This window comes from Mycetocola saprophilus, from assembly GCF_000718085.1.
Lineage (GTDB): Bacteria > Actinomycetota > Actinomycetes > Actinomycetales > Microbacteriaceae > Mycetocola > Mycetocola saprophilus.
On the sequence record NZ_JOEC01000006.1, the window covers coordinates 1 to 56,498 of the forward strand.

42 protein-coding genes, 2 tRNA genes and 1 riboswitch are annotated in these 56,498 nt (G+C 66.7%); of the genes, 11 read left to right on the plus strand and 33 right to left on the minus strand.

The features are described 5' to 3' along the window. Nucleotides 1–261: 261 nt before the first annotated feature. Nucleotides 262–825, minus strand: coding sequence for a TetR/AcrR family transcriptional regulator (locus IE92_RS0115625; protein ID WP_030149432.1), 564 nt, complete (start codon nucleotides 823–825; stop codon nucleotides 262–264). A 95-nt stretch (nucleotides 826–920) separates the two neighbouring features. On the opposite strand from IE92_RS0115625, the gene IE92_RS0115630 reads away from it, so the two are divergent. After that, nucleotides 921–1,757 (plus strand): alpha/beta fold hydrolase, encoded by an 837-nt coding sequence (locus IE92_RS0115630; protein ID WP_030149433.1) that lies wholly within the window; start codon nucleotides 921–923, stop codon nucleotides 1,755–1,757. A 49-nt stretch (nucleotides 1,758–1,806) separates the two neighbouring features. Here IE92_RS0115630 and IE92_RS0115635 read toward each other — a convergent pair whose 3' ends face one another. From IE92_RS0115635 to dacB, 3 genes are all read right to left on the minus strand, one after another. Beyond that, nucleotides 1,807–3,972 (minus strand): MMPL family transporter, encoded by a 2,166-nt coding sequence (locus tag IE92_RS0115635; RefSeq protein ID WP_043322403.1) that lies wholly within the window; start codon nucleotides 3,970–3,972, stop codon nucleotides 1,807–1,809. 461 nt (nucleotides 3,973–4,433) lie between these two features. After that, on the minus strand, nucleotides 4,434–5,057 hold the full coding sequence (locus tag IE92_RS0115640) for an isochorismatase family protein (RefSeq protein ID WP_030149435.1): 624 nt from the start codon (nucleotides 5,055–5,057) through the stop codon (nucleotides 4,434–4,436). Nucleotides 5,058–5,162: 105 nt separating this feature from the next. After that, nucleotides 5,163–6,611 (minus strand): D-alanyl-D-alanine carboxypeptidase/D-alanyl-D-alanine endopeptidase, encoded by a 1,449-nt coding sequence (gene dacB, locus IE92_RS0115645; protein ID WP_081864206.1) that lies wholly within the window; start codon nucleotides 6,609–6,611, stop codon nucleotides 5,163–5,165. A gap of 109 nt (nucleotides 6,612–6,720) precedes the next feature. On the opposite strand from dacB, the gene IE92_RS0115650 reads away from it, so the two are divergent. Next, nucleotides 6,721–6,796, plus strand: a tRNA-Thr gene (locus tag IE92_RS0115650). A gap of 51 nt (nucleotides 6,797–6,847) precedes the next feature. Here the strand turns inward: IE92_RS0115650 and IE92_RS16955 are convergent. Continuing rightward, the gene (locus IE92_RS16955) at nucleotides 6,848–7,375 is read right to left on the minus strand and encodes a hypothetical protein (RefSeq protein ID WP_043322397.1); all 528 of its coding nucleotides are present in this window, start codon (nucleotides 7,373–7,375) and stop codon (nucleotides 6,848–6,850) included. Nucleotides 7,376–7,703: 328 nt separating this feature from the next. Between IE92_RS16955 and IE92_RS0115660 the strand changes: the two genes are divergently transcribed. The 4 genes from IE92_RS0115660 to IE92_RS0115675 all read left to right on the plus strand — a co-directional run bounded on the left by IE92_RS0115660 (nucleotide 7,704) and on the right by IE92_RS0115675 (nucleotide 14,954). Continuing rightward, nucleotides 7,704–10,154, plus strand: coding sequence for an immunoglobulin-like domain-containing protein (locus IE92_RS0115660; RefSeq protein ID WP_051702058.1), 2,451 nt, complete (start codon nucleotides 7,704–7,706; stop codon nucleotides 10,152–10,154). 76 nt (nucleotides 10,155–10,230) lie between these two features. After that, on the plus strand, nucleotides 10,231–11,181 hold the full coding sequence (locus IE92_RS0115665; RefSeq protein ID WP_030149438.1) for a hypothetical protein: 951 nt from the start codon (nucleotides 10,231–10,233) through the stop codon (nucleotides 11,179–11,181). Nucleotides 11,182–11,333: 152 nt separating this feature from the next. Further along, nucleotides 11,334–13,868: a discoidin domain-containing protein gene (locus IE92_RS0115670; RefSeq protein WP_162178523.1), complete on the plus strand. Its 2,535-nt coding sequence runs from the start codon at nucleotides 11,334–11,336 to the stop codon at nucleotides 13,866–13,868. A gap of 156 nt (nucleotides 13,869–14,024) precedes the next feature. Further along, nucleotides 14,025–14,954 (plus strand): ADP-dependent NAD(P)H-hydrate dehydratase, encoded by a 930-nt coding sequence (locus IE92_RS0115675; RefSeq protein ID WP_030149440.1) that lies wholly within the window; start codon nucleotides 14,025–14,027, stop codon nucleotides 14,952–14,954. 27 nt (nucleotides 14,955–14,981) lie between these two features. On the opposite strand, the gene IE92_RS0115680 is transcribed toward IE92_RS0115675, so the two are convergent. After that, a complete protein-coding gene (locus IE92_RS0115680; RefSeq protein ID WP_030149441.1) occupies nucleotides 14,982–15,473 on the minus strand; it encodes an FBP domain-containing protein in 492 nt (163 codons plus the stop codon). Between the two features lie 212 nt (nucleotides 15,474–15,685). On the opposite strand from IE92_RS0115680, the gene IE92_RS0115685 reads away from it, so the two are divergent. After that, nucleotides 15,686–16,822, plus strand: a complete 1,137-nt coding sequence (locus IE92_RS0115685) for a baeRF11 domain-containing protein (protein ID WP_030149442.1) — start codon at nucleotides 15,686–15,688, stop codon at nucleotides 16,820–16,822. 109 nt (nucleotides 16,823–16,931) lie between these two features. On the opposite strand, the gene IE92_RS0115690 is transcribed toward IE92_RS0115685, so the two are convergent. From IE92_RS0115690 to IE92_RS0115735, 11 genes are all read right to left on the minus strand, one after another. Next, nucleotides 16,932–18,488, minus strand: coding sequence for an alpha/beta hydrolase (locus IE92_RS0115690; RefSeq protein WP_030149443.1), 1,557 nt, complete (start codon nucleotides 18,486–18,488; stop codon nucleotides 16,932–16,934). A gap of 40 nt (nucleotides 18,489–18,528) precedes the next feature. Then, on the minus strand, nucleotides 18,529–19,668 hold the full coding sequence (locus tag IE92_RS0115695) for a DNA polymerase III subunit delta' (protein WP_030149444.1): 1,140 nt from the start codon (nucleotides 19,666–19,668) through the stop codon (nucleotides 18,529–18,531). Between the two features lie 163 nt (nucleotides 19,669–19,831). Then, nucleotides 19,832–20,461, minus strand: coding sequence for a dTMP kinase (gene tmk / locus IE92_RS0115700; RefSeq protein WP_030149445.1), 630 nt, complete (start codon nucleotides 20,459–20,461; stop codon nucleotides 19,832–19,834). Beyond that, on the minus strand, nucleotides 20,461–23,439 hold the full coding sequence (gene topA / locus IE92_RS0115705; RefSeq protein WP_030149446.1) for a type I DNA topoisomerase: 2,979 nt from the start codon (nucleotides 23,437–23,439) through the stop codon (nucleotides 20,461–20,463). The genes tmk and topA overlap by 1 nt, the downstream gene beginning before the upstream one ends. Before the next feature lie 272 nt (nucleotides 23,440–23,711). Then, complete coding sequence (locus tag IE92_RS19190) at nucleotides 23,712–24,143, minus strand: Rv3654c family TadE-like protein (protein ID WP_078891005.1); 432 nt, start codon at nucleotides 24,141–24,143, stop codon at nucleotides 23,712–23,714. Then, nucleotides 24,122–24,649: a TadE family type IV pilus minor pilin gene (locus IE92_RS19195; protein ID WP_425411850.1), complete on the minus strand. Its 528-nt coding sequence runs from the start codon at nucleotides 24,647–24,649 to the stop codon at nucleotides 24,122–24,124. The genes IE92_RS19190 and IE92_RS19195 overlap by 22 nt, the downstream gene beginning before the upstream one ends. Before the next feature lie 3 nt (nucleotides 24,650–24,652). Then, complete coding sequence (locus IE92_RS0115715) at nucleotides 24,653–24,862, minus strand: DUF4244 domain-containing protein (RefSeq protein ID WP_030149448.1); 210 nt, start codon at nucleotides 24,860–24,862, stop codon at nucleotides 24,653–24,655. Between the two features lie 469 nt (nucleotides 24,863–25,331). Next, nucleotides 25,332–26,387, minus strand: coding sequence for an MFS transporter (locus tag IE92_RS16960; protein WP_162178525.1), 1,056 nt, complete (start codon nucleotides 26,385–26,387; stop codon nucleotides 25,332–25,334). Continuing rightward, nucleotides 26,309–26,542, minus strand: a complete 234-nt coding sequence (locus IE92_RS18585; RefSeq protein ID WP_030149450.1) for a hypothetical protein — start codon at nucleotides 26,540–26,542, stop codon at nucleotides 26,309–26,311. Before IE92_RS18585 ends, IE92_RS16960 begins: the two co-directional genes overlap by 79 nt. Before the next feature lie 99 nt (nucleotides 26,543–26,641). Next, nucleotides 26,642–27,730 carry a type II secretion system F family protein gene (locus tag IE92_RS0115730; protein WP_030149451.1) on the minus strand — a complete coding sequence of 363 codons (1,089 nt, stop codon included), beginning with the start codon at nucleotides 27,728–27,730 and terminating at the stop codon, nucleotides 26,642–26,644. Between the two features lie 53 nt (nucleotides 27,731–27,783). Continuing rightward, nucleotides 27,784–28,989, minus strand: a complete 1,206-nt coding sequence (locus IE92_RS0115735) for a TadA family conjugal transfer-associated ATPase (protein ID WP_081864203.1) — start codon at nucleotides 28,987–28,989, stop codon at nucleotides 27,784–27,786. Nucleotides 28,990–29,468: 479 nt separating this feature from the next. On the opposite strand from IE92_RS0115735, the gene acs reads away from it, so the two are divergent. Further along, the gene (acs, locus tag IE92_RS0115740) at nucleotides 29,469–31,442 is read left to right on the plus strand and encodes an acetate--CoA ligase (RefSeq protein ID WP_030149453.1); all 1,974 of its coding nucleotides are present in this window, start codon (nucleotides 29,469–29,471) and stop codon (nucleotides 31,440–31,442) included. A gap of 83 nt (nucleotides 31,443–31,525) precedes the next feature. Here acs and IE92_RS0115745 read toward each other — a convergent pair whose 3' ends face one another. After that, nucleotides 31,526–31,996, minus strand: a complete 471-nt coding sequence (locus IE92_RS0115745) for a RidA family protein (RefSeq protein WP_030149454.1) — start codon at nucleotides 31,994–31,996, stop codon at nucleotides 31,526–31,528. Then, nucleotides 31,993–32,163 carry a Sp36 family protein gene (gene sp36 / locus IE92_RS18485; RefSeq protein ID WP_156027635.1) on the minus strand — a complete coding sequence of 57 codons (171 nt, stop codon included), beginning with the start codon at nucleotides 32,161–32,163 and terminating at the stop codon, nucleotides 31,993–31,995. Before sp36 ends, IE92_RS0115745 begins: the two co-directional genes overlap by 4 nt. Before the next feature lie 74 nt (nucleotides 32,164–32,237). Here sp36 and IE92_RS0115755 point away from each other — a divergent pair, with 74 nt between their 5' ends. Next, complete coding sequence (locus IE92_RS0115755) at nucleotides 32,238–34,805, plus strand: transglycosylase domain-containing protein (protein ID WP_030149867.1); 2,568 nt, start codon at nucleotides 32,238–32,240, stop codon at nucleotides 34,803–34,805. A gap of 14 nt (nucleotides 34,806–34,819) precedes the next feature. After that, nucleotides 34,820–35,779, plus strand: a complete 960-nt coding sequence (locus IE92_RS0115760; protein ID WP_030149456.1) for a metallophosphoesterase — start codon at nucleotides 34,820–34,822, stop codon at nucleotides 35,777–35,779. A 222-nt stretch (nucleotides 35,780–36,001) separates the two neighbouring features. On the opposite strand, the gene IE92_RS0115765 is transcribed toward IE92_RS0115760, so the two are convergent. The 14 genes from IE92_RS0115765 to IE92_RS0115830 form a co-directional block, all read right to left on the minus strand. After that, a tRNA-Pro gene (locus tag IE92_RS0115765) sits at nucleotides 36,002–36,075 on the minus strand. A gap of 140 nt (nucleotides 36,076–36,215) precedes the next feature. Next, nucleotides 36,216–37,799: a bifunctional hydroxymethylpyrimidine kinase/phosphomethylpyrimidine kinase gene (locus IE92_RS0115770; protein ID WP_081864201.1), complete on the minus strand. Its 1,584-nt coding sequence runs from the start codon at nucleotides 37,797–37,799 to the stop codon at nucleotides 36,216–36,218. Further along, on the minus strand, nucleotides 37,796–38,458 hold the full coding sequence (gene thiE / locus IE92_RS0115775) for a thiamine phosphate synthase (RefSeq protein WP_030149458.1): 663 nt from the start codon (nucleotides 38,456–38,458) through the stop codon (nucleotides 37,796–37,798). Before thiE ends, IE92_RS0115770 begins: the two co-directional genes overlap by 4 nt. Next, nucleotides 38,455–39,264 (minus strand): hydroxyethylthiazole kinase, encoded by an 810-nt coding sequence (thiM, locus tag IE92_RS0115780; RefSeq protein WP_030149459.1) that lies wholly within the window; start codon nucleotides 39,262–39,264, stop codon nucleotides 38,455–38,457. The genes thiE and thiM overlap by 4 nt, the downstream gene beginning before the upstream one ends. Beyond that, a riboswitch (TPP riboswitch) is annotated at nucleotides 39,256–39,347 on the minus strand. Its footprint overlaps the gene before it by 9 nt. Nucleotides 39,348–39,404: 57 nt before the next feature. Beyond that, the gene (locus tag IE92_RS0115785) at nucleotides 39,405–40,730 is read right to left on the minus strand and encodes a UDP-glucose dehydrogenase family protein (RefSeq protein WP_030149460.1); all 1,326 of its coding nucleotides are present in this window, start codon (nucleotides 40,728–40,730) and stop codon (nucleotides 39,405–39,407) included. Next, nucleotides 40,727–41,353, minus strand: a complete 627-nt coding sequence (locus IE92_RS0115790) for a thymidine kinase (protein ID WP_030149461.1) — start codon at nucleotides 41,351–41,353, stop codon at nucleotides 40,727–40,729. The genes IE92_RS0115785 and IE92_RS0115790 overlap by 4 nt, the downstream gene beginning before the upstream one ends. A gap of 90 nt (nucleotides 41,354–41,443) precedes the next feature. After that, the gene (locus IE92_RS0115795; protein ID WP_030149462.1) at nucleotides 41,444–42,922 is read right to left on the minus strand and encodes a malate:quinone oxidoreductase; all 1,479 of its coding nucleotides are present in this window, start codon (nucleotides 42,920–42,922) and stop codon (nucleotides 41,444–41,446) included. Further along, nucleotides 42,919–44,130, minus strand: a complete 1,212-nt coding sequence (locus tag IE92_RS0115800) for a GGDEF domain-containing protein (RefSeq protein WP_030149463.1) — start codon at nucleotides 44,128–44,130, stop codon at nucleotides 42,919–42,921. The genes IE92_RS0115795 and IE92_RS0115800 overlap by 4 nt, the downstream gene beginning before the upstream one ends. Continuing rightward, a complete protein-coding gene (locus IE92_RS0115805; RefSeq protein WP_051702054.1) occupies nucleotides 44,120–45,841 on the minus strand; it encodes a sensor histidine kinase in 1,722 nt (573 codons plus the stop codon). The genes IE92_RS0115800 and IE92_RS0115805 overlap by 11 nt, the downstream gene beginning before the upstream one ends. 63 nt (nucleotides 45,842–45,904) lie before the next feature. Continuing rightward, a complete protein-coding gene (locus IE92_RS0115810; protein ID WP_030149465.1) occupies nucleotides 45,905–46,960 on the minus strand; it encodes an aspartate-semialdehyde dehydrogenase in 1,056 nt (351 codons plus the stop codon). Between the two features lie 198 nt (nucleotides 46,961–47,158). Next, nucleotides 47,159–48,424, minus strand: coding sequence for an aspartate kinase (locus tag IE92_RS0115815; protein ID WP_030149466.1), 1,266 nt, complete (start codon nucleotides 48,422–48,424; stop codon nucleotides 47,159–47,161). A gap of 133 nt (nucleotides 48,425–48,557) precedes the next feature. Beyond that, nucleotides 48,558–49,154 carry a recombination mediator RecR gene (recR, locus tag IE92_RS0115820; protein WP_030149467.1) on the minus strand — a complete coding sequence of 199 codons (597 nt, stop codon included), beginning with the start codon at nucleotides 49,152–49,154 and terminating at the stop codon, nucleotides 48,558–48,560. Nucleotides 49,155–49,212: 58 nt separating this feature from the next. Next, nucleotides 49,213–52,272, minus strand: coding sequence for a DNA polymerase III subunit gamma and tau (locus IE92_RS0115825; RefSeq protein ID WP_030149468.1), 3,060 nt, complete (start codon nucleotides 52,270–52,272; stop codon nucleotides 49,213–49,215). Nucleotides 52,273–52,330: 58 nt separating this feature from the next. Further along, nucleotides 52,331–53,791, minus strand: coding sequence for a phytoene desaturase family protein (locus IE92_RS0115830; protein ID WP_030149469.1), 1,461 nt, complete (start codon nucleotides 53,789–53,791; stop codon nucleotides 52,331–52,333). A 374-nt stretch (nucleotides 53,792–54,165) separates the two neighbouring features. Between IE92_RS0115830 and IE92_RS17570 the strand changes: the two genes are divergently transcribed. Next, the coding region (locus IE92_RS17570; RefSeq protein ID WP_030149470.1) for a choice-of-anchor G family protein at nucleotides 54,166–56,498 on the plus strand (2,333 nt) is incomplete at its 3' end.

Consider the following 56,498-nt stretch of genomic DNA (forward strand, 5'->3'; position numbering starts at 1 on the left):
TCGCTTCCACAACCGATAAAGAATCAGATTGTGAGTGGGGCATCCGTGAAGCGGATGAGTTTCAATCCTGCCACACAACCAAGCACAGAACAAGTCCGGGGTGTTGAAGTATGGGGATGATCCCGCTTGAGGCCGACCGCTTTTCGCTTGCCGCACCTTTGGGGTGATGAGTATTACTTTACGCAGGTTCCACAGAACGGGCAAATCGAGGCCGAATAGTGGCGTGTCGCACCCAACTTCCGCATGTTTTCGCGAGCATCACTACGCAGCACTCAGCGCATGATCGATCAACACCTCGGCCGCGGCGCGCGCCTGGCCCGCGGCCTCCCCCGAACCGGCGATGGCCGCGGTGGTCTGCGCACCCTCGGCCAGCAGCGCAAGCTGAGCCGCCAGAAGCGTGGGTGCACCCAGGTCATCGACGATCTCGGCCAATCGACGCTGGAACGACTCCTTGTGCTCGCGGACGATCCGGCGCACCTCGGCGTCCTCTCCCCCGAGCTCCCCGAAGGCGTTGATGAACCCACACCCACGGAAGCTGTCCTCACAGAACCAGTCGGCCAGATAGTCGTAGACGGCCAGGAGTCGCTCACGCGAGCCCCCCACCTCGGCCATGCGCGCCTCGACACCGTCGCTCCACTGCCGGTGCCGCTTCTCCAGCACCGCACGCACAATCGCATCCTTCGCCGGGAACTCCGAGTAGAGGCGGCGCAGCGACACCCCGGCGGCATCGCGCAGTTCGGCCATCCCCACCGCGGTAATACCCCGCTCATAGTAGAGCCGATCGGCGGTATTGATGATTGTTTCGGCAACGGATTCGGAGGTCATGCATTCATTGTACTTGCAATGAGAACGATCATTCTCTATAGTCGATTCCAGCAGCGAGAACGATCGTTCTCGCATCTGAACCCAAGGAGCACATCATGGCCCGCATTACCGTCGGCACCGAAAACAACATCGACATCGAGCTGCACTATGAGGATCGGGGCACCGGCACCCCCGTGGTCCTGATCCACGGATACCCGCTCTCGGGTACGTCCTGGGAAAAGCAGTCGGTTGCGCTCTTGGACGCCGGCTATCGCGTGATCACCTATGACCGCCGCGGCTTCGGACGCTCGAGCCAGCCCGGCACCGGATACGACTACGACACCTTCGCCGCCGACCTCAACGTGCTGATGGAGTCCCTGGACCTGCGCGGGGCAATCCTGATCGGGTTCTCGATGGGCAGCGGCGAGGTAGCCCGCTACCTGTCTCGCTATGGGAGTGACCGTGTGGCCAAGGCCGGCTTCTTCGGTTCGCTTGAGCCCTTCCTCACCCAGACCGAGGACAACCCCGGCGGTGCCGTACCGGCGAGCTTCTTCGAGGAGGTCTCGGCCACCGTCCGCGCCGACCGCTTCGCCTACTTCACCGCGTTCTACAACGACTTCTACAATCTGGATGAATTCCTCGGGTCCCGGATCAGCGAGGAGGCCGTCCGCGACAGCTGGAACGTGGCCGCCGGTGCCGGATTCATCGCCGCTGCCGCCGCACCGCTCACCTGGGGCACCGACTTCCGCGCCGATCTGCCGGCGATCACCGTGCCGACCCTGATCCTGCACGGCAGCGCCGACCGCATCCTCCCCGTCGAAGCAACCGGTCGCGCGTTCGCCGCCGCACTGCCCGCGGCCGAGTACGTGGAAATCGAGGGTGCGCCGCACGGCCTGCTCTGGACCCACGCCGACGAGGTCAACGAGGCCATGCTCGCCTGGCTGAGCCGCTAGGCACTCGGCCAGACGGCCCGGCTTCCCTGGGGAAGCCGGGCCGTCGTGGTTACTCGGTCACCTCGCGCGGGCTGGGTTCGCGCGCGAGCTTGCTTGGCCACCAGATCTTCGGACCGATGTCGTAGGCGAGGGCGGGGACCAAGAGCGAGCGCACGATTAGGGTGTCCAGCAGCACACCGAACGCCACGATGAACGCGATCTGCGCCAAGAACAGGATCGGAATCACCCCGAGCGCCGCAAACGTGGCCGCCAGCACGATTCCCGCCGAGGTAATCACCCCGCCGGTGACCGAGAGTCCACGCAGGATGCCCGGCCTCGTGCCGAAGCGCTTGGATTCCTCGCGCACCCGGGTCATCAGGAAGATGTTGTAGTCGATGCCGAGCGCGACCAGGAATACAAACCCGTAGAGCGGAACCGCGGGTTCCGCCCCGGGGAACTTGAACACCCCGTCGAACACCCAGGCCGAAACACCCAGCGCCGTGCCGAATGAGAGCACCACCGTGGCGATCAGGATGATCGGGGCCAGGATCGAGCGCAGCAGGAGCATCAGAATCAGCAGGATCACCACGAGCACAACCGGGATGATCAGGTTGCGATCGTGGGTGGCCGCGTCGTTGGTGTCGATCGCGGTCGCGGTTGTTCCGCCCACCCGGACCGGATCGTTGCCACCATCAAGCTCGGTGCGCAGGTCGCGGACCAGCTTCTCGGCCGCGTCAGAATCCGGTTCGGCATTCAGGGTGGCCTGGAGCAGGATGTGGCCGTCGGAAACGGTCGCGTCCACGGTGTTCGGCGCGGCCGGATTACCGGGGGCGGTGAACACCGCCGTGCCGTTCTGCACGGTCGCTGCGGCGGTTCCGCTCGGGGAGGCACTGGCGAGCGCCTGCACCTGACCGAGGCCGTCGTTTTTGCTCAGGGTTTCGATGACCTCGGCGGCGCGCGCGGTGGGGGCCAGCACCTGAATCGGGCTTCCCGATCCGCCGGGGAAGTGCTCGGCGAGCACCTTCTGCCCGTCGCGCGCGGGTGACTCGTTGAGCACCAGCGCACTCTGCGGAACGCCGGTGGCATTCAGCTGAGGGATCCCGATCCAGGCGGCGAGGAGCACCACGGTGCAGCCGATCCAGATCAGGCGCGGACGCTTGGTCACCGCGCGACCCACCTTCGGCCACCATCCGCGGGCGTCCGGTCCCGCGAGCACCGGATGGGCACTGCCGAATCGGGTGTTGCGCGGCCAGAATGCAACCCGCCCCGACATCAGCAGCAGCGCCGGGAGGAAGGTGAGGGCCGAGAGCACCGAGAACAGGATGCCGATCGCGGCCACCGGTCCCAGCGCGCGGTTGTTGTTCAGATCGCTCAGCAGCAGGCACAGCAGACCCGCGATCACGGTACCGCCGGAGGCCAGGATCGGTTCGATGCTGCCGCGCAGCGCAACCATCGTGGCATCCCAGCGCGACTGATGATCCCGCAGCGCCTCCCGATAGCGCGACACATACAACAGCGCATAGTCGGTGGCGGCACCGATCACCAGGATGAACAGGATCCCCTGCACCTGCCCGTTGAGCAGCACGATATTCGCCTTGGCCAGCCACCACACGGTGAGCAGCGCGGTGCACAGCGCGAACATCGAGGCCGCCAAGACCAGGACCGGAAGCAGCGGCGAACGGTAAACGATGACCAGGATCACAAACACCGCGGCGAGCGCGACCAACAGCAGCAGGCCGTCGATCCCGGCGAAGGCACCCACCAGATCGGTGGTGAAGCCGGCCGGGCCGGTGACATAGGCGGACAGGCCGGACGGCAGGTCCTTCGACAGCGTGGTGCGGAGCGCCGAGACAGTATCGCTCGCATCGGCGCTGTCGATCGGCACGAAGACGGTTGCAGCCTTGCCATCCTCGCTAAAGATTGCCGGAGACGGAGCCTCCGAGATGCCCGGGGTGCCCTTGATCGCGGCGGCGCGCTCGGAGATGAGGGCGCGGTCGGCCTCGGTCAGGGCGGAATCCCGGGCAATCACCAGGACCGCGGGAATCGCATCGGACTCGCTGAACCCGGGCAGTGCGGCGGCCACCTTGGTCGCGTCGGCGCTGGCCGGGAGGTAGCTGATCTGGTTGTTGGTGGAGACCTCGCTGACCTTGCCAAAGTAGGGTCCGCCGATCGCTCCGCCGGCAACCCAGAGGATGATCAGCACCGCCGGGAGCAGGATCCGCAACCACCGGGGCACACGCGAACCGGGAACGCGGTGGCCCGAGGATTTGGGTGTGGTGGGCTCCTCGGGTGCGGTGGACGCGGCGGGCGCGTCATCCGCGGGCCGGGTGATCGACTCGGCGCGGGCGGCGAGCGCATCGTCCGCGGGCCGGGTGATTGACTCGGCGCGGGTGGCGAGCGCATCGTCCGCGGGCCGGGTGATCGACTCGGCGCGGGCGGCGAGCGCATCGTCCGCGGGCCGGGTGATCGACTCGGCGCGGGCGGCCTCCACGGGAGCTTCGCCCGCGGGAGCCTCGCCCTCGGGTGCCTCACCCGCAGGAGATGTTCCACTCACGTCCGCACCCGGCCGCGCGCCGGCCGCCGCATGGGCGGCAAGAATCTCGGGGGTGATGATTGGGATCGCATGGGTGGGGGTGCGATCGGATTCGCGATTCGGATCCTTCTCATCGATGGGCCGGTCCGAACCGTGTCGGGGATTCACGCGTCTGTCACCTCACCGGAGTGGGCGAGGGAGGCGCCGCCCGAGCGCAGTTCCTCGAGGGCTCGGGCGCTGGCGTCGGCATCGACTCCGGCAACCAGGTCGGTGAGCACTCGCACGTCGAACTCGGCAGCGAGCGCATCCAGAGCGCTAGCGCGTACGCAGTGGTCGGTGGCGATCCCCACCACATCCACGGTGGTAATGCCGGCATCGCGCAGCACCTCGGGGATGCCGCGCACATCGGCCGGATCGGCGGCGTCCGGGGAACCGGCCGCGCCTTCAAACATCGAGTAGGCGGGAATACCCCGCCCCTTATACACGTGCACGGTGTCCGCGGGCAGGCGCAGCTCGGGGTGATAGTCGGCACCATCGGTGTCGGCGACGCAGTGCACGGGCCAGGTCGTCACGAAGTTGGGGGCCTCGCCCGCCGGGGCAAAGTGCCCACCGTTGCTATTGGTGGCATCATGCCAGTCTCGCGAAGCGACCACGAGCGCATACGCTCCCGGGTGGGATTCGAGGTGATTGCTCACGTTCCGTGCGAGGGCCGCGCCCCCGGAAACCGCGAGCGCACCGCCCTCGGTGAAATCGTTTTGTACGTCCACGATCAGCAGCGCCCGAGACATATGTCCCCCTTCAGCCAGGTGATACCACCCTAGTGGCGAAGTCTTCCGGCTTCCAGCCCAAAAACGTGGCGTTACGTGCCGGAAACATGGGCGGCGGGAATCGAGTCAGCGGTTTGAAAGCCCGTTGCCGCAGCGGTAGAACCCGGTGGCCACCGTGTCGATCCCCTGCCGGGCGGATTCGGAGACGCGTCCGGTGGCGTAGATCACAAAGGTCAGCGTGCTTCCATCGGCCGCGTCGATGAACCCCCCGAGCGTATAGGCGTTGGTGATCGACCCGGTTTTGCCCACGATATGACCGCGAGCAACCGCGTTGGGACCGGTGAAACGGTTGCTGTAGCCCAGGGTCCCGGTCTGGCCGGCCACCGCGAGCCCATCACGAATGAACCCGAGGTTTCCCTCCCGCGCCCCAATCTTCATATACAGACCGGCCAGATAGGACGGGGGTACCGCGTTGTTGGGGCTCATCCCCGAGGTGTCGGCGATGGTCAGGGCGGAGGTGTCCAGCCCGTAGGTTTTCAGCGCCTCGGGAATGGCCTGGGACACGGCGGCCAGGGTGTTTCCGGTTCCCATCTTGATCGCGACCTGACGACCCAGCATCTCGGCCAGGGTGTTATCGGAGGGGATCAGCATAAGCGGGATCAGGGCCGAGAGCGGGGCCGACTGGACGCTGGCCAGCTCGGTTGCGCCGGCACCCGCGGTTCCCGTGGAGGTTGATGCCCCGGGGAAGTAGGAGGCGAAGGCGTCGCCGGCACGGCCCACCGGGTCCTCCCCCCGGGGAGCGAGGAACACCTTGGGATCCGCGCGGTCGGCATCCACCTGCAGCGCGGTGATGTGCGAGAGCCAGCCCGCGCGCCGCTCGGTGGCCGGCCAGCTGGGATCCCAGGTGGGGCCGCCGAAGTAGGTGGAATCCAACAGGATGCGTCGCACGGGCTCGCGAATCCCCGCGGCGGTGCGCGCGGCGGTGACCTTCTTGGCCAGGTCGTCCAGGTGTGCGGCACCGGTGTAGACGGGCTCGGTTCCGGAGGGCAGCCGGCTCAGGGTCAGGTCTCCCCCACCCACCAGCACAATCGTGCCCGCGTCGGGGCCGCTCACCACGCGGGTGGAGGCCCGATAATCCGGGCCCAACACGTTCAGCGCGGCCGCGGCGGTGAGGATCTTCATCGAGCTCGCGGTCGCCCGCGGGGTGTCCTGGTCGCGTTCAAACAGGATCTCGCCGGTGGCGGCGTTGTACACCTGCGCCTGGAAGGTGCCCAGGCGAGGGTCATGAATCAGGTTCTCGACCGAGCAGGTGCGGGCGAATGCGGGCGGAGTCTGGGTCGGCACCGGACGCTCGGGAACCTCCGGAGTGGGCTCGGCGCTCGGCGCGGCAGCCTCGGCCGACGAGGGTGCGGAATCGGGGGTGCGGGCGATCGAACCGGAAACCGCGCCGGCGGCGATCACCGCGAGCGCGAGCCCACCGGCGAGGAGCCCGAGCGGGAGCGGACGCTGCCACCACACCCTACGCGGAGGTTCGGCGATGGTCGGGGTGCCCGGCTCGGTCTGCTGATCGTCCATAGAAGCGATCCTATCGGGGGCAATTTTGCGACATCGGCGGGGTTGCGTTTTTTGAATTGCCGAATGAGACGCTAAGCTCGTTCCCGGAACGGTGCGTGTGCACCCTCCGGCCGCCTTAGCTCAGTCGGTAGAGCGTTTCACTCGTAATGAAAAGGTCACGAGTTCGATTCTCGTAGGCGGCTCCACAAAAACCCCCGATCAGGATGCCTGATCGGGGGTTTTGCGTGATCGTGCGATTACCGGGACAGATACAGGCAGGTAACCGGCTGATATCCGGTGGTGTGCTGGGTGGCCACGATCTCACCGTCGATCCGGATCTCGCAGGTCAGGTTGCCGCGGGAACCATCGATGTTCTTGGCGAAAAGCACAAGCTTGTGGAACCCGGCGGCATCCTCGGCGCTCAGCGTTTGGGTGTCGTTCCAGGGAAGGGCGCGCGCGGTCGCATCGACATCCGCATCGGTATCGGTGCGGACCACCACGTTACGGATCAGCGCGGATCCGGCATCGCCGGTTACCGTGAATTCCACTCGACGCTCACCGTCGGTCCCCGTCTCGGTGGGCGATGCGGTTGCTCCCGGTTCAACCGGGGGCTCGGAGGCGATTCGGGCATCGGCGGACGCCGAGGGGGAGGCAGACGCGGATGCCGTGGCATCGGGTCTCGGCCCGGTCGCGCAGCCCGCGAGAAGCAGGACTCCCGCCGAGGCGAGGGCAACACCCGCCAGCATCCCAGAGCGAGCCAGACCAAAACCAAACCGTGTACGCATGCCTCCATCCTCGTCGCTTTCCCGACGCATCACGGGCAGGTGTCTGAGAACGAGTGTTTGGTAGTCGGCTGCGGCCGAGAAAACATAACAAAGCTCAGGCAGAACGGACGCGCCGAACGAACGCGGCGGATTCAGGGTTAACTTCCGGCAAACTCCGAGCATCCGCATGGTCGCGGTGATTACTTAGCCCTTTTAGGGGGCAAAATCCCCGTTTCCCACGAGCCCGGTCACCCGCCGTTCATTCCCATTCAACTCCCGCTGGTTAGCCTCCACGAGATGCCGGGGAACCCCGCCCCGCGCGCACATCCCCTCACACCTGGAGACAGAAATGGACACCCCCACGCACGAGAGCCTTCCCGGCTCGCGTCGCCCCGGACGCGCCCGTCGCGCACTCGCCACCCTCGGCGCGTTCTCGCTTCTGGCCGGACTGGCAACCGTCGGCGCCACCGCCGCGGTCGCCGCCCCGGATGCCCCGCTGATGACCAGCGCGACCACCTGGCGCTACTCGGAAAACAACACCGATCCCGCCGAGGGCAGCGCCGATCGCCTGGTGTGGACCCGCGCCGGATTCGACGACACCGCCTGGAAGAGTGCCGCCGGCAGCTTTGGCGCCAAGAACGGCAAGGCCACCGGTATCGGCCCGTACACCGCCTCGACGCTGCTCAACCAGTACATCGATGGCGTCGCCGCGCCGGATGTCAAGACCTACCACTTCCGCTCCAGCTTCCAGCTCAGCGCGCAGCAGCTCGCCGGCACCGCCAAGCTCACCGGAAACGTCACCTTCGATGATGCCGTCCAGATCTTTGTCAACGGCACCAAGGTTGCCGGTCTGGTCGAGGATTCCGACGCCAAGATCGAGGCGGCCCCCGAGGCCGAGCGCAACCTGATGTACGCGGGCGTGAATGCCGGCGACCCGGTGACCCGCGAATTCACCGTCCCCGCCACCGCCCTCAAGGCCGGCGAGAACACCATCGCGGTGGCGCTGTACCAGGACCGTGCCGCCAGCTCCGACATCTACTTCGACCTGACCTCGCTGGTCGCCGCGGCCCCCGAGCCCACCTCGACCCCCACGCCGTCGGACTCCGCGGCCCCCGCAAAGCTCAGCGACATCGTGCTGAGCGTCGGCTCAAACGAGTCCGGTCGCGGCCTCGCCTGGTACTCGGACATCGACACCGCGCAGGTCGCCCAGGTCGCGACCCGCGCCGCGCAGACCGGCAGCGCCTTCCCCGCGGCGGTCGCCAGCACCTTCCCCGCGAAGGGTGCCCAGACCACCAGCAAGGAATACAACCGCTTCGCCGACATCACCGGCCTGACCGAGAACACCGAGTATGTATACCGGGTCGGCAGCGAGGCCAACGGCTGGTCCAAGACCTACTCGTTCCGCACCCAGTCCTTCTCGGGCGACTACAACTTCCTGTTCTTCGGCGACCCGCAGATCGGTGCCTCCGGCAACACCAAGAACGACGAGGCCGGCTGGGTCGACACCGTCAACGTGGCCCAGGCCGCTCACCCCAACGCCGAAATGCTCTTCTCCGCCGGCGACCAGGTCGAGACCGCCGCCAACGAGGCACAGTACGAGTCCTTCCTCGCCCCCGAGCAGCTGCGCTCGATCCCGCTGGTTCCGGTCAACGGAAACCACGACGTCGGCTCCAAGGCCTACGAACAGCACTACAACGTGCCGAACCTCGACCCCAACGCTGGCAAGGCCACCTCGGCCACCTCCTCGGGCGGCGACTACTGGTTCATGCACAAGGGTGTCCTGTTCATGGTGCTGAACTCCAACAGCAGCGACTACGCCGCCCACGAGGCATTCCTGCGCAAGACCGTGGCCGAGCAGGGCGACAAGGCAACCTGGAAGGTGGTGGCCTTCCACCACTCGATCTACTCGGTGGCCTCGCACTGGAACAGCTCGCAGATCATCAACCTGCGTGCCGCGCTGCCCAAGGTCATCTCCGACCTCGGCGTGGACCTGGTTCTGCAGGGCCACGACCACTCCTACACCCGCACCTACCTGATCAAGGATGGCGTGGTCGCAAACCCCGATGAGGCCGCCGCCGCACCGCAGGTGACCGCAAACCCGGGCGAGGTCCTGTATGTGACCGCCAACTCGGCCAGTGGATCCAAGTACTACAACGTCACCAACCCCACCGCCTGGTGGGCCTCGGTCATCAACCAGGAGAAGGTGCGTAACTACTCCTCGATCGACATCACCCGCAACGCCATCACCGTCAAGACCATGCGCAGCCAGGCATTCGGCGACGAGAAGCCCGTGAACAGCGTGGTCGACTCGGTCACCCTGAAGCGCGTGGACACCGCGGCCCCGGTGATCACCGCCCCGACCGAGTCCGAGATTCACGCGGGCGAGGACTTCGACCCGATGGCCGGGATCACCGCCTTCGATCAGGAGGATGGCGATGTCTCCTCGAAGATCACCGTCTCCGGATCGGTGAACACCCGGGTTCCCGGTGTGTACACCCTGGTGTACACGGTGACCGACGCCGCCGGCAACGAGGCGACCTTCACCCGGACGATCACCGTCCTGGCCGCCGCGGAACCGACCACCACGCCGACCGCCCCGGGTACCGACCCGACCGCGCCGGGCACCGATCCCACCCAGCCGGGGAGCACCCCGTCGGCCTCGGCCGGTGTCACGGCGAGCAACGGCAATAATCTCGCCAGCACGGGTTCCGACCTGACGCTTCCCCTGGCCGGCGGTGCCGCGCTGCTGCTGATCATGGGTGCCGCGGTTCGCCTCCTGCGACGCGAAAACGCCGCCTAGCAGTCCCAACGGTGACCGCGGGCCCGAGAACATCTCGGGCCCGCGGTCGCCACCGTGTCATCCCCGGAGGAACCTCGTGCACCCCCAGCCCCGCACCGCCACCGCCACCGCCGCTACGCTCGCGACTACCGCCGCGAACGCGTCCGGCACTCATCGCCGCCCCCGGGTACACCGTTTCTCCCCGCGGGGCATGAAGCACGTCGCCCAGGGGCTGACCGAGGGCCGGAAACTCGGGCTCGACCTGGGACTAGGCTCGGGGGTCGGGCTGGCCCTGGGCCGGAGACTCTCGCTGGGTCTGGGACTCTCCCGAAGCGGGATCCTCGCGCTGAGTCTCGGCCTCTCCCTGGGCCTGGGACTCGCACTCACCGGGTGCGCGGGGATCCCCGATGCTACCGCTCCCACCGTTTCGGCGGCGGCGAGCGCAGACGCCGGGTCCGGCTCGGGCCCGCTGCCCACCGGGATGCCCTCCCCCGCCCGGCCCTCGGATGCGCACCGACCGGCACCCGGGTCCACCGTCGCCCCGCTCCCCGAGCCCGAGAGCGATGCCGCGGTGCCCGCGGGACTCCACATTCTGCTGATCGGATCCGGCAGCGAACACCCGGCGCTCCTCGCCGCCCTGCACGAGCGCGTTGCCGCGATCCAGGCCACCCTGACGGTGTGCGATCCGACCGGTTCCGCCGATCAATCGGCCGACGATCTGGTCTCCGCACAGCTGTCCCAACACCCCGATCTGGTGATGCTGCTGGGAGAGCGCGGAATCGATACCATCGACCGGGTATCCTCGGCCAACCTCGACCGGCGCTTTGTCATTCTCGGGGCCCAGCTCCCCGAGCCCACCCACAACGTCACTGCGGTGATCTGGCCCGGCGCCAGCGCGCGCGGGCTCTCGCCGGAAACGATTCCGCAGAATGATCCCACCGCAACCACCGAATCCCTCGAGGCTCGGTATGCGAAACGCGCGGTCAGCGAGGGAATCGCGGTGGCGACCACCGGGAACACCGGCTTCGTCACGGCACTCAGTGATTAATCAGTAAACACATGCCCCTCATTCAGGGGCGTTTTTACACATTTGCCTTGTGTGGATACTTACTGTTCTGTTAGTAAGTTAACGCTCGCTAATTCCGACGGTCGGAGCCGCCCCCAAGCAGCGAGCGAACCAACACACGAAGGAGTATGTTGATGCGTTTATCGTCCCCACCGAGCCGCGTCCGAGCGGTGATCGCCGGCGCACTCGGACTCTCCATGGTAGGAACCGGAACCTTTGCACTGGCGATCCCCGCTGCCGCCGCAGAGGTCTCGACAATTGTGACCGCGGGGAAAACGGCCAAGGCCACCTCAATCGAAGGCGACAACCCCGCCTCCAACGTCACCGACGGCGACTCCACTACCCGCTGGTCCAGCGAGTACCGCGACGGAGAATCGGTTCAGATCGACCTGGCCGCAACCTGCGTCATCGACAGGGTGGACCTGAACTGGGAGGGTGCCTTCGCCTCCGAGTACACGGTCTCGGGATCCACCGACGACAAAACCTGGCAGACCCTGGCCACCGGCACCGCAACCGGTGCCGGGCCGCAGAGCCTGAACAACCTCGCCGAGATCGGCGCGATCCGCCACCTCAAGGTGACCGGTGACAAGCGCGGGTCCGATTTCGGTATCTCGCTGTACACAGTGGACGGTTGGGGCCACTCCTGTGCCCCGCTGCCCGGGATCCCGACCCCGACCCCCGGCGGTCCCGGCACCCCCGGCCCCACCGAGCCGGTTGAAACCGAGCTGGGCACCCTGGTCTCGCGCGACGCCAAGGCATCCGCATCCACCACCGAAAACGGCGACCTCGCCCCCAAGAACGCCACCGATGGCAACCCCAAGACCCGCTGGTCCAGCCAGGCCGCCGATGGCCAGTGGATCACCGTGGACCTTGGAGCAACCTACCTGCTGGACGCCGTGGAGCTGGACTGGGAAACCTCCTACGCTCGCGGCTACGTTCTGGAAACCTCACTCAACGGCTGGACCTGGTTCCCGTATGAGTCGGTGACCGGCAGCGATGGTGGCCGCGATGTGATCACCAGCGATATGCACCCGCGCACCCGCTTTGTGCGCATGACCTCCACCGAGCGTTCGAGCCAGTTCGGCGTCTCGCTCTGGCACTTCAACGTGTACGGATCCGAGCGCGAGGAACTGCCCCCGCAGCACGGCGAGGGCGAGGGCCCCGGAGTCCTGCTGAGCTACAAGAAGACCGGCACCGCGTCCTCGAGCCAGAACGACCCGCAGTGTGTGGACTGCACCCCGGACAAGCTCTTCGATCAGGACCTGGCAACCCGCTGGGCCGTGGCCGAAAAGGACTGGTCCGACAACGCCTGGGTCCAGGTGGATCTCGCCGCCCGGGCCGAGATCTCGCAGATCGTCCTGCGCTGGGACCCCGCCTTTGCCAAGTCGTACTCGATCGAGGTTGCCGACTCCCCCACCGGTCCCTGGACCACCGTCTATAAGACCGTGGGTGGTACCGGAGGCAAAGAGGTCATCAACATCGATACCACCGCCGGCCGCTATGTTCAGGTCAACATGACCGAGCGCACCGTGGGCTGGGGTGGCAATAAGTACGGATTCTCCCTCTACGAGTTCCGCGTTTACGGCACCGGCGGCGACCCGATCTTCCCGCCCGCCGGCCCCGCCGACCCTGACTTCGACAACCTGAAGCTGGTCTGGAGCGACGAGTTTGACGGCGCCGCCGGAACCGCCGCGGATGACAGGAAGTGGACCCTGGACCACACCGCCAACCCCGGTGACAACAACAACGCCGAGCTGCAGCTCTACACCGCCGACACCAATAACGTGCGTCACGACGGCACGGGCAACCTGCTGATCGAAGCCAAGGTGGAGGACTTCCACGGTGCCAAGTTTTACTCCTCCGGACGCCTGAACACCTCGCATAAAGTCTCCGCCCAGTACGGCCGCTTTGAGGCTCGCGTCAAGGTTCCCGAGGGCAAGGGTCTGTGGCCCGCGTTCTGGATGATGGGCACCTCGTTCCTGGAGGGCCGCCCGTGGCCCGCCAACGGTGAGATCGACATCATGGAGGTGCTCGGTCACGCCCCCGAGGAGACCCACGGAACCGTTCACGGTCCGGGATACTCGGGCATGGGTGGCCAGGGTGGCGCATTCACCCTGCCGGACAAGACCAACCTGAGCAAGGACTTCCACGTGTGGTCGGCCGACTGGAACAGCGAGAAGATCACCTTCCGCTTGGACGGTCACGATGTGTACACGGTGACCCGCGACCACGTGGAGAACACCCTGAACCAGGCGTGGGTCTTCGACCAGGAGTTCTACATCATCCTGAACCTCGCCGTGGGTGGCGACTGGCCCGGTAGCCCGGATAAGGACACCAGGTTCCCGGCCGAAATGCTGGTGGACTACGTTCGTGTGTTCCAGTCCGAGGGTTCGGGCAAGTTCACCGCCCTGCACCCGGTGACCCTGCCGGGAGCACACCCCACCGACGGCACCCCCGGCGTGGGCACCCCGATCTCGACCGGACCGGTCGCGGATGATTCGGTCACCCCAGCCTCCGGCACCTCGGCCAGCGGCGCACGCGCCCTGGGCGAGACCGGTGCTCCCGCGGGTCCGCTGACCCTGATCGCGCTGCTGCTGGTGATCGGCGGGGTAGGAACGCTCTTCCTGGCTCGTCGCGAGCTCGTACGCGTGCGCGCCCTCGCCGGCTAAACCGGCACTCGGGTCGGGGCGAGTCGACTCTCCCCGCCCCTCACCGGGCGGCGGCCGGAGGTTTTTCCTCCGGCCGTCGCCGCATTCCGGCGAAGACCAACCCGGTGCGCTAGCGTGTGTGACACACGCTTTTGCCACGGCACGGGAGAGGACACCATGACCGACACCGGCATTCCCTGGAGTCTCGAGGATACCCGACGGCAGATTCGGGTTCCCACCTCGACCGACGATAAGTATCGTCGCGGCGTCCTGGGCGTTCGAACCGGATCGGTTCGCTATCCCGGTGCCGCGGTGCTCGGGGTCGAAGCCGCGCTGCACACCGGGGTGGGGATGGTGCGCTATGTGGGTCCGGACTCCGTGGGGCACGCGGTCCTGGCCCGGCGGCCCGAGGCGGTGCTGGGTTCGGGACGGGTGCAGGCACTGCTGATCGGGTCCGGGATGGAGCCGCTAGATCCCGAGGGGGCCGACGCGCGCGCCCTCGCCGACGCCCTGGAGACGGGGATCCCGGCGATCCTGGATGCCGGAGCGATCGGGCTGGTGGCGCACCACCCGGGTGCACGGTTACTCCTCACCCCGCATGCCGGCGAACTCGCCGGGCTGTTTCTTGCCCACCCGGATGAGCGACGTCACGAGGGCATCCCCGACACCCCGGAGGGCCTGCGCGCCTGGATCGAGGCGCGTCCCGAACTGGCCGCCAGCTGCGCCGCCGAGCGCTGGGGTGTGAGCGTCCTGCTCAAGGGTGCCCACACGGTTGCGGCCGCTCCGGGTGAGGCGGCGCTCCTGCTTCCCGCGGCCACGCCCTGGCTCGCCAGCGCGGGCACCGGGGACGTTTTGGCCGGGGCGATCGGGGCGCTGGCGGCGTCGGGTTTCGGTTCGGGCTCGGGTCCGGGTTTCGGCTCGGATTCCGTTGCGGCGTCGGCTTCCGGTTCGACGGAGCTGACCCCCTCGCTGGCGCGGATCGCCGCAGCCGGTGCCCACCTGCACGCCCTCGCCGCCGAGCGGGCCTCCGCCGGCGGACCGCTGCTCGCACTTGACCTCGCCCACGCCCTGTCCGAGACCGTGGCCGAGGTCCTTCGCACGGCCTAGCCCGAATCCTCGCCGGGCGCTTTTACGCTACTCGGAGTCTCGAATGCGACGGGCAAAGCTCGACACCCGTTCGGCCAATACCCCGATCCGACGCTCGCGTTCGGCATCCCGATCGAAGCCCACATAGGCCAGGGTCGGCAGCGCGCGCACGTTGCGGTTGCACTCGAAGCTCTCGCACACCAGGGTGCCCACGGTATTTCCCGCGCGTCCGGCCTTGCCTCCGCGTCGGGCCGAGAAGAACACCACCTCATTGGGGAGGTGCACATCCTCGCACCAGGCACACTGCGGCCGGGTGCGCGTGCGCGCCTCGGTCTGCCGCAGCAAAACACCCACGGGTTCCCCGTCCACCTCGGCGATCATGAAGCCCAGGGTGGGCGATTTGGGGTCACGCCAGCCGAGGTAGGTCAGCGCCGCCCAGTCGATCTGGTCGAGTTCGGCGGGCAGGGCGATCGCCTTACGCTCGCTCTGGCTGGTGTTGACGAATGCGGCTCGGATATCCCGTTCACTCAGCGGCTGCATGAATTCCATTCCTTCGAAAGTTGTGGGTGGTTTTCCGGTGAATCCGGGCGTTCCTCGCGTGGGAACCTCGTTAGTCTACACCCATTAGACCGATGGATCCAGGCCGGGGTCTTGTATCGAGCAGCCAGTCAACATAGAGTGCCAGGACACGGGCAATGCGGCTCCTGTATTCGCCTCATCGCCCCCGGTTCGAGAGAAGTGGAGTACCCCCGTTGATACACACCGATATTCCGACCCAGGCCGAGATTGTGACCCTCGCCACCGCGCGTGAACCCGGCAGCATCTCACTCTTTATGCGCACGAGTCCGGTTCCCGCCCAAAATGAATCCGCGCCGGTCGAGTTTGAAAATCTCGCCAAGGCCGCCCTCGAGCAGCTGCGCACCACACACTCGGGTGCCGCGGGGCGCGACATCCTGGCCGGACTCACCGAGCAGATCGACGATCTGCTCGGTGATGCTTTTTTCTGGCGGCACCTCTCCCACAGCATCGCCGCCTACATCACCCCCACCTCGCTGCGCACCTACCGACTGCCCAATCACCTGGCCAACGCGGTGGAAATCTCCGACCGCTTCCATCTGAAGCCGCTGCTGCGCGCGGTCACCTTCCCGCACACCGCGTTTGTGCTGGCCCTGTCGCAGAACTCCGCGCGGCTGATCGAGGTCACCGCGGACGCCCCGGCGCACGTGCTCGACGTCCCCAACCTCCCCACCGACGCCATCGATGCCCTGGCGGTGCCCTCGATCTCGGGGCGCTCCCCCAACGGCAAGATCGAGGGGTCGGAGGGCAAGAAGGTTCGCCTTCGCCAGTATGCCCGCGCCGTGGACAAGGCGCTGCGACCGTTCCTGACCGGGCGTAATACCCCGCTGATCCTCGCCGCGACCGAACCCCTGCTGGGCATTTATCCCTCGGTCAACAGCTATCCCGCCCTCAGCCGCGATGTCATCGAGGGCAACCCGGACACGCTGAGCCCCGCCGACCTCGACGCGCGGGTGCGCCCGATCCTCGACCGCTACTACGCCGAGCGGGTGGCGGCCGAACGGGAGCGCTTTGACGCGCTGGTCTCGGCGGATCGCACCTCCACCGAGATCGACACCATCGCGCGGGCCGCCACATTCGGGGCGGTGGAAACCCTGGTGGTGGACATCGACTACATCCTGCCCGGAACCGTGGATGAGGAATCCGGCGCCGTGGTCCTGGATCGCGGAGACTCCCCCGATGCCTACGGTGTAATCGACGAGGTGGTCCGCCGGGCGCTGCTCAGCGGTGGCCGAGTCTGGGCCGTACGCGCCGCGGATATGCCGGACGATACCGGGGTGGCGGCGATCCTTCGCTTCGCCCCGGCCGCCTAACCCGGCGCGCATTAACGGTGCGGGCGACCTCCCTGGGAGGTCGCCCGCACCGTTGATGTTTGCTCGGCCACGCGCCGCGGAACGCTATCGTTCTCGCGCCGCATGCTCGCTATCTGCAGCGGGGATCCGAGGACGGAACCTTTCCGTCGATAAAGAAGTCATCCACGGTGGAGTTGATGCACTTGCTGCCCTTGTTATAGGCGGTGTGTCCCTCGCCCTGATACGTCACCAGGTGGCCCTTCTCCAGCTGCTTGGCCAGCGACTGCGCCCACGCGTAGGGGGTGGCCGGGTCGTTGGTGGTGCCGATGACCAGGATGTCCGCGGAACCCTGGGCATGAATCGGGCCACGCTCGGCGCCGTCGGGATACGGCCAGTTGGCGCACAGCACGTCGCCGTAACTCATGTACTTACCAAAAATGGGTGCCCGCGCCTCGATCTTCGCGGCCTCCTGCTCCATCACCGCCGGGTCATCGTTGGAGGGATAGTCCCGGCAGTTATAGGCGTTGAACGCGTCATTGGAGTTGGAGGTGTATGTCCCCGAGGCGTCGCGGTCGAAGTACATATCCGCGAGGTAGAGGGCGTAGTCCGCGTCCCCGGCCATGACCGAGGTGAACAGGTCGCTCAGGGCGCTCCAGTTATTCGGGGAGTAGAGCGGGAAGATGATCGCCGTCATCAGGGTCGACGATCCGACCTTGCGCCCGTCCTTCCCCTTGAGCGGGCTGGCATCCACCGATTCCAGCAGATTGGAGATCGTGCTCATCGCCGATTCCACGTCCCCGCGGAACGGGCATTTGGATCCGGTCAGGCAGTCGGCCAGATAGGCCCGCAGCGCGCTTTCGAAACCCGCAGCCTGGGTCGCGGAGACCTCGGTGCTGCTCACGGCCGGGTCGATCGCCCCGTCCAACACCAGCCTTCCGGTGTTCTTCGGATACAGCTCCGCATAGGTGGCTCCGAGGAAGGTGCCGTAGGAGTATCCCAGATAGTTGAGTTTGGGGTCGCCCACCAGCGAGCGAATCAGGTCCATATCCCGGGCCGAATTGACGGTGGTGATGAACTCAAGTTCGGGACCGGTGTTCTTCTTGCAGGCCTCACCATAGGTGCGGGCCTGGGTGCGGGCAGCGTCGAGCCAGCCGTCCTGACCGGGACGCGGCTGAGTGGTGTCAAACAGGAACTTATCGGTGTCTCGATCCGAGAGGCACTTGACCGGGGAGGATTCGCCCACGCCGCGCGGGTCAAAGCCGATCACGTCAAAGCGGGACTGCAGGGTCTTGTCCACGGCAAAGTCGAGGCTGTCCTTGACCAGTTCCACGCCGGAGCCACCGGGACCGCCGGGATTCACCAGCAGCGAGCCGATCCGGTTCGATCCGGTCGCCGCCGACCGGACCAGGCTGAGGGTCAGATCCCCGGCGCCGGGGTCCTCCCAGTTCATCGGGGTCTTGATGTCTGCACAGCTGAGCTTCGAACCACACTCTCGCCAGCTCACCTCCTGACCGTAGAAGGAGCGCAGGTTCTCGGCCACCTCGGTCGCGGGCAGCGGGCTGGGAGCGCCCTTCCCGGTGCTGCTCGGCAGAAACGCGGTCACGCAGCCGGTGAGGGTCAGCCCGGCGGCAACCACCAGGGCAAGGGTGCCCATCACGCGGCGGCGGGTTTGATTGGGTCGATGCACGAGACTCCTTGGGTTGTCCGCTCCGGGCGGCTCGGATGGGTTAGCGGATCGCGGTCACAAGCATGGCTTCAAGGGCGAGGGTGGGCGTGATGTTGGCCCCGATGCGCTCGCGCGCCTCCCGGATCGCCTCCATCGTGTGCAGCGTGGTTTCCGGGGTGGAGGACTGCGCCACCTCACGGATCTCGCGCGTCAGTTCGGTGTTGATCAGGCCCTCGACCCGACCGAGCTGCTGCATTAGCAGGTCGCGGTAGAGCGAGAGCAGGTCGGTGAGAATCCGATCGACCCCGTCGATCAGGCCACGCTTCGCCCGTCGTTTCTGGTCGTTTTCCAGGTCGCGAAGCGGCGCCCGCAGCGCCGGCGGAATGGTCCCCCCGGGTTCCACGCCGAGGGAGCGCAGTACCCGCTCGCGCTCCTGTTCGTCCCGCTCGCCGGTGTAGGCCTTGGCATCGGCACCGGCAATTTCTACCAGGCGTTGCGCCATGACCACGGCGTCGGACACGTCGCGGATATCCAGGACCGCGCGCAGGGTGTCCTCGCGCCGGGCCCGCGCATCGGCATCGGTGGCGAGACGGCGAGCCATGCCGATGTGGCTCTGCGCCAGGCGTGCGCTCTGCTCGGCCAGGTCTCGATCGATGCCGTCGCGGGTGTGCAAAAGCTCGGCGATGTCGGCGACGGAGGGGGTGCGCAGTCGCACCGAGCGCACGCGGGAGCGAATGGTGGGCAGGAGGTCGGCCTCGCTGGGTGCGCAGAGAATCCACACGGTTTCCGCGGGGGGCTCCTCAAGTGCCTTGAGCAGGGTGTTGGAGGTGCGCTCGATCATTCGGTCGGCATCCTCGACGATGACCACCCGGTAGCGTGAAATCGAGGGTGCGTAATACGACCGGCGCACGGTTTCCCGGACGTCTTCGATCTTGATGGTCATCGCGGTGGTGGACAGCGCGGTGAGGTCCGGATGGCTGCGCGCGGCCACCTGAGCGATCGTGTCCGCATCGCCGTCCACCTGGGTGCTGAGCAGCGCGGTCGCGAAGGCGTAGGCGAGGTTGGAACGTCCCGATCCGGGCGGCCCGGTAATCAGCCAGGCATGGGTCATGGTGTCGCCACCGTCCGCGGGCCCCCCGGCGGCCGCACGCAGCGTCGCTACCGCTTCGGGTTGCCCCACAATTTCATCCCACACCGACATGTTCCCAGCCTACCGGGCCGGGACCGAACGTGGGCCGTGCGGGACCAAGCCCGCGCGTGTGCGTTCGGGTTCGAGTTCGACGGATCGGACTCGAGGTTCAAATCGAGGTCGAGATCGAGTTCGGCTGATCGGATTCAGGTCCGAGTTCGGGCCCTCGGTTGTGCTACGCGGCAAGCAGCGCCGAAACCCGCTCACGAATTCGGGCGGCAAGCTCCTCGATCGAGAGGGTGGCGTCCAGCACCAGGAAGCGGGCGGGTTCGGCCGCCGCAAGCTCGAGGAAGACGCCGCGCACGCGGCCGTGGAACGCACTCTTTTCGGCTTCAAGCCGGTCGAAACGAGTGCGGGCACTATCGAGGCGCTCGCGAGCATTCTCGGGATCGAGGTCGAGCAGGATGGTCAGATCCGGCCAGAGGTCTCCACTCGCCCACACCGAGAGCGCTCGTACCTCCTCGATGCCGAGCGCACGACCGGCACCCTGATAGGCGAGGGATGAGTCGATGTAGCGGTCCTGCAGCACGACTTCACCGCGTTCCAACGCGGGCCGAATCTTGGTGTCGATGTGCTGCGCGCGGTCGGCCGCATAGAGCAGTGCCTCGGCGCGGGAGGAGATTTCTCCCCGGTGGTGCAGCACGATTTCGCGCAGCTGCTCGCCCACCTCGGTGCCACCGGGCTCGCGCGAGCGCAGGGTGGTCGCCCCGCTCTCGTGCAACCAGGCGTCCAACAGCTCGGCCTGAGTTGTCTTACCACTGCCATCCCCACCCTCAAAGGTGATGAACAGCCCCCGGGTCGCCACTAGGCCTCCGGGTCCGCCGCGGCCGCCTTGGCGGCGGCAGCTGCGGTCTTGGTAGCGGAGGACTTAGCCGTGGTCGACTTTGCGGTGGCAGTTTTCGCGGCGGTGGCCTTGGCTGCGGTGGTCTTGGCCGGGGCCTTGGTGGCGTCCGCGGTCTTAGCCGTGCTGGCCTTGGCCGCGGTCGTCTTAGCCGCGGTGGTCTTGGTTGCTGCCGCCTTGGTGGTCGCAGCCTTGGCCGTTGCTGCCTTGGTTGTTGCTGCCTTTTTCGCCGGGGCTTTCTTCGCCGGAGCTTTCTTGGCGGGAGCCTTCTTGGCCGCGGTCTTCCGCGGCGTTGCCGGTCCCTTCGCTCGCTTGAGGGCGAGCAGCTCGACGGCACGCTCGAACGTGATCTCCTCAACCGATTCGGCCTTGGGGATGGTCGCGTTGGTGGTGCCATCGGTCACGTAGGGCCCGAACCGGCCGTCCTTAACCTTGATCGGCTTTCCGCTTTCGGGGTCCTCGGCGAACTCCTTCAGCGCGCTGGAAGCGCGACGCGCGCCGTACTTGGGCTGCGCATAGATTTCCAGGGCACCGGCCAGATCGATGTCGAAGATCTGGTCCTCAGAGGTCAGCGATCGGGTTTCGCTGCCCTTTTTCATATACGGTCCGAAACGGCCGTTCTGGGCCAGGATTTCCTCGCCGCTTTCGGGATCGGTGCCGATAACGCGGGGCAGGTCCAGCAGCTGGAGCGCGGTCGCCAGGTCGATCGTGTCCAGGGACATGCTCTTGAACAGCGATGCCGTGCGCGGCTTGGGAGCCGCGGCAGCCTTCTTGGTGCTCTTCTTGGGCGGCTCAATAACCTCGCCCGTGGCCGAGTTCACCTCGGGCTCGGGTTCGGGATCAACCTCGCTCACGTAGGGTCCGAAGCGACCGTCCTTGGCGACGATTTCCTTGCCGTTTTCGGGGTTTACACCCACGATTCGATCGGTGAGCACGGGTGCATCAATGAGTTCCTGTGCCTTCTCGGCGGTGAGCTCATCGGGTGCCAGGTCCTCGGGGATGTTGACTCGACGCGGGGTCGCCTCGGGATCGGCGCCCTCCTCGCGCACCTCGAGGTACGGGCCGTAGCGACCGATACGCAGCGTGATGTTGTCGGTGAGGTGGATCGAGTTGATCTCACGCGCATCGATCTCACCGAGGTTGTCGATCACCTGGCGCAGACCCTCGCGGCTGTCGCCTCCGAAGTAGAAGGACTTCAGCCAGTCGGTTCGGTCCTGCTCGCCGGCGGCGATGCGGTCCAGGTCGCCCTCCATCGAGGCGGTGAAGTCATATTCCACCAGGCTGCCAAAGTGTTCCTCCAACAACCGAATCACCGAGAAGGCAATCCAGGTGGGGATAAGCGCCTGACCGCGCTGGCTCACATATCCACGATCCATGATCGTGGCGATGGTCTGTGCATAGGTCGAGGGACGCCCGATACCCAGCTCTTCCAGGGTCTTCACGAGGCTGGCCTCGGTGAAGCGCGGCGGCGGGGTCGTCTCGTGCCCCTTAGCCTCAACCTCTTCCAGCGCCACGGTCTGGCCCTCGGTCAGCTGGGGAAGCTTGGCTTCCTTGGCGGCGGCGTCGCCCCCGCGCTGCTCGTCCTGACCCTCTTCATAGGCCTGGAGGAAACCACGGAAGGTGATGACCGTTCCACTCGCGGTGAACTCGGCTTCCTGACCCTCGACGGTGGCCGCAAGGGTCACGGTCGCGGTCTGTCCCTTGGCGTCGGCCATCTGTGAGGCGACGGTGCGCTTCCAGATCAGTTCGTACAGGCGGAAGTCGTTTCCGCTGAGCGAGGACTTGAGCGACGCGGGCGTCCGGAAGTGATCTCCCGAGGGACGAATTGCCTCGTGGGCTTCCTGGGCATTTTTCGACTTGCCCGAGTACAGACGAGGCTTGTCCGGGATGCTGTCGGCACCATACAGGCTGGTTGCCTGGTCGCGGGCGGCGTTGATCGCCTGCGAGCTGAGCGACGGCGAGTCGGTACGCATATAGGTGATGTACCCGTTTTCGTACAGCGACTGTGCCACGCTCATGGTCTGACGCGCGGAGAAGCGCAGCTTACGCGCGGCCTCCTGCTGCAGGGTCGACGTGGTGAACGGTGCAGCCGGACGACGCGAATACGGCTTGGTTTCCAGCTTGGAAACCCGGGTGATGGTCTCCGGAGCCTGGAGAGCGTCGGCTAGCTTTGCGGCGCTGGCGGCATCGAGTTGGCGGGCGCTGCCGGTCAGCACACCGCGGTCGGAGAAGTCGCGACCGCTGGCGATCCGTTCGCCATCGAGGCGGACGAGGCGAGCCTCAAACCGGGTCGGGTCCTCGGCGGCGGCAACCTGGACGGCGATGTCCCAGTAGTCGGCGGAGATGAATGCACGACGTTCCTTCTCCCGCTCGACGATCAGTCGGGTCGCGGCAGACTGCACTCGACCGGCGGACAGGCTCGGGCCCACCTTGCGCCAGAGCACCGGCGAAACCTCATAACCGTAGATACGGTCGAGAATGCGGCGGGTCTCCTGTGCATCCACCAGGGCCACATCGAGATCACGAGTGTTGTCCTTGGCGGCCAGGATGGCGTCCTTGGTGATTTCGTGGAACACCATGCGGCGTACCGGGACCTTTGGCTTGAGTACCTGCAGCAGGTGCCAGGCGATGGCCTCTCCTTCGCGGTCCTCATCAGTTGCGAGGAGCAGCTCGTCGGCATCCTTGAGCGCACGCTTGAGATCCGCGACGGTCTTCTTCTTGGTATCGGAGACCACATAGTAGGGTTCGAAGCCGTTATCGACGTCCACGGCGAACTTGCCCATGCCACCCTTTTTCAGGTCGGCGGGCAGGTTTTTGGGTTCGGCAAGGTCACGGATGTGGCCTACCGAGCTCAAGACTTCATAACCGTCTCCGAGATACCCGGCGATCGATTTCATCTTGGTCGGCGACTCTACGATGACCAGCTTTTTCGTGTTGGACACCCGGCTCCTTTCGTCAGGCACACCATACACACCTAGACCGTGTGTGGGCCGTATTGGCTCTTGATGGAACACCCCTATGATCCTCCTATTTATACATGAGTGTGTTGAGGCGGCGAATTTCGAAGGGTTCCACGACGGCTAACGTCGTCGAGGTCAAGGTCATTCCCCTGCCGTCCCGGCACCGTTATGACGCCTCGGCTCCCCCACCGGGAATCCGCATGTTCCCGGGGGTGAGAGCCGTACGAAGGTACGGACCATCGGTCCCATACCTCTTATATAGGGTGTTCGCCGACGGCACGTGCCGAGTTTCTTGAGTTCCGTGTGTCGTCGAGGAGAAATCCCGCGGACGAGACGCCCTGAAGGCTTACCCCACCGACCATGCGTGACACCGTGACCCGAACTTCGGTTGCTCCCAATCGACAGCTACTCAGGGAAACTCCATTCGACTCCGCGATGCTCCGGGCGATCTCGCAGGGCTCACCCGGAGCGAGCCCCGCAAGCACTCGCGCACCCGACAACGCCACCGAATCGGCAAGGGCCCGCATCTCGGCACGCGCCCCCAGCGTAAGCGTCGTGGGAAGAGTCAGGCTCGCGCACAGCACGAGGACGCAAAATAATGCCATCCCCATGACGGTGCCCGAACCCCGCTCCGAACGAATCCCACGGGCACGGATGTCAGATGCTAGTCCTCCGGGAGGGTACATACCCGCGCCTCTAACCGGAGCGGGAGCATCCGCCCGACAACACCGCCAATCGGAATATCCGCGGTGGCACACACCAGCCTTGCCTGTGAGTCGACTTTCACTGCCACCCCGGGCAATAACGCTCGAGCCTGCGCCGTGATGCTCTGCTCCGGATCGCCGCGGGCCGAGGCGCGGGCGGATTGTCCGGCGACGTCCCAGAGCCGACTGCGGGTAGTTCCGGCGGCAAGAACCCCGAGGCACAGTGCCAGCAGCACCAACACGGCCGGCATTACGATTGCAAATTCGGCGCTGATGCTCCCTTCCTCGCCCCGGAGTCTCCGCCTGATCCGAGGACGGCGATCATCCCGATCACGGATCGCTGGATTACTCAGGGCCGGATCGAGGCGCACATGGTTGTCCCCGGACGAGTGACGGTGGGCCAGACAAGACGCGTAGCGGTGGGCCAGGCAACCAGTGCACTGATACCGGGCAGCTCGAGGACAAACGGCTGAGCTCTGGGATTCCATGGGCTAACTCGGGATCTGGAGTGCCGCACGAACCAGGTTCGTCAGCAGATCTCGGACCTCGCCGCTCCGGATGATGACCACCAGGAGCCCGGCAAAGGCAACCGCCGCCATCGTGGTGATGGCGTACTCGGCGGTCACCGCGCCGGTGTCATCGGTCAGTGAGTGCTGAATGCGGTCCGCCGCCCTGCGGCGCACGCTGGTCGCGCGAGCCACAAGCCGAAAACAGCGAGGCACCCCTGGGCCATTCACGCCGTGGGGCCGCACCGAGAGCGGTACGGCTGGGAGATCGGACCGCACAGTTTGGGCCGAGTCGGAAGAGTAGGCCAGGTCGGGAGAGTAGGCCAGGTCGGGAGAGTAGGCCAGGTCGGAAGAATCGGCCAGGTCGGAAGAGCCGGTCGGGCAAGGTGAGTTACGTGGGTGAGTCGAGCCGAAAATGCCGGCCGAGCTAGGCGAGCTGGCTGAGCTGGGCGAGCTGGCTGAGCTAGGTGAGGCGAGTGTGATGTTCATGGTGATTCCTCTCGGTTGGTTGATTCCAGTCTTGTGTGAGGTACACACGAGTGGAACGGCGCGAACCGATCGGTGGAGAAACGCGGATGCAACACCGACTGTGGAGGAACCGGTTTGCCCGCCGATACCGGTAAGAATTGGCGGCCAAATCCGAAAATCGAAGGATCTTCGTCGTCTAAGTGGCCGGCGAAGTCTTCGACCCCACAACGGCGGCGGGTGCGCCGCGCCAGACGGACCGTCGATAGAGGGGAAGCCCCGCAAGGGCGGCGAGGACCAGCACACCACAGGCAAACGCGGGGAGGGCGGAATACCCAAATGCCTGCGCGAGGAAAGAGGGCACGAGGGCACCGAGCACGGCACCCAGGGCGATGATTCCGTTGAGTAGTCCCATGGCCGAGCCCTCGGGGCCCGGATAGATCTTTACAACCATCAGGGTGGCAGCAACCACCTCAAACGAGTAGGCAGTGGCGGCCACGATGAGGGCAATCGATCCGATTACCGCCCTCCCCGGAATGTCCCCCATCGCGGCGATCGCCATCGAACCGAACGCGAGATTCGTGGCACCAACCCCCACGAGGAGAACCGCGCCGGGGCCCGTTCGGTTGGCGATTGAACCCGCAAGCGGATAGCAGAGCGTCCCCAGGACGGCACCCACGAGGAACAGAATTGACGACGTTGACGGATTCACGGCGAATGAGTCGCGCATGACCAACGGAACCACGTTGAAAAAGGTTTGGACACCCATCATGGTCAGCAGCCAGGTCAGCAGAAAGACCCCGATCTTCCCCCGCAGGAGTGCGGCTATTCCCTTCGTTCGGGTACCCGACGGCGTCGGGGTGGCCGGCATCAGGCGAGGCAATTGACGCCGACCCAGGAAGAACCCGGTGGCCAAAAGCACGGCGGAGAGGATCCAGCCAAAGCGCAGCTGGGTTGCGGCGAGCGCGGCGATGATCAGCCCAACAACCTGCCCCAATCCGTATGCGAGCCGGAACCAGCTCAGGCGGTTATTCCACTCCTTCATCGGCTGCGCCTCAACGATGAAGAGACCTGCCACGGTTCCCGCAAGTGAGCCCGCCCCACCAAAGATGAGGGCCAGGGGTGCCCAAATCCAGACGCTGGTTCCCAGGCCGAAACCCACCATAGCCAGCGCCATCACCGGGAAGGACCAGAGGAATACACCACGCTGGATTCCCCTGCGATCGGCCAGCGATCCCAATACCGGTGCCAGCAATCCCCCGCATAAAACGCCGCAACGACCAGGCCCACCAGGGTGGGACCGTTTTTCCCGCCGTCCTCCACGCTGAGGGGGATGAAGATTGGCGCGACCCCAAGCATCATCATTCCCACGAGTGCATAGGCCAGGTACCAGGGTTGCGTCCACTTCATGACTCACACCCTATGGACCGGGTAGAAGTGTGTCTATGAGTTACCGACGATTGGCAAACCCGAGGAGAAAAACCCAGAAATACCAGCCACGGACAGGGGTCAGAGGGTGATCGTACCGAGACTGTCCCGCAGCAGGGTGAGCATCATCGGGGCGACACCGAGACAGAGAAAAGCCGGCAGAGCCCCGGCCCCCAGCGGGATCAGCAGCCGGGTTCCCAACCTGGCCACCGCCCGCTGCAGGTCGGTGGAGCGCCGGTCTCGGAGAGACCTCGCCTCGGCACGCAAGAGGTCATGTGCGATCATCCCCACCCGGGCGGCCAGCGTGAGAGCAGCCCGAAGATCCCGGTCGGCGGCCGCGGAGACGGACACCCCGGATCGAGTTAAGGTCTGTGTTGCGCAGGCCCGAGCGGACTCGGGGTCAAGGCCGGCGGACAGAGCCATCGCGGTGAGGTCGAAGGCGACGTCGGACTCGGGTGGCGCATGGAGCGCACGTCGCACGACGGCGCGAATCCAGAGAGCGGTGGCCGCGCTGAGGGACAAACCAACGGTAAGCAAAACCTGCCCGGGGCGTGTGCCGGTGAGGGCATCGAGAAGGGGGAATCCCAGAGCTTCTCCCAACAGGGTTGATACCACCGGCAGTGAACACACCAGCCGGGCGCTCGAACGTGGCCCCTCGGCTTCGGCGTCACAGGCTCGTCGGAGACGCGCGCGCTCGCGCAGGGTCATGGCCAAGCCGCGCAGGCCCTCGGCGAGCGGTGCCCCAGTCTGCGCCGATACCGACCAGACGGCCGCCAATCGCGCCCAGGGAAGAGAAAGCTCCATCCCGATCGCGCCGCGATCCGGATGCCTCGCCGCCGGTCTTCGACCGGCCGTTCCCCGCATGGCCGCGCCGACCGACAGGAGGGCGGCGGCGGGGTCTTGCCCCGTGCCGAGCGCAGCCAGTATGGCCGCCTGCTCTGGCATGCTGCCGGATCGGAGTCCCGATGCCCCAAGTAGCTTGGGCGGGTGACGGATAAACACCGACCGGCGCACCGCCCGTGCCTCCGTTACCTTCCCCGCGGAAGGGAAATCCTCCGCCAGACCGGGGTCGGTCACGTAGGACCATGCGGCGGCCGGGGCCAGCCCCGCCCCCAGCATGGTGGCGAGTCGCTCGATATCCGCGGCACACGCATCGTGATATGCGGACACATCTCGCCGGATCCTCCGTTGACGGCTCGCCGCAGGCGAGGTGATGGAAGCTCTCATCGGACCGCACTCCACACCGGCACCGTTGCGAGCAGCCCCGCGGGGGTACGCTCAAGACGCCCGATCGCGGCGAGCCCACGGGGGCGATCCCCACGCAGGTGCAACACGAGATCGAGCGCGCTCACGGCCTGGCTGGCCAGCGCAGTCGGCGCGAGTCCGGCCAGCGCCCCCAGCGCTTCCAACCGCGCGGGGACATCCTCAAGCGAGTTTGCGTGAATCGTGCCCGCGCCGCCATCATGCCCGGTGTTCAGGGCGGAGAACAGATCCTGAATCTCCGCCCCTCGACACTCCCCGAGGATCAATCGATCGGGTCGCATCCGCAGTGCCTCACGCACCAGGCTCCGTAGGCCCAGGTGGCCGATCCCCTCAATGTTCGCCTGACGTGCCTGCAGGGAGATGAACAGCCGACGGCGTACGCCGAGCTCCGCCACGTCCTCGACCGCGATCACGCGTTCGGTATCGGGGGCGGCATCGATCAGTGCGGCGAGCAGGGTGGTTTTCCCGGAGCCCGTGGGCCCGCTGATCAGGATGTTTCGACGTTCCCTGAGTAGATCGATGATGAGCGAGGTGGCATCGTGCTCACCCCCGGGTCCAAAGAATCCCGAGGCGGCCAGCGTGTCGAGGGAGAGCGGAGTGAGCGCGGGAACGCGCACGCTGAGTTGGGTACCGTGCGCGGCCACCGGGGGAAGGACCGCATGCACTCGAACGCCACCGGGAAGCCGGACATCCGCGCAGGGGGCCGCCTCATCGATGTGGCGGCCCCCGAGCGCAATGAGACGCGTGGCGAGGGCGCGCACCTCGATCTCCCGGTGAACTTCGCGATCGGCCGGCTCGAGGCCCTGCCCACGGTCATACCAGGCGCCCGCGTCTGCGGAGAGGAAGATATCGCTCACCCCCGCCCGCAGCAGCGGGGTGGAGAGGACCCCGAAGTGGCGGGCAAGACTCACCCGTTGATCGAGCGCCCGCTCATCCTGCGCCCGCGCGGGCGGCACGCGCTTGGCGGCGCCGGAGGGATCCAGGTGAGGCTTGCGCACCGGGGCCAGCACCGGGGCAAGCACCGAGTCATGCACCGAGTCATGCACCGGGGCAAGCACCGGGGGATCACGGGTCGAGGCGCGGGCCTGGGAGTCACGGGGCAGGGCCAGAACCGGCGCATCAACGGTCGGGGAATCACGGATTGGGACTTCGGTGAGTGTGGTCATGCCACGAGCGTAGGTTCGGCGGCGCAGGAGGGGGCCGGCGGGCCACGTTCTGTGGACTACGCGTGAGGGAAGTCTCGCCTGTGGAAAACCGCGGATCCGCGTCAGGACGGGGAAAACACCGTCGGGAAAAATAAAAGGGCGGCATCCATTGGGGGGAATGGATGCCGCCGCAAGCGACACTGGATTGGGGGGAATCCGTTGTGCGCTGCACGCTCGAAATAAGAATTTCGGCCTGGATTTAGTGTACGCCCTCGACGTCGATTTGACGACCCCTGTCCACCAAGTGGATGACACCAGTTCGGGGGACAAGAGGGTATCTCCCGCATGATTCCGCGGAACACAACCTATTCCACATCAAAAAAACTTTTTCACGGATTCTTCGGACACGTTCTGGGCACCCGAATTTTCGGAGTACGCTGTGTGTGCATGGCCCACATCGAGGTGGGAACACGTCATCGCAAAGGAGCGATTTAGCCGTCATGAATGCCCAGATTGATAATCTGCTCACCGAAACCCGTCGATTCGAGCCCACCCCGGAGTTTGTCGCGCAGGCAAACGCGGATGAGACTCTCTACGATCGCGCTCAGGCAGACAGGTTGGGGTTCTGGGCGGATCAGGCACGCGACCTGATCAGCTGGCAGCGGCCGTTTACCTCGGTACTGAACTGGGAAAACCCACCGTTTGCCAAGTGGTTTGAGGACGGCACGCTCAACGTGGCCTACAACTGCCTGGACCGGCACGTGGAGGCGGGCAACGGCGAACGGATCGCGCTCTACTGGGAGGGCGAACCGGGTGACACCCGTGCCATCACCTATGCGGAGCTCACCGATGAGGTTAAGCGCACCGCCAACGTCCTGACCGATCTGGGCGTGCGCGCCGGGGATCGGGTGGCCATCTACCTGCCGATGATCCCCGAGGCCATCGTCTCGATGCTCGCAGTGGCCCGCCTGGGCGCGGTCCACTCGGTGATCTTTGGCGGATTCAGCGCCGACAGCATTCGCGCCCGCGTGGACGACGCGGCGGCGACCCTGATCATCACCGCCGACGGTGGATACCGCAAGGGCAAGGTGTCTCCGCTCAAGCCCGCCGTGGACGCGGCCCTGGAGGCCCGCGGCGACCTTCCCGCGCAGCAGACTGTCCGCAACGTCCTCGTGGTTGGCCGAGGCGGCAACGAGATCGAGTGGACCGAGGGCCGCGACCACTGGTGGCATGAACGCGTGCCGGCCGCATCCAATGTGCATGAGCCCGAGGCCTTTCCCGCCGAAAACCCGCTGTTTATCCTCTACACATCGGGCACCACCGGTGCCCCCAAGGGAATCCTGCACACCTCCGGCGGCTACCTGACCCAGGCCGCCTACACCCACCGCAACGTCTTCGACATCCACCCCGAGACCGACGTGTACTGGTGCACCGCGGATGTGGGCTGGATCACCGGACACACCTACGTCACCTACGGCCCACTCGCCAACGGCGCGACCCAGGTGCTCTACGAGGGAACCCCCGACTCCCCCAACCCCGGCCGCTGGTGGGAGCTGATCGAAAAGTATCGGGTCAGCGTGTTTTACACCGCGCCCACCGCAATCCGGGCTGCGATGAAGCTCGGCCGGAAGATCCCCAAGCGCTCGGATCTGTCCAGCATCCGCCTGCTCGGCTCGGTGGGTGAACCCATCAACCCCGAGGCTTGGATGTGGTACCGCAAGGTCATCGGCGGCAAAACCGCCCCGATTGTGGACACCTGGTGGCAGACCGAGACCGGTGCGATCATGATTTCGGCCCTCCCCGGCGTCACCGTCACCAAGCCCGGCAGCGCCCAGGTCCCCCTTCCGGGCATCGAGGTTTCGGTGCTTGAGGAAAACGGGACCCCGGTCCCGCCGGGCAGCGGTGGCCTGTTGGCGATCACCGAGCCCTGGCCCAGCATGCTGCGCGGCATCTGGGGCGACCCGGACCGGTTCCGCGAGACCTACTGGAGCACGTTCCCCAACGCCTACTTCGCCGGGGATGGCGCACGCCTGGACGCCGATGGAGATGTGTGGCTGCTCGGCCGCGTAGACGATGTGATGAACGTCTCCGGACATCGGCTCTCGACCGCCGAGATTGAGTCGGCACTGGTGGCCCATCCGTTTGTTGCCGAATCGGCCGTGGTGGGGGCCACCGATGAGACCACCGGTCAGGCGGTCGTCGCGTTTGTCATCCTCAAGGAGAGCCAGGCAGAGGAAACCGCGGACCACGCGGCGGTCTCGGCGGCACTGAAGTCACACGTGTCCACCCTGATCGGACCGATCGCCCGGCCCCGGGATATTTTCGTGGTGGCCGAGCTGCCCAAAACCCGGTCGGGCAAGATCATGCGCCGCCTGCTGCGCGACCTGGCCGAGGGCCGCGAGGTGGGTGACACCACCACGCTCGCGGACACCACGGTGATGCGTATCATCTCGGCGGACGTCGCCGCCCGCTAGTCGCGTATCTCATATCCGCCCCACCCCAAAACGAGTGGCACCGGACCCTTGGGTCCGGTGCCACTCGTGAGTATCGGGCACGGCTACTCGAACGCCACCACGATTTCGACCTCCACCGGCGCGTTCAGCGGCAGCACGGCGACGCCGACGGCGGCACGGGCGTGCTGCCCCCGCTCGCCGAAGATCTCACCGATCAGGGTTGAGGCACCGTTGATGACCGCGGGCTGACCGAAAAACTCGGGGTCGGACGCGACGAAGCCATTGATCTTCACGACCCGGGTGATCCGGTCCAGCGAACCGATCTGGGCCTGAACGGCGGCCAGCGCGTTGAGCGCGGCGATTCCGGCGTAGTCGGCTGCGATCTCCGGGCTGACAAGACCTTCACCCACCCCAACCTTGCCCGTCTCGGGCAGCGCGCCGGAGACAAAGGGCAGCTGGCCCGAGGTGAAAACGAGGTTACCCTCGGTCACCGCGGGCAGATAAGCGGCCACCGGCGCGGCGACCTCGGGCAGGCTCAGACCCAGCTCGGCGAGCCGGTCGGCAATGGCGCTCATGCCTGTGCTCCCTCATCGGCCAGCGGACGCTTGAGGTAGGCAACCAGGCCACCCTCGGGTCCGTTCACGACCTGAACCAGCTCCCAGCCCTGCTTCCCCCAGTTGTTGAGGATCGCGGCGGTGTTGTGGATCATGAGCGGCGTGGTGAGGTACTCCCAGCGAGTCATGTTTCTCCTTAAATAGTATGAAGTTCGGGGCCTGGATAGGGATTCTTTCAGCAATGTCGCTTAAACTGAATCCTATGCCTCAAGAAAAACGTACCGGTAGCGGTGTCCTGGGTAGCCTGATGGGCTTCATCGGTCTCAGCGTCGCCGCGGGGATCCTCGTGACCGCAGCGGTCACCCCCGCCCTCGCCGTGACCGGCATGTCCACCAAGGGTGCGATCAACGCATTCGATGGGCTCCCGGCTTTCCTGGACATTGATCCGCCGATGGAGCGTACAAACATCTACGCGACCGCCTCGGACGGCAGCCACCAGCTGCTGGCCACCTTCTTCGACCAGAACCGCCAGCAGGTGGCTTGGGACGATGTCTCCCAATACTTTAAGGACGCCGCGGTATCCACCGAGGACCCGCGCTTCTACGACCACGGCGGTGTGGACCTGATCGGTACCACCCGTGCAGTTCTGTCCAACTTTGTGAAGTCTTCCGGTACCCAGGGTGGATCCTCGATCACCCAGCAGTACGTGAAGAACGTGCTGGTGCAGAACGCCGAGCAGATCACCAATAAGGAACAGCGCGACGCCGCCTACCAGGATGCGATTCGCCAGACCCCCGAGCGTAAGCTGCGCGAGATGCGCTACTCGATCGGTGTGGAGCAGAAGTACACCAAGGACCAGATCCTGCTCGGGTACCTCAACATCGCCAACTTCGGTGGTGTCTCCTACGGTGTCGAGGCCGCCTCGCAGTACTACTTCGGTGTGTCCGCCAAGGATGTCAACATCCAGCAGGCCGCGACGCTGATCGCGACCATCAACGACCCCAACGGTCTGCGAATCGACCGTCCCGACAGCGAGAAGAACGGCGCGGCCAACGGCTATAAGCTGACCAAGGATCGCCGCGACTACGTCATCGACAAGATGCTCAAGGAGGGGAAGATCACCAAGGCTCAGCACGATGAGGCCGTGGCGAGCCCCATCGAGCCGAACCTCAAGCCGCCGAGCACCGGATGTCAGGCCGCCGGAAACGCCGGTTACTTCTGTAACTACGTGCAGAACATCATCCTGAACAGCCCCGAATTCGGCGTGAGCCTCGATGATCGCCGCGCAACCCTGCGCCGTGGCGGTATGGACGTGTACACCACCCTCGACCTCGACATCCAGAACGCCGCTCAGGCCGCGATGGACCGTTGGGTTCCCGAGGAGAAGCCCAACGTAGAGCTGGGCGCCGCGGCTTCCACCGTGCAGCCCGGCACCGGCCGCGTGCTGGCGATGGTTCAGAACAAGACCTTCTCCGAGGACCAGCAGGTGGGCGAATCGAGCCGCTCGCACACCAGCATCAACTACAACACCGACTACAACTACGGTGGCTCCAACGGATTCCAGGTGGGTTCGCAGTACAAGGTATTTGTGCTGCTGGACTGGCTGAAGTCCGGCAAGTCGCTCAACGACACGGTGGATGCCAGCCGGCAGTCCTACGTCAAATGGGATGACAGCTGTGTTCCAGGCGGGAAGATGACCACGGCACCGTGGAACCCGCAGAACTATGACGGCAGTGGCTCGGGCCGGATCACCCCGTATGAGGCGACCCGACGCTCGGTGAACACCGCGTTTGTCAACATGGCCAGCAAGCTGGACCTCTGCGACATCCGCAAGACCGCTCAGTCCCTCGGTGTGCACCGTGCAGACGGTGGCGAGCTCTCCAAGCTGCCCTCCTCGGTCCTCGGTGCAAACGAAATCGCCCCGCTGACCATGGCCAGCGCGTTCGCGGGAATCGCCGCTCAGGGCAAGTTCTGCACCCCGGTCGCGATCGACAAGATCGTGGGCCCGGGCGGCAAGGACATGGCCGTGCCGAAGTCCAGCTGCGACCAGGCGGTCACCCCCGAGGTTGCGAACACCGCGGCCTATGCCATGCAGGCGGTATTTGGTCCCGGTGGTACCGCGGCCAACGCGGTTGTCCCCGGTGCCCCGCAGTTCGGTAAGACCGGTACCGCGGATGACGCGTACGACACCTGGATCACCGGTGGAACCACCAAGGCCGTAACCTCGTTCTGGATCGGTAACGTGCAGGGTATGCCCGGCACCGGACGGAAGTCGTCGATGTATAACGTGCAGGCAAACGGAACCAGCGCCTTCCAGGCCAAGTTCCGGGCGTTCGCCGGAATCACCACCGCCACGATTGGCAAGTTCGGTGGAGACGCCTTCCCGAAGCCCGATGCCTCGCTGACCAAGACCCAGCAGAGCCCCGTGCCGGATGTGAGTGGCCAGAGCGTCGCCGACGCGACCGCGGCGCTGACCGCCGCCGGATTCAACGTCCAGGTGGGTGACCCCACGCTCTCGAGCGTCGCCGCCGGCATGGTGGCGGGCACCGACCCGGCCGCCGGAACCAACGTTTCGACCGGCAACACGATCACCATCCGTCCCAGCGACGGCACCGGTAAGAGTGTTCCGGATCTCTCGAATATGACCGGTGATCAGGCGAAGTCGGCCCTTCAGGGTCTCGGCTTTACCAGCGTGGATCAGAAGTGTGTGGCCGACCCGGCCGCACAACCCGGTGATGGCAAGGTGACCGCGCAGGTCCCCGCCGCCAACACGATGGTGAACCCGGCAAACACGCCGGCCTCCATTACCGTAACCAAGCAGAGCTGCTAGCAAGGAGCACCCCGATGGCCCGACGGACCGGCAGAATTACTCCCCTGGTGGGGGTGTTGGCCGTCGCGGCCGCGGGGTGTTTTGCGTGGGCAAGCCTGATCGAGCGGCGCATGTTCACGCTGCGTCGAGTCGAGGTTCCGGTGCTTCCGGCGGGGAGCGACCCGATCCGGATCCTGCACCTCTCGGATCTCCACATGGCACCCTGGCAGCGCGATAAGCAGGCCTGGGTCCGCTCGCTGGCCGCCGAACAGCCCGACCTGGTGGTGGACACCGGGGACAACCTCGGTCACGCCGACGGCATTCGCGGAATCGAACTGGCCTTTGCCGAGTTTGGGGGCGTCCCCGGCGTCTACGTCAACGGATCCAACGACTACTACGGTCCGGTTCGGAAGAACTGGCTGCGGTATTTCCGCGGCCCCTCCTCCTCCGGTGCCTCCGCCCCCCGCCGCTCGAAGGACCTCGATATCCCGCGACTGGAGCGCTTCTTCACCGACGCGCTGGGGTGGCGCTCGCTCAACAACCGGGTGGATGAGATCACCATTCGCGGAACCAGGATCGGGTTCTTCGGGGTTGATGATCCGCATATCGGACGGGACCGGCTCGATCTGCTCACCGGACTGCTGGACGGGCAGGAAGACGCGGACTCCTTCGAGTCCGAGGCCTCGGCCCCCGCGCTACGCATCGGCGTCGCTCATGCCCCGTATCAGCGGGTGCTGAACTCGTATGTGACCCACGGGGCCGACGTGATCCTGGCCGGCCACACCCACGGCGGACAGGTGTGTGTGCCGGGTGTGGGTGCCCTGGTGACCAACTGCGATATCCCGCGGCGCCAGGTCAAGGGGCTAAGCCTCTGGCGACACGCATTCCGCAGCGCCTACCTCAACGTCTCGGCGGGCCTGGGCACCTCGATCTACGCCCCCGTGCGCTTTGCCTGCCGCCCCGAAGCCACCCTGGTGACCCTGGTTCCCCGCTAGGCTTCCCCGGCGTCTCAGACACGCACACAGCCGCCCACACAAACGTGTGTGGGCGGCTGTGTGCGTGTGGGGCCCCGGCCTGCAGGGCGGGAGGAGGTCGCCGGCAAGTGAGCCACCGTTGCGTAGCGCGTAGTTATGCGCGGACCCTCGCATCCGCGGGAAGACTCCGGGCAAAACAAAAGCCGGTCAGATTTCTCTGACCGGCTTTGATGTTTCCATCTGTCGGGGTGGCGGGAATTGAACCCACGACCTCTTCGTCCCGAACGAAGCGCGCTACCAAGCTGCGCCACACCCCGATGGTGATCTTGCGACCTCTATTAGAGTACCTGATTTTCGCCCGGAGTTTGACCACGGCCCCCTCAACCGGCTTTTTTTTACCGTGTTTCCGCGGTTTTCCGGCGTGCACACCCCCGGGGGAATGTGCACGCCGGGTGTGTCATTCGGCGTGTCCGGGAAGCGCCCGGGCCTCGAGCGGGGCGGCAAAGAATGCAACCTCATGAGCCGAGGCTCGCTCAAAGGCCTCGAACATGCGCGCCCGGGTATCCGGATCGGCCCGCCGCACGGCCTCCCCCACAAATCCGATGGCCAACCGGGTGGAGCGGGCGAACGCCTCATCGGCGTAGGTTTCCAGCCAACTTGCGTAGGGGTGCGCGGGATGGGACTGCGCCACCAGGCGACTCCCGATGTCCTGGTAGAGCCAGTAGCAGGGCAGCACCGCGGCGATGATCACCGCGTAGTCCCCGCGGGCGGCGGCCGCCAGCAGGTGATCCACATAGGCGATGGTCGCGGGGGCGGGCGGGGTGTTAAACACCTCGTCCTCGGGCAGCCAGCCCTGGTGCAGCTGCAGCTCGGCGGCGATCGCCCCGTTGGCCCCGGCCGCCCAGAACGCCTGCTCCTCAGGGGTCGGCGCGAGCCTGGAGGCCTCGGCAAGCACCCGCGAGTAGTCCCGCAGGTAGAGTGCATCCTGGGCCAGGTACCAGGTAAAGGCGTCGCGATCGAGGGTACCCGCGCCCAGCCGCTCGACAAACGGGAGCGTGTTGGCGCGGTGCCGGATCGGGGCGATGGCCCGCCACCACAGATCGAGATGTTCCTCGGCCGTGCGCTCGGTAGTCAGGCCGCCGCGGGACCAGAGTCCGGCGAAGTGGGAGATCGGGCCGTGGCCGGTGCCCACGTGCAGCGAATCGGCGTGGTCGATCGACTCGGTCAGCCAGCGCTTCACCTCGGCGATGGCCTCGAGCCAGTCTCCGCCCGCGGCGATGCGGGTCGCCAGCGCCGCCGAGAGCGAGCATCCGGTCCCGTGGGTGTTATCGGTCCGGATGCGTGCCCCGGCAAACTCCACGACCCGCAGGCCGCCGGGAATGCTGCCCGAGGCGTCCACCAGGGCGTCGGGGGCGGTCTCACCCTCCAGATGTCCACCCTTGGCGAGTACCCTGACCGCATAGCGCTCGGAAACCCGTTCCGCCTGGGCCAGGACATCTTCCCACGTGGTGGCCACCGGTTCCTCGGCCAGGATCGCCAGCTCGGGGATGTTGGGGGTGATCAGATGCGCCCGCGACAGCAGGCCGCGCAGCGCGGCCTCGGCGTCGGCCGCCAGGAGCCGGTCCCCGCTGGTTGCGATCATCACCGGATCGAGCACCACGAGGGGCGGTTTGACCGCATCCAGCCAGCGGGTGACGGTGTCGATCACCGCCGCGTCGCCAAGCATCCCGATCTTGACCGCGTCGATCACCACATCATCCGACACGGCATCCAGCTGCTCCCGGAGGAAGGTCACGGGCGGCACGTGCACGCCGCGCACACCCCGGGTGTTCTGGGCTACCAGCGCGGTGACCACGGCCATCCCGAACCCGCCATTGGCGGCGATGGATTTGAGGTCGGCCTGGATCCCGGCACCGCCGGTGGGATCGGTGCCGGCGATCGAGAGCACCCTGACCGGACCGGAGACGTCCGGGTGCGCCCCGGCGGTACCCGGGACAACGCGCGAAACTTCCGGAAACACGCGCGCCGCATCCGCGCTCATGCCTGAGCTCCGTTCCAGGCGGCGCGCAGCTCGCGGGCCGCGGCATCGGGATCCGGCACGGCACAGATCGCCGAGACCAGCGCCGCCCCGGCCAGGCCCGCGGCTCGAAGGATCGGCAGGTCGGCGGCGCGCAGACCGCCGATTGCCACCGCGGGCAGCGACGACGCGGCAGCCAGGCGGGCGACCGCCTCGTGACCGAGCCCATCCGGCGCATCGGCCTTGGTGGTTGTGTTGTGCAGCGGGCCGATGCCGATGTGATCCACCACGCCCGAGGCCGCCGCGGCCGCGATTTCCTCGGGGGTGCTGGCCGAGAGGCCGAGGACCGCATCGGTCCCGATCAGCGAGCGGATCGCCGTGACCGGCAGATCGCCCTGGCCCACGTGAACACCGGACACCCGCGCCGCCCGAACCCGCGCGGCCAGGAACACGTCCACCCGGTCGTTCACGATCAGGGCCACATGCGTCGGCAGCGCTCCCGCCAGGGCCTCCACATAGGCCAGAAAGTCTCGGGCCGAGGCGTCCTTCTCCCGCACCTGCACGGTGTTGACTCCCCCGGCAACCGCCGCCAGGACGCCGCCCACGGGGTCGTGTCCGGCCGCGCGCAGCTGACCGGTGTCGGTCACCAGGTAGACCGAGAGGTCGGGCCGTGGCAGGCTCATGCGATCACCATCCGGGCGGCGATGTGCTCGGCCCGGACCTCGTCCAGGGCATCCAGGAAGGCGATCTGGAAGCTCCCCGGTCGCGGTGCGCGCTCGGCCGCCAGCTCGGCGGCAATGTTGTAGGTGCTGACCGCGGCGACCGCGGCCACCATGGGATCCTCGTCCACGGCGGCAAAGGCGGCCAGGACCGCGCCCAGCGCGCATCCACCCCCGGTAATCCGGGTCTGCAGGACGTGGCCGTTGGACAGGCGCACGGTGCGCTCCCCGTCGGTAATCAGGTCGGTGGGCCCGGAGACCGCGAGGACCCCGCCGGTGCGTCGGGCGAGCGATACCGCGGCATCCAGGGCGCTCTCGACCCCGTCGGTCGCGTCCACACCGCGGCCCCCGGCCCCGGCCTCGGCCAGCGCCAGAATCTCCGAGGCGTTTCCGCGGACGATGGTGGGGCGCAGCTCGCGCAGTTCCAGCGCGAGCGCCGTACGCACCGGCAGCGCGCCGATTGCGACCGGATCAAGCACCCACGGGGTACCCGCCTCGTTTGCCGCGGCCACGGCCTCCCGGGCCGCCTCGCACTGCTCGGGCACCGGGGTTCCGAGGTTGATCAGCAGGCCCTGGGCGATCCGGGCAAACGGCCCGGCCTCGCCGACGATGTCACACATCGCCGGGGCCGCCCCGAGCGCCAGCAGCGCGTTGGCGGTGAAATTGGTGACCACCGCATTGGTGATGCTCTGCACGAGCGGCGCGGTTACACGCACCCGCTCCAGGGCGGTCTGGGTCTGGGAAATAAGGTTTTCTGGCGTGCGCGACATGCGCGACATCCCTTCGCTAGTACGAGCTAGATCAGGTTCGACGGGTGTAATCTCAGCCTCGAAGGGCACCCCGTGTCACGTGGTTTTCGGGTGTCACGCTATCACACCCGGCCGGGTTCCCGGCGAATCGCGCGGGCCGCCTAGCGGCGTCCCAGGCCGTGATAGGCCCAGCCCGCGCCGCGCCAGGCGGCGCGATCCAGGCAGTTGCGCCCATCGATCACGATCGGCGCGTCCACCAGGGCCGCGGCGGCCACCGGATCGAGGTTTCTGAAGTCGGACCACTCGGTGAGCACCAGCACCAGCTCGGCACCGCGCAGGGCCGTCTCGGCATCGAACACGAAGTTCAGCTCGGGCGCGTGGCGACGGGCCGTTTCGACCGCCTGCGGATCGGTGGCGGTGACCACCGCACCCCGTGCGGCCAGCCGGGTCGCGATATCGAGTGCCGGCGAATCCCGGACATCATCGCTATCGGGTTTGAAGGCCAACCCCAAGACCGTGATCCGGCGCCCATCCAGGTCACCCAGGATCGCCTCGGCTCGCTCGACCACGTGATCGCGGCGACGCAGGTTGATGGCGTCCACCTCGGCGAGGAAGCCCAGCGACTCCCCCACCCCGAGCTCATTGGCCCGAGCCGAGAACGCGCGAATATCCTTGGGCAGGCAGCCGCCACCGAAACCGATGCCGGCGCGCAGGAAGCGCGAGCCGATGCGGTTGTCGTACCCGATCGCTGTGGCCAGGTCGCTCACGTCTCCGCCGGTCACATCGGCGATCTCGGCCATCGCGTTGATAAACGAAATTTTGGTCGCCAGGAACGCATTGGCGGCGACCTTGACCAGCTCGGCGGTGGCAAAGTCGGTGACGACGAGCGGGGTTCCGGCACCCAGGGCGTCGGCGTACACCTCGTCCAGCAGCTCGCGACCGGGGGCGCTCACGCTGGTGCCCTCACGGACCAGGCTCTCGGCGGCGAACCCGTACACCAGGCGGTCCGGCCGCAGGGTGTCCTGAACAGCAAAGCCCTCACGCAGAAACTCGGGGTTCCAGGCGAGTTCGGCCCCGCGCGCGCGCACGCGGGCAACCAGGGTTTCGGCGGTGCCCACGGGGACGGTGGACTTGCCCACCACCAGATCGCCCGGGGAGAGCCGGGGCAGCAGGGTGTCCAGGGCCGCGTGGAGATAGCTCAGATCCGCGGCGCCACCATCGGCGGCCTGCGGGGTGCCCACACCCAGGAAGTGCACGCGGGCCTCGCGAAGCAGCTCGGGATCGGTGGTGAACCGCAGGTTCCCGCTTGCCCCGGCCGCGGCGAGCAGCTCGGGCAGCCCGGGCTCGTAGAAGGGCGCCCGGCCGGCGGCCAACGAGGCAATCTTCTCGCTGTCCACGTCCAGGCCGATCACCTCGTGGCCGAGGGTTGCCATCGCGGCGGCGTGAACCGCGCCCAGGTATCCGCATCCGATAACCGAAATCTTCATCGGCCCAGCTCCGTTTCGTTCAGCTCACGTACGAGAGTGGGCATCTTGCCGCCGCACTCGGTGAGATAGCAGTTTCCGCACAGGGATTCGTAGCCGGCCTCGGTGCCGTCGATCACCACCTGCTCGCCGGAAAAGACAAAGCGACCATTCTCGATCCGCGCGTTAAAGAGCGCCTTGCGCCCGCAGCGGCAGATGGTCTTGAGCTCCTCGATGCTGTGCGCAATCTCCAACAGCCGACGCGAGCCGGGGAAGGCCACGGTCTGGAAGTCGGTGCGGATGCCGTAGGCGAGCACCGGGACGTCCTCGAGCAGCGCGATCTCCAGCAGGGCATCGATCTGCGCGGTTTCCAGGAACTGGGCCTCATCCACCAGCAGCGCGTGGACGGGTTCGGCCCCGCGCGCGCGGGCAAACAGCTCGTGCACGTCGGTGCCCCCACCGATCAGGAAATCGGTCTGCCGACTCACACCCAGACGGCTGCTAATCGCGCCATCGGCCTTGGTGTCGATGCCGGGCTTTGCCAACAACACACGGTGCCCGCGCTCCTCATAGTTGAATGCGGCCTGCAGCAGGGCGGTGCTCTTACCCGAGTTCATCGCCCCGTAGCGGAAATACAGTTTCGCCATTCGACCAGTCTAAGCGAGCCGGGGCATACGATGCCCCGGCTCGCTCACAGCGTTGCATGGTGGGGCGTCGAAAGCGCCCCACACACCCGCCTAGAGTTCGATCTGCAGAACCTCGGCGGTCTCGGCCAGCACCGCGCGGGCGCGGTCGGGATCGTCGTTGAGGTTGGTGCCGAGGGTCGGGATCATCTTGGTCAGTTCCGACTCCCAGCCCGGGTACTCGTTCGGGAAGCAGCGCTTAAGCAGATCGATCATGATCGGCACGGCGGTGGAGGCCCCCGGGGAGGCACCCAGCAGGCCCGCGATCGAGCCGTCGCCGGCGGCGATCAGCTCGGTCCCGAACTGCAGAATTCCACCCTTTTTCGGATCCTTCTTGATGACCTGGGCACGCTGACCGGCCACGATCAGGTGCCAGTCCTTGGCCTCGGCGGTGGGCATGAACTCGCGCAGCGCGGCGAGCTTCTTGGCCCGCGAGGCCGTCAGCTCCTTGAGCAGGTATGAGATCAGCGAGGGGTTGTCCTTGGCCACCGCGAGCATCGGGATGATGTTGCCCGGACGCAGCTGGGTGATCAGGTCCCACAGGTTCCCGTTTTTCAGGAATTTGGGGCTGAACCCGGCATACGGCCCAAACAGCAGGCTCGACTGGCCGTCCACCACGCGTGCATCCAGGTGCGGCACCGACATCGGCGGGGCACCCACCGCGGCCTGGCTGTACACCTTGGCCGAGTGCTGGGCAACGATCTCGGGATTGTCGGTGCGCAGGAACGCCCCGGAAATCGGGAAGACCCCGTAGCCCTTGATCTCGGGGATACCCGACTTCTGCAGCAGCTTGAGCGCCCATCCACCGGCACCCACAAACACAAACCTGGCGTTGATCTCGCGCGGGGTGCGTCCCACCAGATCACGCGAGCGGATGCGCCAGGTCCCGTCGGCCAGCTTCTTCAGCCCGCGCACCTCGTGGTTCAGGCGCAGCTTGGCACCCGAGGTCACCGCGGCGTCCATCAGCTCATGGGTCAGCGCGCCGAAGTCCACGTCGGTTCCGGCGCTCATCCGGGTGGCCGCATATGTATCGCCGGCCAGACGCTTTGTCATCAGCAGGGGTGCCCACGCGTTGATCTGGCGCGTGTCGGTGGAGTATTCCATGGTCTGGAACAGCGGCTCGTTGCGCAGCGCCTCGAAGCGCTTACGCAGGTATTCCACGTCCTTCTCGCCGTGCACAAAGGTCATATGCGGGGCGGTGTTGATGAACGTGTTCGGATCGTGCAGCACACCCTCGCGCACCAGGTGCGCCCAGAACTGCCGGGACACCTGGAACTGCTCGTTGATCTGCAGCGCCTTGGCCGGATTGACGGTGCCATCCGGGGCCTCGGGCATGTAGTTCAGCTCGCACATGGCCGCATGGCCGGTGCCCGCGTTGTTCCACGGGTTGGAGCTCTCCTGGGCGACATCGCCCAGACGCTCATAGATTTCGATTGACCAGTCCGGCTGCAACCGGGAAATAAGAGTAGCCAACGTTGCGCTCATGATACCGCCGCCGATAAGAGCCACGTCGACCGGCTGTGAAGTCGTCATGAGGCTAGCTTATGCCCCAATGCATCAACCCGCGAACCGTCCCGGGCAACCCGTACCTCGGCGATCACGTTTCCCGCGTCGGCACGCGCCGCGGCGAGGCGCTCGTTCACCGCACCCCAGAGAATGTCCCACTCGACCCCGGGTTCGGCCTGCTCGGCCACCCCCACACTCGCGCTCATCCGCAGGCCGCGCTCGGGGGCCAACGGGGTTTCGGCGAGGGTTGTGAGGATACCGCGGGCCACATCGCGCCCCGTGGTGACCTCATCCATCATGGCCAGCACGGCGAAGTGTCCCTCGCCCAGGTGGCCGATGATCGCGGTGGGTGGGACGCTGCCCCGCAGGACCCCGACAAAGCCCAGGATCGCCTCTTGCGCGGCCGAGGCACCGTAGGCGACCTGGAAGTCGGAGAGCCCGTCGATACGCGGCTGGAGCAGCGCGACCCGGATTCCGTGCTGGCGCGAGCGCACCATCCGGTCCTTCGCCCCGGCCACAAACGCCGGTGCCGAGAGCACGTCCATCGAGAAGTTCACGGCACCCCCGCCCGGGGTCGGGGCCAGGCGGTGCTGGGTATCACGCTCGGCGCGGATCGCGGTCAGGCAAATCGAGGAGATCACCAGCAGCACGGTCACCACCAGCGTGGCCGTGGCGCTCCCGTAGAGCGGACTCCCCTCGATGGTCTTGACCCCGGTGGCCGTCAGCTCCAGCGCCCGATCCAGCTGGTACAGCCCGCCCAGGATCATCGCCGTGGAAAACACCCGCGCATACACGTTGCGGCGCAGCGGCGGACGCAGCGCCTCCCAGCCGATCAGCCCGGCAAAGATTCCCACGGTGACCATATAGCCGGCGGCCCCCGCCCACACCCCGTGCTCCGACCAGAACAGCGGAACCAGGGCGGCGCAGATCAGCCCGCCGAGCATCGGCAGCTGGATCAGCGACCGGCGCCCGTTGAAGAGTCGAGTCCCACTCCACACCGCACCCAGGGTCAGCGCAAACGCGCCGTTGGCCACGGCCAGAATGACCCAGCCGTCGTTCAGCGTCGCCGAGACCGCATAGCAGCCGGCGCTCACCAGCCCGGACATGAAACCCAGCGACCAGTACAGGCCCGCGCGATCATGCCCCCGGAACACGGTGTGCAGCACAAACGGCACCGCACAGATGATGGCCATCAGGCCGTTGACCAGCTGCAGGGTCGCCGCATCAAAGTTCATATTCGGGGATCCGATCGCTGTGGTGGGGAAGGGTCACGGTGACGATGGTGCCGATACCCAGCTCGCTGGCCACCTCGATCGAGCCGCCGTGCTGGTCGATGATGTCGCGGCAGATGGCCAGGCCCAGCCCGGTCCCGTGAATCGTGGAGATGCGCATGTCATCGGCGCGGTAGAAGCGCTGGAAGGCTCGGGCGCGGTCCTGGTCGGACATGCCCAGGCCGGTGTCGGCGATGCTCAGCCGGACGCCGCTCTCATCGGTGTCGATGCGGGCGGTGACCGAGCCCCCGTCGCGGTTGTACTTGAGGGCGTTGCTCACCAGGTTGTCCACCACCTGGCGCAGGCGGAATCCGTCGGCGTTCATCGGAACCGAGTCGGGGGCACTGATGCTCAGGCTCACATTGCGGTCCGCCGCCGCCGGCTCGGCCGAGGCGATCGCCTCCCCCACGATCTCGCGCAGATCGCAGTTTCCGCGGGTCAGCACGAAGGCCTGGTCGGAGTCTCGCGCCGCCTGCAGCAGGTCGGAGACGATCGCCAGCATCCGCTCGGAGTTGCCGAGGATGATCTCGATCTGCTTACGGGTGCCCTCGTCCAGACAGTCATCGTCAAGCACCAGGTCCAGGTAACCGATCACCGAGGTCAGCGGGGTGCGCAGCTCATGCGAGACCGAGGCGATCAGGTCGTCCCGGGAGCGCAGCGCCTGGAGCTCGGAGGTGATATCGCGCTGGACCAGGACCGATCCGCCCTCGGGCAGCTGACGACCCGAGACCGCCAGGGCGATGCTGGGCGCCAGCGGCGAGGTGAGCCACAGGATCAGATCCGAGAACTCTTCGCCGCGATGCAGTCGCTCGAGCGGCAGGTCGCCCGGATCGGGGATCGTGCGCCGGTCGGCCCCAAACAGTCGTCCCTCAGCGTGGGCGGTGTTGTGGCTCCCGTAGCGCAGCTTGAGCACCCGGAACGCCTCATTGTGGTGTCCGCGGTTTCCCTCGGCATCGTAGGCGACCACGGCAAAGGGCACCGCGTTGAGGACCGTATCCAGCGTGCCCTGCTGGATTCGGGCATCGTCGTAGGAGCGGGTCATCAGCGCCGATTGGCGGGTGAGCAGGGCCCGCTGGGCGGCGCTGCGGCGGGTGTTTTGATAGGTCGCGGTGGAGATGAAGACCAGCGTGATCGGCAGCAGCAGCACGCGCGGCAGATCGTGGAGTCCCATCGGCCCCTCGGGCGCGATCACCCAGAGCAGGAGCGAGGCGAAGGCCGGACCGGCAATCGCGCCGGTGCGCCCGAAGTATCCGGCCAACCAGGTCACCGGGAACACCAGCAGCAGGCCCGCGCCCAGGGCGACATCGCCGTTTCGGATCAGCACGATGGCCACGATATCCACCATCGGCAGGATCATGATCAGCGAGCGCGGCCAGCTCGACCAGCGCCCGATCGCCGCCATCATGGTGGCCAAAAAGATCAGACCCACCCCGGTCAGAATCACCGGGGAGCGCAGCACATCGGGATCCAGCAGCAGCGAGGCGGTCACGATGATCAGCACCACCACCGCCAGCAGCAGCTGGGTCAAAAAGACCTCACGCTCGCGGCTACTCGCGGTCAGCGGACCGTTGTGCTCGGGCAACGAGGGGGTGAGCGGGCCCGTTCGCGGGCGTGCACCGGCCCGGACCGAGCGCGGATCTGCCGCGAAGGGCTGGGGGAATTTCGGTGCGCGCATTCTCCGAGAATACAACGACCGGCGGCGGGGAAAATCCCCGCCGCCGGTCGTTTCAAGCAAACGTTAGTCGGCCAGCAGCTTCTCGGCGAGCAGCTCGGCGATCTGCACGGTGTTCAGCGCGGCACCCTTACGCAGGTTGTCATTCGAGATGAACAGGATCAGACCGCGGCCGGCCGGGGCCGACTGGTCGGCGCGGATCCGGCCCACATACGAGGGATCCTGACCGGCGGCCTGCAGCGGGGTCGGGATCTCGCTGAGCTCCACACCGGGGGCACCGGCGAGAATCTCGGTGGCGCGCTCGGGGGTGATCTCCCCGGCGAACTCGGCGTGCACCGAGAGCGAGTGACCACTAAACACGGGCACCCGCACGCAGGTTCCGGCCACCAGCAGCTCCGGCAGTTCGAGGATCTTGCGGCTCTCGTTGCGGAGCTTCTTCTCCTCGTCGGTCTCCCCCTCGCCGTCCTCGACGATGGCACCGGCCAGCGGCACCACGTTGAAGGCGATCGGACGCTTGTAGACGGCGGGCTCGGGCAGGGTCACGGCGGAACCGTCGTGCACCAGACGCTCGAAGTTCTCATCGGCCACGGCGGCCCGGGCCTGACCGGCCAGCTCGGCCACACCGGCGAGTCCGGATCCGGACACCGCCTGGAAGGTGGTGATCGCCAGACGGGTCAGCCCGGCCTCGGCGTCCAGCGCCTTGAGCACCGGCATCGCGGCCATCGTGGTGCAGTTGGGGTTGGCGATGATGCCCTTGGGCAGGTGGTTCAGCGCGTGCGGGTTGACCTCGGAAACCACCAGCGGGATCTCCGGGTCGCCACGGAAGGCCGAGGAGTTGTCGATCACGGTCACGCCGGCGGCGGCAAAGCGCGGGGCGTGGGCGCGCGAACCGGTGGCACCGGCCGAGAACAGGGCGATCTGCAGGCCGGTGGGATCCGCGGTCTCGATGTCCTCAATCACGACGTCGGTGTCGCCGAAGCGCACGGTCTTGCCGGCCGAACGCGCGGTGGCGAACAGGCGCAGCTCGGCGATCGGGAAGTTGCGGTCCTGCAGCAGCTGGCGCATCACGGTGCCAACCTGTCCGGTGGCGCCTACGATACCGAGGCGTACTCCAGTGGTCATTGCGGTGTCTCCTTTGGCTTTTGCTCAGTCTAGCGAGCGATAACGCTGCGAAAATATGGGCTGGGCGAATTCTCACCCGGCGGTGGTGCGGGAATGGCTCGGCGGCGATGCGCGGAGGCCCTGCATCCAATGGTGACGGATACGACGGTGCGCCGGTCGATAGCATCGGCCGGCGCACCACACGAGGGGTGGTGGCGGTTAGCGACCGGTTCCGGCGTAGACGGTGGCCTCGATGTCGTTGTCCAGGCCGAAGACCGAGTGCACCACGCGGGCGGCCTCGTTGACCGAGTCGGCCCGGGTCACCACGGAGATGCGAATCTCACTGGTGGAGATCATCTCAATGTTGATTCCCGCATCGGACAGCGACTGGAACAGCTTGGCCGAAACACCGGTGTTGGCCTTCATTCCCGCACCCACCAGGGCGAGTTTGCCGATCTGGTCATCGTGCTGGACCGAGACGAAACCGATGGCCTCCTGCTCGTTGCGCAGCGCGGTGAGCACCAGCTGGGCCTCCGACTTGGGCAGGGTGAAGGAGATGTCGGTCAGACCTGTCGACGCCGCCGACACGTTCTGCACGATCATGTCCACGTTGGCCTCGGTCTTGGCGATCAGGCTGAAAATCTGAGCGGCCTTACCGGGGACATCGGGGACACCCACAACGGTGATCTTGGCCTCGCTCAGGTCGGTGGCGACACCGGTGACGATGGGCTGTTCCATCTCGTCACCCTCCTTCGGGTTGTATACGAGGGTTCCCTCGTTGTTGCTAAATGATGAACGAACATGCAGGGTGACGCCGTGACGACGCGCAAACTCCACCGCGCGGATGTAGAGCACCTTGGCGCCGTTGGCGGCCAGCTCCAGCATCTCTTCGGCGGTAATCTTGTCGATCTTACGCGCCAGCGGAACCACCCGGGGATCCGAGGTGAACACGCCGTCCACGTCGGTATAGATCTCGCAGACATCGGCTTCCAGCGCCGCGGCCAGGGCCACCGCGGTGGTGTCCGAGCCGCCACGGCCGAGGGTCGTGATGTCGGCGGTGTCGAGGGAGAGGCCCTGGAACCCGGCCACGATCACGATCGCGCCCTCATCCAGTGCCGCTCGCAGACGAACCGGATCCACCTCGACGATGCGCGCGGACCCGTGGTGGGTGTCGGTGCGCATACCTGCCTGCGGTCCGGAGAAGGAACGGGCGTCGTGCCCCATCGACTTGATGGCCATCGCCAGCAGCGCCACCGAGATCCGCTCGCCGCTGGAGAGCAGCATGTCCAGCTCGCGCTGGTCGGGAATCGGCGAGACCTCGTGGGCGAGGTCCATCAGCTCATCGGTCGAGTCCCCCATGGCCGAAACGGCCACAACCACGTCGTTCCCGGCCTTGCGGGTCGCGATAATTCGCTTGGCAACGCGCTTAATGCTCTCGGCGTCGGCAACCGACGATCCGCCGTATTTCTGAACGATTAGGCTCACGTGATACTCCTGGGGAATGGTGCGGGCATACGGCCCGCCGGATGTTTAGTCTAAATCGCCTTGAATAACGAACTCGGCATATTACGAGACGCACCACGGGGTGGTGGTGAGCGCCTCGAAAATGCGGCGAGCCCTAGCCAATGACGGTGCGACCCTCAAACGCGCGACCGAGGGTTATCTCGTCGGCGTATTCGAGGTCGCCGCCCACCGGCAGTCCCGAGGCGAGGCGGGTGACCTTAACCTTCAGGGTGGTGAGCAAGCGGCTGAGGTAGGTGGCGGTGGCCTCCCCCTCAAGGTTCGGGTCGGTGGCGAGGATGACCTCCACCACGGTGCCATCGGCGAGGCGCTGCATGAGCTGCCGAATCCGGAGGTCATCCGGGCCGATACCGTCGATGGGGCTGATCGCGCCGCCGAGCACGTGGTAGAGCCCCCGGAATTCGCGGGTGCGTTCGATCGCCACCACGTCCTTGGCTTCCTCCACCACACAGATCAGGGTTTGGTTACGACGCGGATCGCGGCAGATAGAGCAGGTTTCCTGCTCGGCAACGTTGCCGCAGATCTCGCAGAAGTGCACGCGGGTACGAATCTGACCGAGGATCTCGGACAGGCGTGCCACATCGACACTCTCGGTCTGCAGAATGTGGAACGCGATGCGCTGCGCGGACTTGGGACCGATTCCGGGCAGGCGACCGAACTCGTCGATCAGTTCCTGGACAATTCCCTCGTACATGTGGTTCCTTTATCTCCGCACGGGCTGGCCGTGCCGTTTTCCGGTGGGGTGCCGGATGTTATCCGCGGTCGAAGCGGGTGGCCGGAATATAGGCCTGCTCCTCGAGGAAAACCGCGCCGAGAATTTCGCGGACAACGGCCTCACCGTAGCGGTTTCCCGAGGACGGAGCAAACCGCGTGGTGGCGGTGGGTGCCTCACGAGGCGGCGCGGTGGCCGCCGCGGGGGCGGGGGTTGGTGGATGCGGGTCCGAGCCCACATCGATCGGCCGGTCGCTCGTGTCGGCGGGTGCCGGGGGTGCGGACGCTGATGCGGCGGCAGATGCGGGTGCGCCGGCGGTCGCTGATTCGCCCGGGGTCGTGGATGAGGGTGCGGAGGTGGTAGTGGCTGCCGTGGGGCCACCTAGGGCGGGCTCCGCGGGGGCGTTGTCGCTATACAGGGCGGCGAAGCGTCCCGGTGCCGCCGGGGCGCGGTTGGTGGCACCCGGAGGGATGGCAGCCCCCGGGGGGATGGCCGCTCCCGGAGGGATCGCGGCTGCCGGGGCCCAGGCTGCGGGCTGGTTGTTTCCGGGCTGGCCGCCACCGGGCTGGGTGCCGCGCGGGCCGCGGGGTCCGCCAAAGCCACCACCGGGATCGGGGAACGGCGGTTCGTCATCGGCCGGCGGGGCGTCGTTATCGTCGGGGAACGGGATACCCTCGGCGTCCATCGCGCCCACCGCCGGTGCGGTCGCGGGACGTGCCGGTGCGGTGGCGGGCTGCGCGGTCGCGGGCGGTGCCGTCGTGGCTGCGCCGCCGGTGGGAGTGTTTGTTGAGGCGGCGGAAGCCGGGCGTGAGGTCGTCGCGGGAGCGGCCGTTCCCTCGGCCGGGGCGGATCCGGGAATCGCGGCCACGGCCCAGCCGGTAGCCGCCGGACCCAGCGTGAGCCCGTCCGGCAGAACCATCTCGGGTACCGCCGGGGTCGCCGCGGCACTCTCGGCGGCCGCGGTGCTCTGGGTGGGCGGAGCGTCGACGATGCTCGGCGCGGCCGGTGCCGACACTGCGGCCTCTGCGGCCGGGGCTGGGTTGGATTTGGCGGGGGCCGCCGCGTAGCCGGCCGAGCGGGCGGGTCCGTCGGCCGGAGCATCCGAGGCGTCATTCGCGGTGGACGCGGGAGCCGAGGCCACCGGCGGAATGACGGCGGGCGGAATCACCGTGGGGGCCGGGGACGCATCGATCCGGGCGATGAACTTCACGGTCACCCCGAGTACCGCGAGGATCGAGGCGCGCACGTGTGCGCTGACCCCCTCACCGTTGGGTGCCGGCTGACGGAATCCCTCGGCGTCGAGCTGGCTGGGGAAGCTGAGGGTCAGCACGTCGTTCTCAAACGCCCGCACGGTGGCGGTACTGGCGACCATCCAGGACGCCCGCTTGCCCGCGGCCAGGTGGTCCAGAACCTCGGGCCACGCGTCGCGGACCTGCGCAAAGTCGAGGGGACGGTTGGGGTCCCGGGGGGCGGGGGCGGCCGGTGTCGGGATGGCGCTCCCGGGGGCCGCGCTCTCCGGTGCCGCGTCGGCGCGCGGCGACGGGGCGCTGGTGGGGGCCGACGGCACCCCCTGTCCGATGTTCGCGGTGGACCACGCGGAGGTGGCCGCCGCGGCCGGGGTTGCCGGGGCCTGGGTTGCCGGGGCCTGGGTTCCGGGGGCCGAGCCCACGGAGGCGGGTGTTGCGGGCACGGATGTTGCGGGGGCCGAACCCGCGGATGACGGGCTCGCGGGTACCGGCTGCGGGGCGGTCACGGATTCCGCCCGCGAGTCGGGAGCGATGGAGGCCGAAGCATTCGCCGCGGCGGATGCGCCGGAGGTCTGCGCCGCCGGACGCTTGCCCGCGGCACGGGCCAGGTCGGCACCGCTGAGTCCGGCTGTTACCGGGTCGCCCACGCCGGGCACATCGGCAATGGATGCTCCCGAGAGCAGCGCCCCGCCGGTCACGATCTGACGCTCGAGGCGCTCCACCCGGGCCAGGGCACCGCGCTCGCTGTCATCGGATCCGGGCACCAGTACGCGCGCCACCAGCAGCTCCAGGTGCAGGCGCGGCGCCGAAGCGCCCACCATCTCACCCAGCGCATCGTTGACAATATCGGCCGTTCGGCTCAGGGCGGCGGGACCAAACGCGGCCGCCTGGATGGCCATCCGGTCCAGGTCCTCCTGCGGAACCCCGCGCAGCACCGAGGCGGCGGCATCGCCGGTGGCACCGACCACGATCAGGTCGCGAAGGCGCTCAAGCAGGTCGTCGACGAAACGGCGGGGATCCTGACCGGTCTGGATTACCCGGTCCACGGCGGCAAAGGCGGCGGCCGAATCGCGCTGCGATAGCGCGTCCACGGCCTCATCCAGCAGCGCGCCATGGGTGAATCCCAGCAGCGCTACGGCTCGCTCATAGGAGACCGTGTCGTTTTCGGATCCGGCGATCAGCTGGTCCAGCAGAGACAGGGTGTCTCGTGCCGAGCCGCCTCCAGCCCGCACAACCAGTGGCAGCACACCGGGCTCGGTGGCGATCTTTTCCGAGGCGCACAGCGACTCGACATACTCCAGCATCTGTGCCGGCGGAATGAGCCGGAAGGGATAGTGATGGGTGCGCGAACGAATAGTGCCGATGACCTTATCCGGCTCGGTGGTCGCGAAGATGAACTTCACGTGCTCCGGCGGCTCCTCCACGATCTTGAGCAGCGCGTTGAAGCCGTTGGCCGTGACCATGTGGGCCTCGTCCAGGATGAAAATCTTGAAGCGATCGCGGGCGGGGGCGAACACCGCACGCTCACGCAGGTCACGGGCGTCCTCGACGCCACCGTGGCTCGCCGCGTCGATCTCGACCACGTCGAGCGAGCCGCCGCCGTCACGGCTGAGCTCGACACAGCTCGGGCACACACCACACGGGGTATCGGTGGGACCCTCGGCACAGTTGAGGCAGCGCGCGAGGATGCGGGCCGAGGTGGTTTTTCCGCAGCCACGCGGACCCGAGAACAGGTAGGCGTGGTTGACGCGGTTGGTGCGCAGCGCGGTCATCAGCGGATCGGTCACCTGAGACTGACCGATCAGTTCGGCAAAAGATTCTGGCCGATAACGGCGATAAAGAGCGGTAACCACCTGCCCAGTCTAATCGGGGACCACCGACCATCCCAGCCCCGGAACGGGATTTCCCGATCTAGACGGTACGCCCGGAGCCAAATCCCAGGTCCGGAAGCGGAATTCCCAGGTCCGCCAGGGCGGCACCGGCGGCGGCAAATCCCCCGCGACCGTGGACGCCGGGGCCCGGCGGGACCGAGGCCGAGCCGAGATACAGGCCGGGCACCGGGGTTCGCCAGGGTTCGCGGGCCAGGACCGGGCGAGCCAGGAGCTGAGGCAGGTCGGTGGCCCCGGTTCCGATGTCGCCGCCAATCATGCTGGGGTTGCGGGCCTCCACCTGGGCGGCCGAGGTGTGCACGCTGGCCAGAATCGTGTCGCGGAACCCGGGGGCAAACTTTTCGATCCGTGCGGTGATGATGTCGGTGGGGTCCAGATTGCTCCCCGCGGGGACGTGCACATAGGCCCACAGCACGGCCTTTCCCTCGGGGGCACGGCCGGGATCCACGCTCGAGGGCTGGGTGATCAGCACATATGGCTGATCCGACATGTTTCCGCGCGTCACGGCATTTTCGGCGCGCGCGATGCTCCGCGCGCTCTCCCCGAGGTGCACGGTGGGGGCGTCCCTGAGCGCGGAATCCAGCCAGGGTACGGGCTCGGAGAGGGCAAAGTCGACCTTCGCGGATCCATTCCCATAACGGAATGAGCGCAGGTTCCGGCAATACTTCTCGGGCAGCACATCCCCGGCGATGTGGGCGAGATCCCGCGCGGAGGTATCAAAGATGATCGCGTCGGATCCGCGCAGCTCATCCGCATGCGTGATTCGGGTACCGGTGAGCACGCGGCCCCCGTGAGCTTCCAGATCCGCCAGCAGGGCGGCGGTCACCGCGCCCGCTCCGCCGATCGGGACCGGCCACCCGCGAGGACCGTGGGCATGGGCGGCGAGGATCAGACCCACGGCGCTCAGCGCCAGGGAACGGATATTGCCGATACCGTGCGCCGCGACCCCGGCAAACATCGCGCGGGCAACCTCCGAGCGCAGCCCCACGCTCGCCTCCCCGAGCGGGGACGCGGCGAGAACCGACAGTCCCAGCCGCGCGGCCAGGATCGGATGGGCAGGGGCGTTCCCCAGCGGCGCCGAGATTAGGTTGGCCACGGGTTCCAGCCGCGACACCAGGGGCTCGAAGATCCGTCGCCAGCGCGAGCCGTCGCCGCTAAGGCCCTCCGCGGTGCGGTCCAGATCACGATAGGCGATGCCCACGGTCCCGGGCTCAAGCGCATGCGCGTAGGAAATCTCGGGCACCGCATAGGGCACCCGCTCGGTCAACCCGAAGGCCTGGAAGAACGGGGAAGTCATCGCCATCGGATGCACCGCCGAACCCCAGTCATGCAGGAATCCCGGAAGGGTGAGCTCCTCGGTGCGGCACCCCCCACCCGGGGTGTCCGCGGCCTCAAAAACCGTGACGTCGAGTCCCGCCCGAGCCAGGGTCACCGCCGCCGCGAGACCGTTAGGGCCACTTCCGATAATTGCCGCCGATGTCATGGGGTCAGTCTAGGCCGCGGGCTCGTGTTCGGGTGGAGGCCTGACCGCGAGTGGTCTCCTCGCCACGCAAACCTCAAAACCCCGTAATTGCACGGTTTTCAACTCCGCGTAACATCGCGAAACCTCCCGGATCAAAACGTGACACAGGGTGGCAAATAGCGTCGAAAAAGTTACCCCAAGTCGGGGGACGCCACCCGTGTGTGACACCCGGTTTTCCTAATCACCACGCGATAATTACGCGGTTTTTCACCCGATTTTTCACCCCGTCCCCCGCCCGGGGGACCCCCTGGACGGCCAATTTCCGGATTGCTAGCCTGTCCGCACGTGCGCGGGTACGCGTGCGTCACCGTTCATCCGAATAAGGGGATTCTTCGATGAGAACAAATGCACCACCGAGCTGGAAGAAGCGCCGAGCGCGCAACCGGCTCCTGACAACCACCGCGGGGGTTGCCCTAGGGGCGCTCATCGCGGTCCCGATTGGGAACGCAGCGGTTGCGGCTCCCAACGACGCCTCCGAGGCTCAGGGACAGTTCCTGAGCAGCGGACTTTTCAATTCCGCGATCCCGCTTGCGGATCTCGGCACGGCCGTCGCGGGTAACCCATCGGCACCGGCTGCCAACACCCAAGCCCTGAACGTGGGGGCACTCGGTGCCATCAACGTCGGCCTGGGTTCGCTGCAACTTCCGCTGATTGGCCCGGCCGGTACCGGTCTGATCGATCTGGGCCAGCTGGGAACCCTGCGTGGTTTTGCCTCGGCTCCGTCCGCCACGAACGCGATCGCCTCCTCCGGCCTGATTCAGGCCGATGGAAGCCTGGCGGTCAGCGGCGGCAATGGCTCTACCCTGAGTCCCGCGTACATTGACCTGCACCGACTGTTCAGCCAGCTCCAGGTGACCGGCCTGACCGACACGGTGCTGGACCAAGCGCGACTGGAAATTGGTGCTCTCGCGTCACGGATCGAGGCCACCGGCCCGACCACGACGTCGAGCCAGTACGCGCTGAGCCAGCTGGGACTTGAGCTGCGCAGCCCGCTGGTGGGTGGCGTGACCACCACGCTCGGTACCACCGTACAGAGCACGGCCAACGGTCTGAACTCCCTGGTAGGCCCAGGCGGCGCACTGACCAACATTCTGAACGCGGTTGCCGGTGTGATCAACACCCTGAACCTCGGCTCGATCGGCGGCCTGAACATTGGGCTGCTTGAGGTGACCGGCACGCCAACCGTGGCGATCAACGGTCTCGACACCGTGGGTGCCACGGTCGTTCAGAAGCTCATCGCAGAACCGATTACCAGCGGAGCGGTGACCATCAACGTGGGAACCGGCGCGATCAGCGTTGACCTTGCCAAGATCGTTGAGGACATCGATGGCAGCGACATCAACAACCTGCCGGCGAACACCGAGCTGCTTTCGGCTCAGGTAATTAACGCCATTGTTACCGGCGTCACCAACACCATCTCCGCTATTACCGAACGGGTGACCGAGCTCACGTTGGAAACCATCAACGCGCTGTCAGTCACATTGTCCCTGAACATTCGGGGCGCATGTCTGCTCGGTGCATGTGCGCTGACTGGTGGGATCACGATTAACGGTTCTCTCGCTCAGCTGAGTGGCCTGGACCCGACCCCGTTAACCATTGATACCTCCAGCCTGAGCCTGATCGGTCTCCCGATCGGGCAGATCCTGGCTCCGCTGACCAACGGCATCCTGGCCGGTCTGGCGACGATCGTGAGCGGCACCCTGGGTGTCGCCCTGCGCACCGCAATCACCGCGGTGGGGCCTGCCCTAACCCCGCTGGTTCAGGCGCTGGTGACTCCGATCACCACCGCCCTGGACCCGATTCTGCGTGGCGTTCTCAACCAGGTTGTGGCGATTCGTATTAACGAACAGCCGCATGCCGCTCCTCTGAATGGGACCGGTGACCTGGGTACGAACTCCCGCACAGTTCGTGCACTCGGAGTTTCGCTCCTGCCGGTTCTGGGGAACGTCGCCTCGATCGGCCTGGCTTCCTCGACCGTCCGCGTCGCCGCGGATGACCCGGGTGGAGCCGATGCCACCGCAGATGCCAACGCCACGGCTACCGCCGATGCAACGGCCACCGCAGACGCAAACGCCGCGGCCGCCGCAGACCCCGGCGCCACCGCAGACACCACCGCCGCAGCGGACGCGAACGTGAACGCTTCGGCTTCGGCCTCGGCCTCGGCAAACGCCAACGGTGACAACACTGCCGCCGCCCAGGCAGCGGCTCAGGCCGCAGCCAACGGTGACAACACCGCAGCGGGAACCACCGCCGCAACCGCCAACGCCAACGCCGCATCGCAGGCAGCCGCAACCGCCGAAGCATCCTCGGATGCCTCGGCAACCTCGGCTACCGCCGCGAACTCATCGGCTAATGCCGCCGCAGTCGGTGCCGCAGACTCCAACGGCAACAGCGACAGCGCCGCCGAAGGAACCGCAGCTGCCAACGGAAACGCGGGGGCAGCCGCCTCGGTAGCAGCCAACGCCACCTCATCCTCGGACGCGTCGACCGACGCGGCCGCGAACGGCACCGCCACCGCTAACCCGGAGGCCGCAGCCACCGCAACCGCTGATGCCGACGCAACCGGAACGGCCACCGCCGACCCGGGCGCAGAAGCAACCGCCACGTCCGATGCCGCCACCACGGCAGATCCGCCCAGGCAGCAGCCCAGGCCGCAGCCAACGGCGAC

What these genes read in the sequence shown, in the direction of transcription:
- IE92_RS0115640 (WP_030149435.1), bottom strand. Translation starts at nt 5,057, where the DNA reads ATGTCTCGGGCGCTGCTGATCGTGGACGTACAAAACGATTTCACCGAG.
- IE92_RS0115660 (WP_051702058.1), top strand. Translation starts at nt 7,704, where the DNA reads ATGGACACCCCCACGCACGAGAGCCTTCCCGGCTCGCGTCGCCCCGGA.
- IE92_RS0115830 (WP_030149469.1), bottom strand. Translation starts at nt 53,791, where the DNA reads ATGACATCGGCGGCAATTATCGGAAGTGGCCCTAACGGTCTCGCGGCG.
- IE92_RS0115810 (WP_030149465.1), bottom strand. Translation starts at nt 46,960, where the DNA reads ATGACCACTGGAGTACGCCTCGGTATCGTAGGCGCCACCGGACAGGTT.
- thiE (WP_030149458.1), bottom strand. Translation starts at nt 38,458, where the DNA reads ATGAGCCTGCCACGGCCCGACCTCTCGGTCTACCTGGTGACCGACACC.
- IE92_RS18585 (WP_030149450.1), bottom strand. Translation starts at nt 26,542, where the DNA reads ATGAAGTGGACGCAACCCTGGTACCTGGCCTATGCACTCGTGGGAATG.
- IE92_RS0115805 (WP_051702054.1), bottom strand. Translation starts at nt 45,841, where the DNA reads ATGCGCGCACCGAAATTCCCCCAGCCCTTCGCGGCAGATCCGCGCTCG.
- IE92_RS0115785 (WP_030149460.1), bottom strand. Translation starts at nt 40,730, where the DNA reads ATGAAGATTTCGGTTATCGGATGCGGATACCTGGGCGCGGTTCACGCC.
- IE92_RS19190 (WP_078891005.1), bottom strand. Translation starts at nt 24,143, where the DNA reads ATGTACCCTCCCGGAGGACTAGCATCTGACATCCGTGCCCGTGGGATT.
- IE92_RS0115630 (WP_030149433.1), top strand. Translation starts at nt 921, where the DNA reads ATGGCCCGCATTACCGTCGGCACCGAAAACAACATCGACATCGAGCTG.
- thiM (WP_030149459.1), bottom strand. Translation starts at nt 39,264, where the DNA reads ATGTCGCGCACGCCAGAAAACCTTATTTCCCAGACCCAGACCGCCCTG.
- IE92_RS0115770 (WP_081864201.1), bottom strand. Translation starts at nt 37,799, where the DNA reads ATGAGCGCGGATGCGGCGCGCGTGTTTCCGGAAGTTTCGCGCGTTGTC.
- IE92_RS0115735 (WP_081864203.1), bottom strand. Translation starts at nt 28,989, where the DNA reads ATGACCACACTCACCGAAGTCCCAATCCGTGATTCCCCGACCGTTGAT.
- IE92_RS0115625 (WP_030149432.1), bottom strand. Translation starts at nt 825, where the DNA reads ATGACCTCCGAATCCGTTGCCGAAACAATCATCAATACCGCCGATCGG.
- IE92_RS16955 (WP_043322397.1), bottom strand. Translation starts at nt 7,375, where the DNA reads ATGCGTACACGGTTTGGTTTTGGTCTGGCTCGCTCTGGGATGCTGGCG.
- acs (WP_030149453.1), top strand. Translation starts at nt 29,469, where the DNA reads ATGAATGCCCAGATTGATAATCTGCTCACCGAAACCCGTCGATTCGAG.
- IE92_RS0115795 (WP_030149462.1), bottom strand. Translation starts at nt 42,922, where the DNA reads ATGACGACTTCACAGCCGGTCGACGTGGCTCTTATCGGCGGCGGTATC.
- IE92_RS0115680 (WP_030149441.1), bottom strand. Translation starts at nt 15,473, where the DNA reads ATGCAGCCGCTGAGTGAACGGGATATCCGAGCCGCATTCGTCAACACC.
- recR (WP_030149467.1), bottom strand. Translation starts at nt 49,154, where the DNA reads ATGTACGAGGGAATTGTCCAGGAACTGATCGACGAGTTCGGTCGCCTG.
- sp36 (WP_156027635.1), bottom strand. Translation starts at nt 32,163, where the DNA reads ATGACTCGCTGGGAGTACCTCACCACGCCGCTCATGATCCACAACACC.
- IE92_RS0115790 (WP_030149461.1), bottom strand. Translation starts at nt 41,353, where the DNA reads ATGGCGAAACTGTATTTCCGCTACGGGGCGATGAACTCGGGTAAGAGC.
- IE92_RS0115695 (WP_030149444.1), bottom strand. Translation starts at nt 19,668, where the DNA reads ATGTCGGTGTGGGATGAAATTGTGGGGCAACCCGAAGCGGTAGCGACG.
- IE92_RS19195 (WP_425411850.1), bottom strand. Translation starts at nt 24,649, where the DNA reads ATGGAATCCCAGAGCTCAGCCGTTTGTCCTCGAGCTGCCCGGTATCAG.
- IE92_RS0115800 (WP_030149463.1), bottom strand. Translation starts at nt 44,130, where the DNA reads ATGAACTTTGATGCGGCGACCCTGCAGCTGGTCAACGGCCTGATGGCC.
- IE92_RS0115760 (WP_030149456.1), top strand. Translation starts at nt 34,820, where the DNA reads ATGGCCCGACGGACCGGCAGAATTACTCCCCTGGTGGGGGTGTTGGCC.
- IE92_RS0115755 (WP_030149867.1), top strand. Translation starts at nt 32,238, where the DNA reads ATGCCTCAAGAAAAACGTACCGGTAGCGGTGTCCTGGGTAGCCTGATG.
- IE92_RS0115670 (WP_162178523.1), top strand. Translation starts at nt 11,334, where the DNA reads ATGCGTTTATCGTCCCCACCGAGCCGCGTCCGAGCGGTGATCGCCGGC.
- IE92_RS0115745 (WP_030149454.1), bottom strand. Translation starts at nt 31,996, where the DNA reads ATGAGCGCCATTGCCGACCGGCTCGCCGAGCTGGGTCTGAGCCTGCCC.
- dacB (WP_081864206.1), bottom strand. Translation starts at nt 6,611, where the DNA reads ATGGACGATCAGCAGACCGAGCCGGGCACCCCGACCATCGCCGAACCT.
- IE92_RS0115675 (WP_030149440.1), top strand. Translation starts at nt 14,025, where the DNA reads ATGACCGACACCGGCATTCCCTGGAGTCTCGAGGATACCCGACGGCAG.